At 72.5% G+C, this 56,783-nt stretch carries 48 protein-coding genes and 3 pseudogenes; 16 read left to right on the top strand and 35 right to left on the bottom strand.

Annotated features, from left to right (window positions below; translation table 11 throughout):
- Positions 1–111 precede the first annotated feature (111 nt).
- Positions 112–1,638: pseudogene (locus tag ACFWYM_RS34300) on the top strand (cbb3-type cytochrome c oxidase subunit I); the annotation flags it as partial.
- A gap of 46 nt (positions 1,639–1,684) precedes the next feature.
- Here ACFWYM_RS34300 and ACFWYM_RS34295 read toward each other — a convergent pair.
- The 5 genes from ACFWYM_RS34295 to ACFWYM_RS34275 form a co-directional block, all read right to left on the bottom strand.
- Positions 1,685–2,746, bottom strand: coding sequence for a helix-turn-helix transcriptional regulator (locus ACFWYM_RS34295; protein ID WP_384846222.1), 1,062 nt, complete (start codon positions 2,744–2,746; stop codon positions 1,685–1,687).
- Between the two features lie 82 nt (positions 2,747–2,828).
- A complete protein-coding gene (locus tag ACFWYM_RS34290; RefSeq protein ID WP_384846220.1) occupies positions 2,829–3,731 on the bottom strand; it encodes a hypothetical protein in 903 nt (300 codons plus the stop codon).
- Positions 3,728–4,993 (bottom strand): glycosyltransferase family 4 protein, encoded by a 1,266-nt coding sequence (locus tag ACFWYM_RS34285; protein WP_384846218.1) that lies wholly within the window; start codon positions 4,991–4,993, stop codon positions 3,728–3,730. The genes ACFWYM_RS34290 and ACFWYM_RS34285 overlap by 4 nt, the downstream gene beginning before the upstream one ends.
- Before the next feature lie 173 nt (positions 4,994–5,166).
- Positions 5,167–6,474, bottom strand: coding sequence for an ABC transporter substrate-binding protein (locus tag ACFWYM_RS34280; protein ID WP_384846216.1), 1,308 nt, complete (start codon positions 6,472–6,474; stop codon positions 5,167–5,169).
- Positions 6,449–7,027 carry a hypothetical protein gene (locus tag ACFWYM_RS34275; RefSeq protein WP_384846214.1) on the bottom strand — a complete coding sequence of 193 codons (579 nt, stop codon included), beginning with the start codon at positions 7,025–7,027 and terminating at the stop codon, positions 6,449–6,451. Before ACFWYM_RS34275 ends, ACFWYM_RS34280 begins: the two co-directional genes overlap by 26 nt.
- Before the next feature lie 440 nt (positions 7,028–7,467).
- Between ACFWYM_RS34275 and ACFWYM_RS34270 the strand changes: the two are divergent.
- The 3 genes and pseudogenes from ACFWYM_RS34270 to ACFWYM_RS34260 form a co-directional block, all read left to right on the top strand.
- A pseudogene (locus ACFWYM_RS34270) lies at positions 7,468–7,917 on the top strand (hypothetical protein); the annotation flags it as partial.
- A 337-nt stretch (positions 7,918–8,254) separates the two neighbouring features.
- A complete protein-coding gene (locus ACFWYM_RS34265) occupies positions 8,255–11,128 on the top strand; it encodes a branched-chain amino acid ABC transporter permease/ATP-binding protein (protein ID WP_384846212.1) in 2,874 nt (957 codons plus the stop codon).
- Positions 11,125–11,889 carry an ABC transporter ATP-binding protein gene (locus ACFWYM_RS34260; protein ID WP_384846210.1) on the top strand — a complete coding sequence of 255 codons (765 nt, stop codon included), beginning with the start codon at positions 11,125–11,127 and terminating at the stop codon, positions 11,887–11,889. Before ACFWYM_RS34265 ends, ACFWYM_RS34260 begins: the two co-directional genes overlap by 4 nt.
- Here the strand turns inward: ACFWYM_RS34260 and ACFWYM_RS34255 are convergent.
- Both ACFWYM_RS34255 and ACFWYM_RS34250 read right to left on the bottom strand, forming a co-directional pair.
- On the bottom strand, positions 11,855–12,493 hold the full coding sequence (locus ACFWYM_RS34255) for a transglycosylase family protein (RefSeq protein WP_384846208.1): 639 nt from the start codon (positions 12,491–12,493) through the stop codon (positions 11,855–11,857). The two genes, ACFWYM_RS34260 and ACFWYM_RS34255, sit on opposite strands and share 35 nt — an antisense overlap.
- A gap of 229 nt (positions 12,494–12,722) precedes the next feature.
- Entirely contained in the window at positions 12,723–13,358 is a 636-nt protein-coding gene (locus ACFWYM_RS34250) for a transglycosylase family protein (protein WP_384846206.1), read from the bottom strand.
- 531 nt (positions 13,359–13,889) lie between these two features.
- Between ACFWYM_RS34250 and ACFWYM_RS34245 the strand changes: the two genes are divergently transcribed.
- Together ACFWYM_RS34245 and ACFWYM_RS34240 are read left to right on the top strand one after the other, a co-directional pair.
- Positions 13,890–14,711, top strand: coding sequence for a hypothetical protein (locus ACFWYM_RS34245; protein ID WP_384846204.1), 822 nt, complete (start codon positions 13,890–13,892; stop codon positions 14,709–14,711).
- Between the two features lie 599 nt (positions 14,712–15,310).
- Positions 15,311–15,733, top strand: coding sequence for a hypothetical protein (locus ACFWYM_RS34240; RefSeq protein WP_384846202.1), 423 nt, complete (start codon positions 15,311–15,313; stop codon positions 15,731–15,733).
- Between the two features lie 96 nt (positions 15,734–15,829).
- Here ACFWYM_RS34240 and der read toward each other — a convergent pair whose 3' ends face one another.
- The 6 genes from der to ACFWYM_RS34210 all read right to left on the bottom strand — a co-directional run bounded on the left by der (position 15,830) and on the right by ACFWYM_RS34210 (position 21,038).
- Entirely contained in the window at positions 15,830–17,335 is a 1,506-nt protein-coding gene (gene der / locus ACFWYM_RS34235) for a ribosome biogenesis GTPase Der (protein WP_384846200.1), read from the bottom strand.
- A gap of 88 nt (positions 17,336–17,423) precedes the next feature.
- Positions 17,424–18,122: a lysophospholipid acyltransferase family protein gene (locus tag ACFWYM_RS34230; RefSeq protein ID WP_384846198.1), complete on the bottom strand. Its 699-nt coding sequence runs from the start codon at positions 18,120–18,122 to the stop codon at positions 17,424–17,426.
- Complete coding sequence (gene cmk, locus ACFWYM_RS34225; RefSeq protein ID WP_384846196.1) at positions 18,080–18,775, bottom strand: (d)CMP kinase; 696 nt, start codon at positions 18,773–18,775, stop codon at positions 18,080–18,082. The genes ACFWYM_RS34230 and cmk overlap by 43 nt, the downstream gene beginning before the upstream one ends.
- A gap of 175 nt (positions 18,776–18,950) precedes the next feature.
- On the bottom strand, positions 18,951–20,039 hold the full coding sequence (locus ACFWYM_RS34220) for a prephenate dehydrogenase (protein ID WP_384846195.1): 1,089 nt from the start codon (positions 20,037–20,039) through the stop codon (positions 18,951–18,953).
- Positions 20,036–20,398, bottom strand: coding sequence for a chorismate mutase (aroH, locus tag ACFWYM_RS34215; RefSeq protein WP_384846193.1), 363 nt, complete (start codon positions 20,396–20,398; stop codon positions 20,036–20,038). The genes ACFWYM_RS34220 and aroH overlap by 4 nt, the downstream gene beginning before the upstream one ends.
- Positions 20,399–20,585: 187 nt before the next feature.
- Positions 20,586–21,038, bottom strand: a complete 453-nt coding sequence (locus ACFWYM_RS34210; protein ID WP_384846191.1) for a YidB family protein — start codon at positions 21,036–21,038, stop codon at positions 20,586–20,588.
- Between the two features lie 246 nt (positions 21,039–21,284).
- On the opposite strand from ACFWYM_RS34210, the gene ACFWYM_RS34205 reads away from it, so the two are divergent.
- From ACFWYM_RS34205 to ACFWYM_RS34190, 4 genes are read left to right on the top strand one after another with little or no spacing between them, the layout of a single operon-like run.
- Complete coding sequence (locus tag ACFWYM_RS34205; RefSeq protein WP_384846189.1) at positions 21,285–21,980, top strand: hypothetical protein; 696 nt, start codon at positions 21,285–21,287, stop codon at positions 21,978–21,980.
- A gap of 19 nt (positions 21,981–21,999) precedes the next feature.
- Complete coding sequence (locus ACFWYM_RS34200; protein ID WP_384846187.1) at positions 22,000–22,590, top strand: DUF6529 family protein; 591 nt, start codon at positions 22,000–22,002, stop codon at positions 22,588–22,590.
- Positions 22,587–23,027 carry a Rieske (2Fe-2S) protein gene (locus ACFWYM_RS34195; RefSeq protein WP_384846185.1) on the top strand — a complete coding sequence of 147 codons (441 nt, stop codon included), beginning with the start codon at positions 22,587–22,589 and terminating at the stop codon, positions 23,025–23,027. The genes ACFWYM_RS34200 and ACFWYM_RS34195 overlap by 4 nt, the downstream gene beginning before the upstream one ends.
- Before the next feature lie 22 nt (positions 23,028–23,049).
- Positions 23,050–23,793 (top strand): DNA polymerase beta superfamily protein, encoded by a 744-nt coding sequence (locus tag ACFWYM_RS34190; RefSeq protein ID WP_384846183.1) that lies wholly within the window; start codon positions 23,050–23,052, stop codon positions 23,791–23,793.
- Positions 23,794–23,800: 7 nt separating this feature from the next.
- On the opposite strand, the gene ACFWYM_RS34185 is transcribed toward ACFWYM_RS34190, so the two are convergent.
- The 11 genes from ACFWYM_RS34185 to ACFWYM_RS34135 all read right to left on the bottom strand — a co-directional run bounded on the left by ACFWYM_RS34185 (position 23,801) and on the right by ACFWYM_RS34135 (position 36,650).
- Complete coding sequence (locus ACFWYM_RS34185; protein ID WP_384846181.1) at positions 23,801–24,820, bottom strand: ADP-ribosylglycohydrolase family protein; 1,020 nt, start codon at positions 24,818–24,820, stop codon at positions 23,801–23,803.
- Positions 24,817–25,563, bottom strand: a complete 747-nt coding sequence (locus ACFWYM_RS34180) for an NUDIX domain-containing protein (protein WP_384846179.1) — start codon at positions 25,561–25,563, stop codon at positions 24,817–24,819. The genes ACFWYM_RS34185 and ACFWYM_RS34180 overlap by 4 nt, the downstream gene beginning before the upstream one ends.
- A gap of 109 nt (positions 25,564–25,672) precedes the next feature.
- Positions 25,673–26,821: a pseudouridine synthase gene (locus ACFWYM_RS34175; RefSeq protein WP_384846177.1), complete on the bottom strand. Its 1,149-nt coding sequence runs from the start codon at positions 26,819–26,821 to the stop codon at positions 25,673–25,675.
- On the bottom strand, positions 26,821–27,489 hold the full coding sequence (gene scpB, locus ACFWYM_RS34170; protein ID WP_384846300.1) for an SMC-Scp complex subunit ScpB: 669 nt from the start codon (positions 27,487–27,489) through the stop codon (positions 26,821–26,823). Before scpB ends, ACFWYM_RS34175 begins: the two co-directional genes overlap by 1 nt.
- 26 nt (positions 27,490–27,515) lie before the next feature.
- Positions 27,516–28,568 carry a segregation and condensation protein A gene (locus ACFWYM_RS34165; RefSeq protein ID WP_384846175.1) on the bottom strand — a complete coding sequence of 351 codons (1,053 nt, stop codon included), beginning with the start codon at positions 28,566–28,568 and terminating at the stop codon, positions 27,516–27,518.
- Between the two features lie 18 nt (positions 28,569–28,586).
- Positions 28,587–29,177, bottom strand: a complete 591-nt coding sequence (locus tag ACFWYM_RS34160; protein ID WP_384846173.1) for a hypothetical protein — start codon at positions 29,175–29,177, stop codon at positions 28,587–28,589.
- Positions 29,162–30,346 (bottom strand): ParA family protein, encoded by a 1,185-nt coding sequence (locus tag ACFWYM_RS34155; RefSeq protein ID WP_384846171.1) that lies wholly within the window; start codon positions 30,344–30,346, stop codon positions 29,162–29,164. The genes ACFWYM_RS34160 and ACFWYM_RS34155 overlap by 16 nt, the downstream gene beginning before the upstream one ends.
- A 346-nt stretch (positions 30,347–30,692) precedes the next feature.
- Complete coding sequence (ald, locus tag ACFWYM_RS34150) at positions 30,693–31,808, bottom strand: alanine dehydrogenase (RefSeq protein ID WP_384846298.1); 1,116 nt, start codon at positions 31,806–31,808, stop codon at positions 30,693–30,695.
- 141 nt (positions 31,809–31,949) lie between these two features.
- Positions 31,950–34,064, bottom strand: a complete 2,115-nt coding sequence (locus tag ACFWYM_RS34145; protein WP_384846169.1) for a tetratricopeptide repeat protein — start codon at positions 34,062–34,064, stop codon at positions 31,950–31,952.
- A gap of 166 nt (positions 34,065–34,230) precedes the next feature.
- A complete protein-coding gene (locus ACFWYM_RS34140) occupies positions 34,231–34,857 on the bottom strand; it encodes an NUDIX domain-containing protein (protein WP_384846167.1) in 627 nt (208 codons plus the stop codon).
- 119 nt (positions 34,858–34,976) lie between these two features.
- Positions 34,977–36,650: a CTP synthase gene (locus tag ACFWYM_RS34135; protein WP_384846165.1), complete on the bottom strand. Its 1,674-nt coding sequence runs from the start codon at positions 36,648–36,650 to the stop codon at positions 34,977–34,979.
- A 515-nt stretch (positions 36,651–37,165) separates the two neighbouring features.
- On the opposite strand from ACFWYM_RS34135, the gene ACFWYM_RS34130 reads away from it, so the two are divergent.
- Positions 37,166–38,977, top strand: a complete 1,812-nt coding sequence (locus ACFWYM_RS34130; RefSeq protein ID WP_384846296.1) for a glycoside hydrolase family 15 protein — start codon at positions 37,166–37,168, stop codon at positions 38,975–38,977.
- A gap of 6 nt (positions 38,978–38,983) precedes the next feature.
- On the opposite strand, the gene ACFWYM_RS34125 is transcribed toward ACFWYM_RS34130, so the two are convergent.
- Positions 38,984–40,525 (bottom strand): APC family permease, encoded by a 1,542-nt coding sequence (locus tag ACFWYM_RS34125; RefSeq protein WP_384846163.1) that lies wholly within the window; start codon positions 40,523–40,525, stop codon positions 38,984–38,986.
- 160 nt (positions 40,526–40,685) lie between these two features.
- Between ACFWYM_RS34125 and ACFWYM_RS34120 the strand changes: the two genes are divergently transcribed.
- A complete protein-coding gene (locus tag ACFWYM_RS34120; RefSeq protein ID WP_384846161.1) occupies positions 40,686–42,338 on the top strand; it encodes a PucR family transcriptional regulator in 1,653 nt (550 codons plus the stop codon).
- A 10-nt stretch (positions 42,339–42,348) separates the two neighbouring features.
- On the opposite strand, the gene ACFWYM_RS34115 is transcribed toward ACFWYM_RS34120, so the two are convergent.
- Positions 42,349–43,488, bottom strand: coding sequence for a glycosyltransferase family 4 protein (locus tag ACFWYM_RS34115; RefSeq protein WP_384846294.1), 1,140 nt, complete (start codon positions 43,486–43,488; stop codon positions 42,349–42,351).
- A gap of 389 nt (positions 43,489–43,877) precedes the next feature.
- The gene (recN, locus tag ACFWYM_RS34110) at positions 43,878–45,605 is read right to left on the bottom strand and encodes a DNA repair protein RecN (RefSeq protein ID WP_384846159.1); all 1,728 of its coding nucleotides are present in this window, start codon (positions 45,603–45,605) and stop codon (positions 43,878–43,880) included.
- Between the two features lie 222 nt (positions 45,606–45,827).
- On the opposite strand from recN, the gene ACFWYM_RS34105 reads away from it, so the two are divergent.
- On the top strand, positions 45,828–47,177 hold the full coding sequence (locus tag ACFWYM_RS34105; RefSeq protein WP_384846157.1) for an FtsX-like permease family protein: 1,350 nt from the start codon (positions 45,828–45,830) through the stop codon (positions 47,175–47,177).
- A gap of 69 nt (positions 47,178–47,246) precedes the next feature.
- Here ACFWYM_RS34105 and ACFWYM_RS34100 read toward each other — a convergent pair whose 3' ends face one another.
- From ACFWYM_RS34100 to ACFWYM_RS34090, 3 genes are read right to left on the bottom strand one after another with little or no spacing between them, the layout of a single operon-like run.
- A complete protein-coding gene (locus ACFWYM_RS34100; protein ID WP_384846155.1) occupies positions 47,247–48,152 on the bottom strand; it encodes an NAD kinase in 906 nt (301 codons plus the stop codon).
- Complete coding sequence (locus ACFWYM_RS34095; protein WP_384846153.1) at positions 48,149–48,964, bottom strand: TlyA family RNA methyltransferase; 816 nt, start codon at positions 48,962–48,964, stop codon at positions 48,149–48,151. The genes ACFWYM_RS34100 and ACFWYM_RS34095 overlap by 4 nt, the downstream gene beginning before the upstream one ends.
- A 7-nt stretch (positions 48,965–48,971) precedes the next feature.
- Positions 48,972–49,337, bottom strand: a complete 366-nt coding sequence (locus ACFWYM_RS34090) for a hypothetical protein (protein WP_384846151.1) — start codon at positions 49,335–49,337, stop codon at positions 48,972–48,974.
- 42 nt (positions 49,338–49,379) lie between these two features.
- Here ACFWYM_RS34090 and ACFWYM_RS34085 point away from each other — a divergent pair, with 42 nt between their 5' ends.
- On the top strand, positions 49,380–49,727 hold the full coding sequence (locus ACFWYM_RS34085) for an SCP2 sterol-binding domain-containing protein (RefSeq protein WP_384846149.1): 348 nt from the start codon (positions 49,380–49,382) through the stop codon (positions 49,725–49,727).
- Here the strand turns inward: ACFWYM_RS34085 and ACFWYM_RS34080 are convergent.
- The 4 genes from ACFWYM_RS34080 to ACFWYM_RS34065 form a co-directional block, all read right to left on the bottom strand.
- Entirely contained in the window at positions 49,711–50,601 is an 891-nt protein-coding gene (locus ACFWYM_RS34080) for an ABC transporter ATP-binding protein (RefSeq protein ID WP_384846147.1), read from the bottom strand. The two genes, ACFWYM_RS34085 and ACFWYM_RS34080, sit on opposite strands and share 17 nt — an antisense overlap.
- A 34-nt stretch (positions 50,602–50,635) precedes the next feature.
- Positions 50,636–51,664 carry a FecCD family ABC transporter permease gene (locus tag ACFWYM_RS34075; protein ID WP_384846145.1) on the bottom strand — a complete coding sequence of 343 codons (1,029 nt, stop codon included), beginning with the start codon at positions 51,662–51,664 and terminating at the stop codon, positions 50,636–50,638.
- Positions 51,661–52,707, bottom strand: coding sequence for a FecCD family ABC transporter permease (locus ACFWYM_RS34070; protein WP_384846143.1), 1,047 nt, complete (start codon positions 52,705–52,707; stop codon positions 51,661–51,663). The genes ACFWYM_RS34075 and ACFWYM_RS34070 overlap by 4 nt, the downstream gene beginning before the upstream one ends.
- 174 nt (positions 52,708–52,881) lie before the next feature.
- Positions 52,882–53,946, bottom strand: a complete 1,065-nt coding sequence (locus ACFWYM_RS34065; protein WP_384846141.1) for an HAD hydrolase-like protein — start codon at positions 53,944–53,946, stop codon at positions 52,882–52,884.
- Positions 53,947–54,017: 71 nt separating this feature from the next.
- Between ACFWYM_RS34065 and ACFWYM_RS34060 the strand changes: the two genes are divergently transcribed.
- Positions 54,018–55,307: a DUF1015 family protein gene (locus ACFWYM_RS34060; RefSeq protein ID WP_384846139.1), complete on the top strand. Its 1,290-nt coding sequence runs from the start codon at positions 54,018–54,020 to the stop codon at positions 55,305–55,307.
- Positions 55,308–55,394: 87 nt separating this feature from the next.
- On the opposite strand, the gene ACFWYM_RS34055 is transcribed toward ACFWYM_RS34060, so the two are convergent.
- Entirely contained in the window at positions 55,395–56,117 is a 723-nt protein-coding gene (locus tag ACFWYM_RS34055; RefSeq protein WP_384846137.1) for a hypothetical protein, read from the bottom strand.
- 15 nt (positions 56,118–56,132) lie between these two features.
- Here ACFWYM_RS34055 and ACFWYM_RS34050 point away from each other — a divergent pair.
- Positions 56,133–56,783 (top strand): annotated as a pseudogene (locus ACFWYM_RS34050) (hypothetical protein); the annotation flags it as partial.

Below are 56,783 nucleotides of genomic sequence, written 5' to 3'. Positions count from 1 at the left end.
GGCGTACGCCCCCTGTCGGAGCAGGGTGGGACGCGAGCATCATGGCGTGGGCTCGCGGGCGGGACGGCACGGGCTTCAGCAAGCCCGGTGCCGACGGCGAAGGGGCAGGCGATGGGGACGCAGACGGTGGCGGCGGACACGCGCGAGGTCCGGGAGCGGCGGCCGGGCCGGATCATCGTGGACTGGCTGACCACCACCGATCACAAGAAGATCGGGCACCTGTATCTGATCACGTCGTTCGTGTTCTTCCTCATCGCGGGGCTCATGGCCCTGATGATGCGGGCCGAACTCGCCCGCCCCGGGCTGCAGCTGATGAACAACAACGAGTTCAACCAGCTCTTCACCATGCACGGCACGATCATGCTGCTGCTCTTCGCGACGCCCACGTTCGCGGGCTTCGCCAACGAGATCATGCCGCTGCAGATCGGCTCCCCCGACGTCGCCTTCCCGCGGCTCAACATGCTCTCGTACTGGTTCTTCCTCTTCGGCGGCCTGATCGTGCTCGGCTCGGTCCTGGTGCCGAGCGGGCCCGCCAACTTCGGCTGGTTCGCGTACGCGCCGCTCAACAGCCTGGAGCGGTCGCCCGGGATCGGCGCCGACATGTGGATCATGGGGCTCGCGCTCTCCGGCTTCGGCACGATCCTCGGCGCGGTGAACTTCCTGACCACCATCATCGGGATGCGGGCGCCGGGGATGACGATGTTCCGGATGCCGGTGTTCACCTGGAACGTGCTGTTCACCTCGATCCTGGTGCTGATGGCGTTCCCCGTGCTCGCGGCCGCGCTGCTCGTCCTGGAGGCGGACCGGCGCTTCCACTCCGTCGTGTTCGACGCCCAGTTCGGGGGTGCGCTGCTGTGGCAGCACCTCTTCTGGTTCTTCGGGCATCCGGAGGTCTACATCATCGCGCTGCCGTTCTTCGGCATCATCACGGAGATCATCCCGGTCTTCAGCAGGAAGCCGATCTTCGGCTACATCCCGCTGATCGGCGCGACGATGGCCATCACCGGCCTCTCCGTGGTGGTGTGGGCGCACCACATGTTCGCGACGGGGGCGGTGCTGCTGCCGTTCTTCTCCTTCATGTCGTTCCTGATCGCGATCCCGACGGGCGTGAAGTTCTTCAACTGGACCGGCACCATGCTCAAGGGCTCGCTGTCCTTCGAGACACCGATGCTGTGGGCGATCGGCTTCCTGGTGTCGTTCCTGTTCGGGGGGCTCACCGGCGTCATCCTCGCCTCGCCGCCGCTGGACTTCCACGTCACCGACACGTACTTCGTGGTCGCGCACTTCCACTACGTCGTCTTCGGCACCGTCGTCTTCGCGACCTTCGGCGGCTTCTACTTCTGGTGGCCGAAGCTGACCGGCAAGATGCTCGAGGAGCGCCTGGGGAAGATCCACTTCTGGACGCTCTTCGTCGGCTTCCACACCACGTTCCTCGTCCAGCACTGGCTGGGCGCGGAGGGCATGCCGCGTCGGTACGCCGACTATCTGGGCGCCGACGGGTTCACGGTGCTCAACACCATCTCGTCCATCGGCGCGTTCCTGCTCGGGATGTCGACGCTGCCGTTCCTCTACAACGTCTGGAAGACGTGGAAGTACGGCGAGAAGGTCGACGTCGACGACCCCTGGGGCTTCGGCCGCTCCCTGGAGTGGGCCACCTCCTGCCCGCCGCCCCGGCACAACTTCGTCACGCTGCCCCGGATCCGGTCCGAGTCCCCCGCGTTCGATCTGCACCATCCCGAGTACGCGGCGTTCCGGGAGACGGCGCTGCCCGCTCCGTCCGCTCCGTCCGCTCCAGAGCCCGGCTCAGCAGGTCCCGGGCCGACCTGACCCGGTCGGTGAGCTCGGCGGGCTCCACGATCTCGAACTCGAAGCCCATGAACATCACATGGAAGACCATGACGTCGAGGCTGGCCGCGCCCGTGCGCAGCAGACAGGTCCCCTCGGTCTCGGGCTCCAGGGTGCCGCCCGACGGGGAGATGCGCCGTGCCGCCTCCGCGAGCGGCACATGGAGGCGGACCACGGCCTGGGCGGCGTACGCGTGCGTGGAGACGCCCCGGGAGACATAGGCGGCGAGGTCCTCGGCGGGCGGGGTGCGCGGGGCGACGCGCGGGCCGTGCGGCGGCTTCGGCGTGATGCGGTCGGCGCGGAACGTACGCCAGTCGGCCCGGTCCACGTCCCAGGCGACCAGGTACCAGCGGTACTCGGTGCAGACGAGGCGGTGCGGTTCGACGAGGCGGCGGCTCGAACTGCCGTTGTGGTCGCGGTAGTCGAAGCGCAGCCGCTCCGAGTCCCGGCAGACGGCGGCCAGTTCGGTCAGGACGCCGGGGTCGACGGCGGCGGGCCCGGGCGTGCGGAACATGGGCACCGTAAAGGCGTTGAGGGCGCCGACGCGGCGGCGCAGCCTGCTCGGCAGGACCTGCTCCAGCTTGGCGAGGGCGCGCACGGACGTCTCGCCGATGCCCTCGACGCCCTGCCCCGCGGCGGCCCGCAGGCCCACCGCGACGGCCACCGCCTCCTCGTCGTCGAGCAGCAGCGGCGGCAGCTCGGCCCCGGCGCCGAGCTGATAGCCGCCGCCCGTGCCGGGGCTCGCGTTCACGGGATAGCCGAGCTCCCGCAGCCGGTCCACGTCGCGGCGGACGGTGCGCGGGGTGACGCCGAGGCGGTCGGCGAGATCGGCCCCTGACCACTCGCGGTGGGCCTGGAGCAACGAGAGCAGACGCAGCAGCCGTGCGGAGGTCTCCAACATGGGGCCGATTCTGCCGGGTGTTGCGGACACGTACCGTCCGCAGCGAAGGCACGTTTCTGCGGACGGTACGTCGGCGCTTGGTTCAGCCCGCGGCCTTGGCCTCCACGACGCGGATCGACAGGTCGTTGTCCGTCGTGTAGTACGGGCCCGCCTCGACGACGCCCTGGGGGACCACGACGCGGGTCGTGGGGTACAGGAAGATCGCCTTCTTGTCGGCCACGTCGTCCAGGATGCGGGCGAGCCGGACCCGGGGGCCGCTCTCGCCGGCCGGGTGCAGCCAGAGGTCCCAGGTGCCCGCCCCGCTGTCGGCGAGCTCACCGAAGTCGACGGTGGCGGTGAACTCCGGCCCGCGCGCGGTGACTTCGGCCCGGTGGGTGCGGTGCGGCTCGCTGCGGCGGCGCGCCTCCACGTACGCCTGGCCGGTCAGGCCGGTGCCGTACACACGCCCGGTGAGGGCCGCCCCGGCCTGGTCGAGGCCGATCTCGCCGACCTCCGCGTGCGGAGCGCGATGCCAGCTGCGGACCGTGAGGTTGCCGTGCTTCGTCGGGTACGGGATGCGGACGGCGACGTGGCCGCGGGCGCCGCTGGGGGCCCGGTCGACGAGCGAGCGCAGATCGTTCACGCCCGGCACCAGGCGGCGCGGGGCGGGGGTGCCGGGCACCTCGACGTACGCGTCCCAGCGGCCCTCGGCCAGCTCCATGCTGCTGGGCAGCGCGGCACGCAGACGGCCGTCGGCGGACGGGGTGAGCGGCAGGCGCACCTCGTGCTCCGCCCGGTCCGCCCCGTCCGTGGGGGCGCCCGCGTCGCGCAGGCGCAGCAGCAGATGGGCCGTGCCCGGCTCGCCGGGGTCGGTGATGTCGAAGGTGAGTCCGCCCGCCGAGTCCGCGATGCAGTCGGCGCTCGGTGCGAGCGCGGAGTCGGCGGTGGTGGTGGTCTCGGTGCTCGCCACGTCGCTCCCGGTCTGCGGTGCGGCCACGGACGTCATGCCGTCTGCCCCTTCGTCGGTGCCGTACGGGCGAGGTCCCGCACGGCGTAGGCGCCACCGAGGAGTGCGCCGCGGGCGCGGTGCAGGGAGCCGCGGAACCGGCCGCCCATGGAGCCGCCGCGGCTGATCCTCTCGGTGAACATCGTTTCGTAGCGCTCGGCGATCCGCGCGGGGTCGAAGCGCTCGGAGTCGGTGAGCGCGGCCCCGGCCATCCGGTGGCGCAGCGCGTCGTCGTTGATCAGCTCCAGCAGGCCGCCCGCGATCGCGTCCACGTTGCCGCTCTCGACGAGGCGGCCGTCCACGCCGTTGTCGATGATCTCGCCGGGGCCGTGCGGGCAGTCGGTGGCGACGACCGGGAGGCCGCAGCGCATGGCCTCGACGATCGTCATGCCGAAGGACTCCAGGCTGGAGCTGACGGCGGCGATGGAGCCCTTGGCCCACTCGGGCTCGATGGGGTGGGCGGGGCCCATCAGGAAGACGTGGTTGTAGAGCCCGAGCTCGTCGATGAGCTTGCGCAGCTTGTCCTTCTGCTTGCCGCCGCCGTAGATCCGCAGCCGCCAGTCGGGGCGCTCCGCGCGGACCCGGTCGAAGGCCCTGATCAGCAGGTCGTACCGTTTCACCGGCGCGAGGCGGCCCGCCGCGACGACCCACTTGTGGGAGCCGTCGGCGGGGGCGATGCCGGGCGCGGGCACCGGGTTGGGCACCGCCTGGACGTGCACGCCGGGCAGCCGCATCGTCGTGCGGTAGGCGTGCGCGTCGGCCTCGGTCGTCGTGGTCAGGACGTCGAGGCGCGGGTACACGCTGCGCAGCTGGCGGCGGAGCTGCTTGGAGTGGCTGTCGAGGGTGAGGTGCTCCTGCCCGACGCGCAGCGGGCCGCGCCTGGTCTGGCGGGCGAGGTGCACGTTGAGCCCCGGGCGGGTGCCGATCACCACGTCGGAGTCGACCGAGACGAGGTGCTCCGCGATGCGGCGGTCGGTGAGGGCGTTGTACTGGGCGTAGCGGCCCTCGGCGGAGGGAAACACCCTGGCCGGAGTGCGGTACTCCGCGCTGTCTCCTTCATAGCCCGCGGTCCCCTTGCGGATGTCCACGAGGTGGCGCAGCCGCACGCGCGGGTCGACGGCGAACACCGGCTCCTCGCGGTGGCGCAGTACCGACACGACTTCCACGTCGTGCTGTTCCGCCAGCGTGTTCGCCAGGTTGTACGTCGTCCGGATCGTCCCTCCGATTCCGTACGCGTTATGAATCAGGAAAGAGATGTGCATGCGTCCCCGTATCCCATATTTTCCCTTGGTTCCCCGCAGACCATCCTTCTCGTCCGCCTACCGCAGGGTTAGACAGGGATTCCGGTTCCCGGGTTGGTCGCCATCATCATCTTGTTCTGGAACTGATGCCGCACAGAGACCCGGAATCGGGAACTCCTGTGCTCCGACCTGCATCAGGGCTGGTAACCGAGTTGCGGCACATCGAAACAGTTGTGACGCATGTCACCCGCCTGTGTGACCCAGCCTCGGCCGTCTTTCCAGCGGGCGACTGAGACACATGTGCGACGCGTCTTCGGCGGCTCGGCCAGGCGCTCGTACGTCACCGGGAGCAGCAGACCGCGCGCGGTGTAGGGCTTGCCCCGGTCCATGAAGCGGTCGACGCACGCGCGCGTGATGTCGCCGTCGCGCCCGCACGCCCGTGCGGCGTCCGTGAACCACAGGGCCGCGGCCCACCCCTCCAACTGCCACTGGGAGTGCGTCTTCAGCCCCTTCGTGGCGGCTCGGAACTCGCGTACGGCGGGCTGCCCCGTGGCGGTGTCGTCGTAGTTCCGGCTCGAACCCGTGGCCCACAGGGCGTTGCGGCAGCGCGGGGCGTCCTTGTAGTCCTCGGCCACCGTCGACGTCCAGTTCTGCACGTTGGTGACCTTCGCGGTGACCTTCGCGCCGACGGCGTCCATCGCCTCGCACAGCTGCGCGTTGCCGTGCGTGTCCATCGCGTCGAAGACGAGGTCGGCGCCCTGCTCCTTCAGGTCGGCCGCCGCCGCCCGGAAGTTGGGCAGCGCGAAGTCGACCTGTTCGGTGACGACCTTGTAGCCCTCGGCCTTCAGGCCCCGGGTGACCAGGCGGGCGTACGCGGCGGAGGCGGACTGGTTGTAGGAGACGACGGCGGCGGTGCGCGCACCCTGCTCGCGCTTGAAGTAGCGGTAGACCTCCGTGCCGCCGTACAGCGTCCCGCCCCAGCCGGGCTTGCCCTCGCGCGGGGCGAGGCTGCCGTAGATCCCGTACAGGTGCGGATATGTGTCGTACGCGGAGCCGATGGGCTGGCCCCCGATGTCGGGCACGCCCGCCGCCGAGACCCGGGAGGCCCCCGCGTAGTCCAGGGACGTGGTGGCGACGAGCGCGACGACCCGCTGCTCGTCGACGAGCTTGTGCACGCAGTCGTTGTTGCCGACGCCGCTGCCGCCGTCGTCGCAGGTGTGCACCTCGACGCGGCGGCCGTCGATGCCGCCGCGGGCGTTGAGGCGCTCGAAGTACGCCTTGGCGCCGTCGCGCGGGCCGGTGAAGGCGGCGCCGCCCACCGGGCTGGTCTCGCTGGTGATGATGCCGACGCGGACCGGCGCCCCGCCCGCCGTGGCCTGCCCGGTGGCCCGGTGCTCGAAGTCGCTCTCGGGCAGGCGGCTGCCGCAGCCCGCCGCGGCGGCCAGGGTCAGCAGCAGGGCTGCCGCGAGCGCGGCCCTAGCAGCCGGGCCCGGGGGACGCATTGCCGCTCATTTTCACCAGGGCGCACAGGGTGTTCACCGACACCTTCCACGTCCCGCCCTGGCTGACGGCCGTCCCTTCGGCGTTGGGCAGCGCGGTGGCGCCCTTGAGGGTCAGCACATAGGTGACCTTGGCAGCTTTGTCGGAGGTGAACTCGACCTTGCTGACCTTCGTCTGGACCTGCCGGCCACGTTTGTCGCCGCTGAAGCTCTTGAGGACGGCGCGCATCTTCTCGCCGTTCTCCAGATACGACTCCTTCTCCTTGAGCGGGACGGCCGGGTCGAAGAACTTCTCCCAGTTCGTGCTCACTTGCTTCTTGGCGGCCGCCGGATCGGCCGGGGCCGTCGCGCTCTTGGAGGGGGCCGGCGGTGAACTGGTCTTCTCCACCGGGGGTTTGGGGGGACTCTTCTCGCTGCCGTCGCCGCTGTCGTCCCCGCAGGCCGTGGCGGCCGACGCGAGCAGCAGGACCGTCGCGGCCGTCCACGCCGCGCCGCGCGCCCGGCGCCGGCCACGCCCCCGGCCCAACTCCCTTGTGAAGCCTGCCCCGCGCACCATCCGCTCACCACCGGGTCTCGGTCCGGGCTCAACTCGGCCCGAAGGTTTCAGCGTCAGCTTCCAGAAGGCATAGTGCAAGCGATCGGCTGACATGAACAGACCCGGCAGAGCTACGGCGCGCGCCACGCCGCGCGTCCGAGGGGGCCTGGATGCGGGAGGAACAGGCGGTTCAGGCGGATCAGACGGATCAGGCGGCGCAGGGCGATCAAGAGAATCGGCCGGATCAGACGGGTCAGACGGGTCAAGCGGGTCAGACGGATCGGGTGGCTCACATGGATCAGACGGATCGCACGGATCAGGCGGGCCAGGCGGGCCAGGCAGGTCAGGCGGGCCAGGCGGATCAGGCGGATCAGGCGGATCAGGCGGATCAGGCCGCTCGTACGACGCGCTCGGCCCGGTCCGCGCAGACGGCCCGTGCGGCCCGGGAGCGGGCGGCCCGGCTGCGCTCCGTCCACCCCGTGCTCTGGGCGGCCTTCGGGGCGCTCGCCACCGGGGCCGTGCTGTGCGTCGTCGGCTGGTACGGGATCTCCGGAGAGCGGTTCGCCGAGCGGCAGTTGCCCTATCTCGCCTCGTGCACGGTGCCCGGCGCCGCGCTGATCGTCGCGGGCGCGGTCCTGCTCGGCCACGGCAGGAGCGCCCTCGCGGCGGCGCGGGTTGAGGAGTTGTACGGGCTGCTCGTGGCCGCCGGGGCCGCGGACGGGCCCACGCCCGCCGAGCAGAGCGTCTCCGTCGCGGTCAGCGGAGAGCTCCTCATGGTCCCCGGCGGCACGCTCCGCCACCGCGCCGACTGCCCCCTCGTCGCGGGCAAGCCCGAGGCGGTGCCGGTCGACGCGCGGGTCCTGGCGGGCGGCGAGCTGGAACCGTGCCCGATCTGCGAGCCGTCGGGGGCGGGGGGTGCTGGGCGCTCGGGGGGCGCGGAGGGCCCGGGAGGCGCTGGGCTCTCCGGAGGCACCGGAGGCACCGCGGGCCCGGGAGGCGCTGGGCTCTCCGGAGGCACCAAGGGCACCAAGGGCACCGAAGTCTCCGGGAGCGCTGGGCTCTCGGGAGGCACCCGGTTCTCGGGGAGCGCTGGGCGCTCAGGGGCCTCCGAGATCCCTGTGGCCCCCGATGTCCCTGAGCCCTCCGAGGTCCTCGCCACCCCCGAGATCCCCAATGCCCCCGAGGCCCCCGCCACCCCGCAACCCCCCGAAGGCCGGACACCCCCACCCACCCCGGAGCGCTGACCCCATGGCCTCCCTGAGCTACGACCTCACCCTGGCCGGGCTCTCGGTCGGCAGCGCCGCGGCCCTCACCGGGATCGGCCTGATCGTCACGCACCGGGCGACCGGCGTGCTCAACTTCGCGCACGGCGCCATCGCGATGATCTGCGCTTACCTGGTACGGCAGTTCGCCGTCGACTGGGACTGGCCGCTCTGGCTCGCCGCCTCGGTCACCCTGCTCGTCGTCGCCCCCGCGATCGGGCTGCTCCTCGAACGCGCCGTGTTCCGCCCGCTCGCCGTGCTGGGCGGCGACCCGGCGCAGACGCTCGTCGCCTCGATCGGCCTGTTCGTGCTCCTCGTGGGCGGGGCCGCGCTGGTGTGGGGCGGCGGGGCGCGGGCCGACGCCCCGGTCCTCGTGTCGGCCGACCCCTGGGGGCAGTTGGCGGTCACCCTCGCGCTGGCGCTCGCCGTGTGGGCGGTGACGCGCTGGACGCGCTTCGGCGGCGAGCTGCGCGCCGTGGTCGACGACCGCTCGCTCGCGGTCCTCGGCGGGATCGACGCGGACCGGGTGGCCGCGGCGGGCTGGGCGTTCGGGGCGTTCACGGCGGGCCTGACGGGGGTGCTCCTGGCCCCCTTCGTCCGCCTGGACCCGTACGGACTGCCCCTCCTGGTCATGGAGGTGATGGCGGTGGCGGTCGCGGCGGGCATGCGGAGCCTGCCGGTGGCGGTGGCCGTGGCGCTCGGACTCGGCGTCGCCCAGAGCCAGTTGACACGGCTGCATCCCACGGGGTGGGCGCAGCCGCTGCTCCAGGCGGTGGGCGCGAACCTCTTCGTCGTGGCCCTGCTGATCGCCGCGCTCGTCCTGCCGGGCATCGGCGGCAGGACCGGAATCGGCGGCCGGGGCACGGGGGGCACGGGGGACGCGCTGCCGCGCACGGCGACGGCGCGGATCCCGACGCCGCCCGGCGCGTGGATCGTCGCGGTCGTGCTCTTCCTCATCCCCCTGGGCTTCGCGGGCTCGGACCTCACGACGTCCGTCCAGGTCCCGGCGCTGGCCGTGGTCCTGCTCTCCCTGGTGGTGGTCACGGGCCGCGGCGGCCAGATCTCCCTGGGGCAGGCGGCTTACGCGGGTCTGGGCGCCCTGTTCACGGCGCTCCTGGCGACGGGCCGCTTCCCCGGCCTGCCCGAACTCCCCTACATCCCGGCCCTCTTGACGGCCGTGCTCCTGGTGGCCCCCCTCGGGCTGCTCACCGGCTGGCCCGCGATCAGCCGCCACGGCCTCGCACTGGCGCTCGCGACCTTCGCGGTCGGCGTCGGGGTGAGCCGCTTCGTCTTCGCGCAGCCGTACGCGACGTCGGGCCTGACGTTCGGCCGCCCGACGGGCTTCGGCGACGACCGCGCGTACTACCTCCTCGAACTCGCCCTCCTGGGCGGGGCATTGCTCTCGGTGGCCGCGCTGCGCAGGGGCCGTGCGGGGCGCGCGCTGGCGGCGATGCGGGACCACGAGGCGGGGGCGGCGGCGGCCGGGGTGCCGGTGCGCACACTGAAGCTCGCGGCGTTCGTGACGGGTGCGGCGCTCGCCGCGCTGGGCGGCGGGATGCTCGCCATGGGGGTACGGGCCTTCGACCCCGCCGCGTTCGACCCGGTGCGCGGGCTCCTCTGGTTCGCGGCGATCGTGGTCCTGGGTGCGGACAGCCTCCTCGGCGCGCTGGTCGCGGCGGCCCTCCTGGTGGGCCTGGACGCGGGCACACGCGGCGGCGTCGCGGCGGCGGCGGTCGGCATCCTCGCGGTCCTCGTCGGCCGCTTCCCCGGCGGCCCGTACGAGGCGCTGCGCGCGACGACGGCACGCCTGCGACGACGGCCGCGGCTGACGCCGGCGGGCGAGGCGGTGCGGGCGCACCTCGGGCTCTGCCCACGGTCACGGCCGGCCGACTCCCTGCCCCTCCCCTCTCCTCCCCAGGCACCCATGAACGCCCCGCAGCCGCGCTACGACCCCAGGGGCGGGGACGCGGCGGTATGTCCGCCCGCAGTACAGCAACCGGACGCGACAGTACGCGTGTACGCACAGGGCGCCCCCGGCTTTTCGAGGACGGACATACCGCCGCGTCCCCGCCCCGCCCCCAGCACGCGGCAGGCGCAGACGCAGACGCAGACGCAAAGGAGGGGAACCACAACAACACCACCCCCCACCCTCTCCGCCCACCACCTCACCCTCACCTACGACGGATTCACCGCACTCCGCGACGTCTCCCTCACCCTTCCCCCGGGCCGCGTCACCGCCGTCGTGGGGCCCAACGGCGCGGGGAAGAGCACCCTCTTCCACTGTCTGGCCGGGACGTTGCGGCCCGACGCGGGGCGGGTGGTGTTCGGGGAGCGGGCCATCACACGGCTGCCCGCGCACGCCCGCACCCGGCTCGGGGTCGCCCGCACCTTTCAACAGCTGGCCGTCTTCCCGTCGTTGACCGTCACCGAGAATGTCCGCGTCGGGGCCGAGCAGGGACGCGTACGGGATCCCGGCGCCGTCGAACGGGCCCTGCGGCTGCTCGGGCTCGACGGCGACGTGCGCGCCGCACCCGCCGCCGGGCTGCCCACCGGGACCCTGCGCCGCGTCGAGCTGGCCCGCGCCCTCGCCGGGCAGCCGCACGTCCTGCTGCTCGACGAGCCCGCCGCGGGACTCGATGCCACCGAAGTCGCTGCGCTCGTACGGGTGTTGGGCGCCCTCGCGGCCGACGGCATGGCCCTGCTCGTCGTCGAGCACGACCTCGACCTGGTCGCCGGACTCGCCGACACGGTGCACGTCCTGACGGCGGGCCGCATCGTCGCGTCCGGCCCCGCCGACCAGGTTCTGCACACGCTCGACGCCGAGCGGGGGACCCGTACACGAAGGACGTCGCACCCATGAAAGGCGTCGAACTGCGGCACGTCCGCGTCCACTACGGCCCGTTGGAAGCACTGCACGGGGTGACCCTGGCCGCCCCCTCCCCCTCCGTCACCGTCCTGCTCGGCCGCAACGGATCCGGCCGCACCACCGCGCTGCGCGCCCTCGCCGGGACCGTCCCCCTGTCCGGCGGCGGGGTCCGGTGGGACGGGGCCGACGTCACCCGGCTCGCCGCGTACGAACGGGCCCGCCGCGGGCTGTGCCTCGTACCGGACCGGCAGGCCGTCTTCGGCTCCCTCAGCGTCGCCGAGAACCTCCAACTGGCGGCCAGGGGCCGGGATTTCGAGACCGCCCTCGACGCCTACCCCGAGCTGCGCCCCCTGCTCTCCCGCCGCGCGGGCACGCTGTCCGGCGGCGAGCAGCGCATGCTCGCCCTCTCCCGCGCCCTGCTCGGCCGCCCCCGCGTGGTCCTGGTCGACGAGCCCGCCCAGGGCATGTCGCCCACGGTGGCCGCCCGCACGTACGGGCTGCTCAGCAGCCTCGACGCCTGCGTCGTGGTGGCCGAGCAACGACTGCCGCCCGGCCTGCGCGAGGGCGCGGGCCGGGCGGTGGTGGTGCACGAACTGCGCCGGGGCGCGGTCGAGTTCAGCGGTGAGGCGGCGGAGTGGCGACGGCGCGGGACTCTCCCGGCGGGGGTCAGGTACGGGCCAGACCCGGCAGGGGCCAGATACGGGCCTGGCCCTGCGGAGGTCAGGTACGGGCCTGGCCCGCGCCCTTCGGGATGAGCAGCATCGTGCCGACGTTCAGCCGGTCCGGGTGCGGCCCGATCATGTCCTTGTTGGCCTTGTACAGCGCCTGCCAGCCGCCCTTGATCCCATAGTGCTTGGCGATCGAGCTGAGCGTGTCGCCGGAGCGGACGACGTGGATGCGGCCATTGAGCTTGAGCCCCTTGGAACAGGCCGGCCACGCCTCCCAGCCCTGCGTGCGCAGCACCTCCTCGGCGACCTTGATCTGCTCGTCGCGGGTGGCGAGGTCGGCGCGCGGCGCGTACTTGAGGCCGCCGTGCTCCTCCCAGGTGGGCTGCCAGAACTGGAGCCCGCCGTAGTAGTCGTTGCCGGTGTTGGTGTCCCAGCGCCCGCTGCTCTCGCACTCGGCGAGACAGCTCCACGGCCACGCGGTGCGGGCGCAGTCGTACGTGCCGGGGGCGAGGGCGCCCGGCCCCGGCAGCGGCGGGGGCGGCGTCGCGTGCGCGGGGGCGGGGAGCGCCAGGAGGGCGAGGAGGGCGGCGCACAGGGCCGCGAGGAACGGGACGAGGACGGCCGCCGACCCAGTGGCGGGCCGGGACGCGGCCCCGGCCCGTCCCGTCGGGTTGTGCAAGATCGGATACATCGGGTCACGCTAAGCAGCCGTGTCACGGCCGTCCGGGGTGCCGCGCCGCCCCGGACACGGCCCCACCCGGTCGGACGACGGGGTCCGGGGCGGGGCGGGGCCGTGCCGGGCGCACGAGACGAGCGCGAGCCCTGGCTCAGGAACAAGCCCAGGAACTAGCCCAGGAACGAGCGCGGGAACGCGCGCAGGTGCGGACTCGGGAATGGACGTGGCACGAACGGCCGTGGGCTCAGACGGAGAGCCGCTGTCCCGGCAGGATCATGTTCGGATTCCCGCCGATGACCGCGCTGTTGACGGCGTAGAGCTGCCGCCAGCTCGTGTGGTGCGCCGCCGCGATGCGGCTGAGGGTGTCGCCCCGCTTCACCGTGTAGCCGCTGCCCTTCTGCGCGCCGCGCAGGGCATGGCGGTGCGTGCCGCGATCGGTGTGCCGGGGCGCGACGCTCCGCTGCTCGGCGGGGCGCTGCTTGACGGCCTTGGGCGCCGCCTTCTGTGCGCCCGCCGCGGGCGCGGAGCCATACGCTCCCGCGCGGGCCGAACAGGTCGGCCAGGCGCCCCACCCCTGGGAGCGCTGGACCTTGGTGGCGACAGCGATCTGCTGCGCCCTGGACGCCTGAGCGGCGGTCGGCGCGTAGGCGGTGCCGCCGTACGCGCGCCAGGTGCCGGCGGAGAACTGCAGCCCGCCGTAGTAGCCGTTGCCCGTGTTGATGTGCCAGTTTCCGCCGCTCTCACACCGTGCGATGCGGTCCCACACTCCGTTGTCCGCCGCGCCGGCGTGGCCGGGCGCGACGAGCAGGGCCAGCGGGGCGAGAAGTGCCGCGCCGCCGATCACTGCCGTCTCACGAATGCGCTGGGGACGTGCGGACATGAATATCCCTCTCGAAGGACCCGGGCTCTCCCCGGCCGTCGGGTCCCGCGCGCGTCCGGCGCCGGGGTCCCGTCCGGCCCCGTCCGCCAGGGATCGTGCTGTGGTGCGTGATCGCGTGGTGCTTGAGCTGGCTGGTGCGACCGGCGGACGTACCCGAGCGGTGCTCGCTGCACACGGCGGTGGAATCTAGAGCCCCGCTCGCCCCGCTATCAATCAATTCCTTGTCATTCCAGGCCAGTTGAGCGTTACCCCGGGTATCGGCGAGTTTCGGCCACCCACTTCATTCCCTGATTTCACCATTTATCAACCCGCCGCCGCGTCGATCTGTGACTCAGCTCACCGACGTAACTTCCTTGCAGACAGCAGGTGTTGGCGCGGAGTGACACATTCCGCCCCACAACTCACCCTCTGCTGCGGATGGTTCGATTCCGTTCGCCTCCGCGCGTGACTTGCGCCACTGATCGCCCGTTGTTCCCTTTATGAGCCGGGCGCCGTCCGGACCCCCACACATCAAGTTCCGAGGAGCCAACCGTGCCGCGCATGCTCGACGTCAGCGACGACGTACGCGCCGAGATCGGCGACGAAGAAGCCGACCGCCTGGTCGCCGGGGAGAACGCCCCGGGCAGCTACGACTGCACCTCCTGTCGCACCCCGGGCGACTCCGAGCAGGAACGCACCAGCACGGTCCTGTTCGTCGGCGACGAAACCGCCGTACTCGCCTTCGCCCACGCCACCTGCCTGCCCTCGCAGATCGTCCCGGTCTCCGAGGAGCAGCTGCAGGGCGCCGTCCGCTCCATCACCGGCGAGGACGGCCCCGAGCCCGCCGAGATCGCCCCCTCCCAGGCCGTGCTCGGCGTGACCAGCGGCCTCGTCCTGATCGAGGGCGAGCTGCGCCCCGCCCTCGTCGTCGAGCCCACCGGCCCCATCGCCCGGCCCGGCGCCGAGCCGGGAGGCGGCGACGACTTCCTCCCGCTCCTCATCGAACAGGGCTTCATGCCGGTCACCTCGCTCGACGCCGTGCCCCCGACCCTGCAGGGCTGGTCGGTGCTGCTCGCCATGGGCCAGCTGCATGCGGTGCTCCAGCCCGGCACCGGGGCGGGGTCTCCCCTGCACGAGCGAAGCCGAGCGCTCGGGGAAGGCTCTCCCGTCGCGTGGTGGCAGGCGCACCAGCCGCTCCAGGTCACCGAGGGTTGGCGGGCCGCCGCCAACAAGCTCCAGACGGTCCTGGTGTTCGCCGCCCCGGTCGGCTCCATCGGCCGCCAGCCCCGCGAGGACGTCCTGCGCACGGCCCTCGACCAGGCGGCGGCACACGGCCGCCTCGTCGCGTGCGCAATGCCGCTCGCGGGGACGTGAGGGACGCCGCCCCCACACACACAACGAACACGACGGGGCACCCGGGCCCGCACCCCGCCACAGAACACACAGCACCCGCAGACGAGTCGCAGAACTCACTGCACCCGCACCCCCGTTGCCAAGCGCCCCGCACATACCCGCAGCCGCGTCGCGGAGCAACCCGCCCCCACCCACGCAGCAGAGCAACCCGCCCCTGCACTCGCGTCGCGGAGCAGCCCGCCCTGCCCGCATCCCACGTCGCAGAGCAGCCGGCCCCACCCCACCCACACAGCAGAGCAGCCCCCCTGCACCCGCGTCGCGGAGCACGCCCTTCCTGCATCCCGCGTCGCAGAGTTACGGGTGGGCGGGTGGGAAGACGCCGCGGAGCGGCGGAGCAGTCACGTCGCGGAGCGACGAAGTCCCGGCCGCGGAGCGGCCCACAGCTCCCCGGCGCGGAGCGCCACAGAACCGCCCGCCGCGGAGCGACGGGAAAAAGCACGACACACCCCGGCGCGGAGCGGCGGGAAAGAGCCAGCCGAACGCGCCGGTTCACACACCCCCGTACCAGCAAAAGCGGCGCAGCCCCCGCATCCGCAGGGCCCCCTTTTCGTTGGCAGGTCGTGCACCCATACGACCCCTCACGCCACCGCCCGTACCAGACCCCCATCCCCTCCATGCGCGCCGCACAGGAGACAGCGGGGGACCACTCGACGACCCCGATCTACGACGCGCTCTACGCGGAGTACCTCAGGTCGTTCCGGGCCCTGCCGGGCGACCGGACGGGCGAGGAGGAGCTGGGGTTCACGGCCTTCGGCACCGGCCCCCTCGGCACCGGGGGCTACGGCGGGCAGCAGTCCCACTCCCTGCTCTACATGCAGGACCCGCGCCACCTCGGCCAGCACAGCCAGCACGGCACGCACACCCCGCACGGCCAGCACCACCACAGCACCCCCGCCCCCGGCACCTGGCGCCCCCCGGCCCGCCAGCACGCCACCGGCCACTTCCCGGCCGCCCTGCCACCCGGCCCGCGCAGGGAGCACTGACACACGCGCCACACGCCCCACACGCCCCACACGCCAACGGCTCTCTCCCGTCGAACCAACTCGTCGACGAAAGAGAGCCGTTGGCGTGAGCAAGCCCTACTTCTTCCGACCCCGCTTCTCCCGCACCCGCACCGAAATGTGGATCGGCGTCCCCTCGAACCCGAACTCCTCCCGCAGCCTGCGCTCCACGAAGCGCCGGTAGCCCGCCTCGATGAAGCCGGAGGCGAAGAAGACGAAGCGCGGGGGCTTCGTGCCCGCCTGCGTGCCGAAGAGGATGCGGGGCTGCTTGCCGCCGCGCACCGGGTGCGGGTGGGAGGCGACGAGCTCGCCGAGGAAGGCATTCAAACGCCCCGTCGGCACCCGCGTCTCCCAGCCGTCCAGGGCCGTCTCGATCGCCGGGACGAGCTTCTCCATGTGCCGCCCGGTGCGCGCCGAGACGTTCACCCGCGGCGCCCACGCGATCTGGCCGAGCTCGGTCTCGATCTCCCGCTCCAGGTAGTAGCGGCGCTCCTCGTCGAGGGTGTCCCACTTGTTGAACGCGACGACGATCGCGCGGCCCGCCTCGACGGCCATCGTCACGATCCGCTGGTCCTGGATGCTGATGGACTCGCTGGCGTCGATGAGGATGACCGCGACCTCCGCCTTCTCGACGGCGGCGGCGGTACGCAGGGACGCGTAGTAGTCGGCGCCCTGCTGCAGGTGGACCCGCTTGCGGATGCCCGCCGTGTCCACGAACTTCCAGGTGACACCGCCGAGTTCGATGAGCTCGTCGACCGGGTCGCGGGTCGTGCCCGCCAGTTCGTTGACGACCACGCGCTCCTCGTTCGCGACCTTGTTGAGGAGCGAGGACTTGCCGACGTTCGGGCGGCCGATGAGCGCGATGCGGCGCGGGCCGCCGATCCCGGCGCCGCCGAAGGTCTGCGCGGGCGCCTCGGGCAGCGCCTCCAGGACGGCGTCCAGCATGTCGCCGGTGCCACGCCCGTGCAGCGAGGAGACCGGGTGCGGCTCACCGATGCCGAGGGACCACAGGGCGGTGGCGTCGGCCTCGCCGCTCGGGCCGTCGACCTTGTTGGCGCAGAGCACCACGGGCTTCTTGGCCTTGCGGAGCAGCCTGACGACGGCCTCGTCGGTGTCGGTCACGCCGACCGTGGAGTCCACCACGAAGACCACGGCGTCGGCGGTCTCGATCGCGTACTCGGCCTGGGCGGCCACGGACGCGTCGATGCCGAGCACGTCCTGCTCCCAGCCGCCGGTGTCGACGACCTTGAAGCGGCGCCCGGCCCACTCGGCCTCGTACGTGACGCGGTCACGGGTGACGCCCGGCTTGTCCTCGACGACGGCCTCGCGGCGCCCGATGATGCGGTTCACCAGGGTCGACTTGCCGACATTGGGGCGGCCCACGACGGCGAGCACGGGCAGCGGGCCGTGGCCCGCCTCCTCGATCGCGCCCTCGACGTCCTCGAGGTCGAAGCCCTCCTCGGCGGCGAGCTCCATGAACTGCGCGTACTCGGCGTCGCCGAGCGCCCCGTGGTCGTGCCCGGCGAAACCGTCCGCAGAGCCTTCTGCGGAGCCGTCGCCCTCGGGCTGGATCTGGTCGTTCATGAAGTCCGTACCTCGTCGTTCATCGTGGTGATCGGTGCACCGGCCCTCTTCTGTCCGTCACGGGCCGGTGCACTACTGAAAGTCTCGCTCAGCGCCCGGTCAGGCGCCTGGCATCGTCCAGGTGGGCGGTGAGCCGCTCCTGGATGCGCACGGTCGCCTCGTCCAGCGCCTTGCGCGTGCGCCGCCCCGACCCGTCGCCCGCCTCGAAGGGGTCTCCGAAGACCACGTCGACGCGGCTGCGCAGCGGGGGCAGCTGCTTTATCAACCGTCCGCGCCGCTCGGTGCTTCCCAGCACCGCGACCGGCACGATCGGGGCACCGGAGCGCACCGCGAAGTACGCGAGCCCGGCGCGCAGCGAGGCGAAGTCGCCCTCGCCCCGGGTGCCCTCGGGGAAGATCCCGAGGACGCCGCCCTGCGCCAGCACACCGAGCGCGCCGGTGATGGCCGTGCGGTCGGCGGTCGAGCGGTCCACCTTGACCTGGCCGATGCCCTGCAGGAACGGCCCGAGCGGCCCGATGAACGCTTCCTTCTTGATCAGGAAGTGGGTGGGCCGGGGGGCCACGCCCATCACCATCGGGCCGTCGACGTTGTGCGAGTGGTTCACGGCCAGGATCACCGGGCCGCTCGCGGGAACCCGCCAGGCGCCCAGGACGCGCGGCTTCCACAGGCCGTACATCAGGCCGACGCCGATGCGCCGCCCGACCTCGGCGCCCCGTTCCGAAGGCACCGCCGAAGGCGCGTCCGTCACTTCCCGGCCCGCTTCTCCTCGACGAGGGTGACGACGCACTCGATGACCTGCTGGAGCGTGAGGTCGCTGGTGTCGACCTCGACCGCGTCGTCCGCCTTGGCGAGCGGGGACGTCTTGCGGCTGGAGTCGGCCGCGTCCCGCTTGATCAGGGCTTCCTTCGTGGCGGCCACGTCGGAGCCCTTGATCTCACCGCTGCGGCGGGCCGCACGGGCCTCCGGGGACGCGGTGAGGAAGATCTTCAGGTCGGCGTCGGGCAGCACGGTCGTGCCGATGTCGCGGCCCTCGACCACGATGCCCTTCTCGGCGGCCGCGGCGATGGAACGCTGCAGCTCGGTGATGCGGGTGCGCACCTCGGGGACGGCGCTGACGGCGCTGACCTTGGAGGTGACCTCGGTGGTGCGGATGGGGCCCGCGACGTCCGTGCCGTCGACCGTGATGGCGGGCGCGGCCGGGTCGGTGCCGGAGACGATCTCGGGCTTGTCCGCCGCGGCCGCGATGGCCTGCGGGTCGGTCAGGTCGATGCCGTTGCTCACCATCCACCAGGTGATGGCCCGGTACTGGGCGCCGGTGTCCAGGTAGCTGAGCCCGAGCTGGTCGGCGACGGCCTTCGAGGTGCTCGACTTACCCGTGCCGGAGGGTCCGTCGATGGCGACGATCACGGCTGCCGGGGCGGCGGTTGCGGCGGTATCCACGGGCTGCGGGCACCTTTCTGTGTACGCGGGGCAGGAGTGCGGAGCGCAATCACGCCCCGCACAAGGTTACTGGCTCCCACGACCGCGTTTTACGGCCGGTACGGGGCGTACACCCCCTGCTGCCCGCCGCGGCGTCCAGCCACGGCCACCCCTGCCGATGCCCCTACTGCTGCCGCTACTGCTGGCGAAGCGCCCAGCCCCGCTCCCGCAGCGCCGCAGCCAGCTTCGGCGCCGCGGCCGGCTGCACCATGAGCTGCACGAAACCGGCCTGCTGGCCCGTCGCGTGCTCGATGCGCACGTCCTCGACGTTGACGCCCGCGGCGCCCGCGTCCGCGAAGATCCGGGCCAGCTCGCCGGGCTGGTCGGAGATGAGGACGGCCACGACCTCGTACGCGGTCGGCGCCGTACCGTGCTTGCCGGGCACCCGGACCTGGCCCGCGTTGCCCCGGCGCAGCACGTCCGCGACGCCCGCGGCGCCCTCGCGGCGCTTGTCCTCGTCGGCCGACTGGAGCCCGCGCAGCGCCCGCACCGTCTCGTCCAGGTCCCCGGCGACGGCGGCCAGCAGGTCGGCGACCGGGCCCGGGTTGGCGGAGAGGATGTCGATCCACATCCGGGGGTCGGAGGCCGCGATCCGGGTCACGTCGCGGATGCCCTGGCCGCACAGCCGTACCGCCGTCTCCTCCGCGTGCTCCAGGCGCGCGGCGACCATGCTGGAGACCAGGTGCGGCATGTGCGAGACGAGGGCGACGGCCCGGTCGTGGGCGTCGGCGTCCATGACGACCGGCACCGCACGGCAGAGCGCGACCAGCTCGAGGGCCAGGTTCAGGACCTCGGTCTCGGTGTCGCGGGTGGGCGTGAGCACCCACGGGCGCCCCTCGAAGAGGTCCCCGGTGGCGGCCAGCGGACCGCTGCGCTCCCGGCCCGACATGGGGTGGCTGCCCAGGTACGCGGTCAGGTCGAGGCCGAGCTCCTCCAGCTCGCGCCGGGGCCCGCCCTTCACGCTCGCCACGTCGAGGTAGGCGCGGGCGACGCCCTTGCGCAGGGCGTCGGCCAGGGTGGCGGCGACGTGCGCGGGCGGCACGGCGACGATGCACAGGTCGACGCGGGCCTCGGGCGCCACGTCGGTGCCCGCGCCGAGGGCGGCCGCGGTGCGGGCCTGCTCCGGGTCGTGGTCGGCGAGGTGCACGGTGACGCCGCGTGCGGTGAGCGCGAGCGCGGCGGAGGTGCCGATCAGGCCGGTGCCGATGACGAGGGCGCTTCTCACTGGGCGATGTCCTTGCGGAGTGCCGCCGCGGCGCCGAGGTAGACGTGGTTGATCGCGGCGCGCGACTTGTCGGACTCGATGTGCGCGAGGACGCGGACGACGCGCGGCATGGCCCCGGCGATGTCCAGCTCCTGCGCGCAGATCAGCGGCACGTCGACGATGCCGAGCTTCCGGGCGGCGGCCGCCGGGAAGTCGCAGTGCAGGTCGGGCGTGGCCGTGAACCAGATGCTGATGAGGTCGTCGGTTTCGATCTCGTTCCGCTCGAGGAGGGCGGTGAGCAGCTCACTGACCTGCTCGTGCATGTGCCCGGACTCATCCCGCTCCAGTTGGACGGCGCCCCGGACCGCTCGTACCGCCACAGTGCTGCTCCTCGCTCGCGTACCGACGTCTGTGCTGCCCTTCCAGGGTAGTCAGCGCCCGGTGGACGAACGCGCGGCGCCCGCCTGGCGAGACGGGCGCCGCTTCCTGCACGTCGTGGCCGCGTACTGCACATCGTGCGTGAACCGCGGGTCAGAGCGGCCGCTCCTTTCAGAGCCGCTGCTCCTTTCAGAGCTGCTGCTCCTTGATGATGTCCTCCAGCGACCCCGAGGGGACCTGGCCCTGCGGCGTCAGCTTGTCGACCACCTGCGGCAGCTCCTGCGCGACCTGGTCCGCGACCTGGTCACGGCTGACGCCCGCCTGCTCGGCGACCTTGTCCAGGGTCTCGTCGGGCACGGCCTCCTTGACCTGCTCCGGGGTCAGCGGCTGGTTGTCGCCCTTGCCGACCCAGGAGTCCAGCTGGTCCTGGCTGACCATGCCCGACTTCGTGATCATGTCGAGGAGGCCGCCCATCGGATTGCCGCCGCCCCCGGCCGCCGCACCACCCTGACCGCCCTGACCGCCACCGAGGAGCCCGCCGAGCAGCGAGCCCAGGATGTTGCCGCCGCCCCCGGCCGCCGAACCGCCCTGGCCGCCGCCGAGGAGTCCGCCGAGAAGGCTGCCCAGATCGTTACCCGCCATGGTCGTGCCTTTCGAGAGAGTGGGCCGGTTCCGCCACCGCGGACCCCTGACCTCAGACCCTGCCAATGTGACCCAAACCACCCCTGTCCGCCACTTGGCCCCCTGCCGTCCCGCACCCCTCGGATCCGGTGGCCACCCGCCCGGAGACGCCCCCGTACGCCCCTGGACGCGGGGGTGCGGGTCCGCTTGCATGGAGGGGCATGGAGGAGGAAGTCCCGCCGCGCCCGCGCTTCGGGGGAGGCTCACATGACGCGCTCCGGACCCCTGTACACCCTGCTGGCGGGAGCGCTGCTCGCCCTGTTCATGCTGTCGCTCAACGCGACGACGGGGACGCGGAGTTCGTCGTACGGCGGCGCCGCACCGCCCAGCGCCCCACCGTCCCCCTCGAAGTCCGCACCGGGCTCAGGCTCCACGAAGAGCCCGGCTCCCACCGAGAAGCCGCCCCCGGCCCGGAAGCCGCCCCCGTCGAACGCCGAGTACGCGGGCCGCACCGACGACCGCAGCGCCTCCGTCGCCATCACCCTCCGCGACGGCAAGGCGATCGCGTACTTCTGCGACGGGCGCACCAAGGAGTCCTGGCTGAAGGGCGACGTCGCGGACGACGGCTCGATGCACCTCACCGGAAAACGCGGCGCGCGCCTCGACGGCCGGCTCGACGGCGCACGGAACACGAAGATCCGCGGCACCGTCGACTCCGGCCCCGCGACGCCGAAGGCCCTGCCCTTCTCCGCCGCCAAGGCGGACAAGCCGGCCCTGTACCGCGCGAGCGCCCCGGTGCGCGGCGCCCGCCTGGAGGGCGGCTGGATCGTCCTGCCCGACGGCCGCCAGGTCGGCATCCTCAAACGCGACGGCAAGCCCGCCCAGGCCCCGCGCCTCGACCCCGCCACGGGAGAGGTCAGGACCGACGGCGGCGTCCTCACCGCGAAACCGGTCACTCCGTGATCCGGCCAAGGGAGCCCGCATGAGCGTCGATCCGAACGCCGCGACCCAGGACTTCCCGACCCCCCGCGAGCCCGCGGGCCACGGCCGCCCCTCGGCCGCGCGCTTCCTCGTCCCGGCCCTGGTCGCGGCGGCGGTCGCGGTGGGGCTCGGCGCGTACGGGCACGTCCACGACCCGGAGGGCACCGCGTTCAACCTCGCGGGCTTCAGCAGCACCAGCGCCGTGAAGTCCTGGCTCGCCACGGCGGCCGTCGCCTTCGCGCTGCTCCAGCCCGTCTCCGCACTCATGCTGTACGGGCGGCTGCCGGGACCTTCCTGGGCGGGGGCGCTGCACCGCTGGTCGGGCCGTGTCGCGTTCCTGCTCGCGGTCCCCGTCGCCGTGCACTGCCTCTACGCGCTCGGCTACCAGACGTACTCGACGCGCGTCCTGTGGCACTCGCTGCTCGGCTGCTTCTTCTTCGGGGCGTTCAGCGCGAAGATGCTGCTCCTGCGCTCGCGGCAGCTGCCCGGCTGGCTGCTGCCCCTGGTCGGCGGCCTGGTCTTCGCGGCGCTCACGCTGATCTGGCTGACGTCGGCGCTCTGGTTCTTCCGCACGGTCGGGGTGACGACATGAGCGCCGGGCGCCCCTCGCGGCGGGCGGTGCTCGGGGCCGCGGCGGTGGCCCTCGCGGTGACGGGCTGCGAGAAGTACGGCGGCGAAGACGGCGGGGAGCGGCCGGAGACCCCTCCCGAATCCCCCTCCGGCCCCCAACGCACCGCCTCCCCCGAGGAGTTGACGAAGACCAGCGACATCCCGGTCGGCGGCGGCAAGGTCTTCAAGCCCGAGAAGGTCGTGGTGACCCAGCCGGAGGCGGGCGAGTTCAAGGCGTTCTCGGCGATCTGCACCCATAACGGCTGCACGGTCCGTGACGTGTCGGACGGCACCATCAACTGCCCCTGCCACGGCAGCAAGTACCGCGTCGCCGACGCCTCGGTGGCGGACGGACCGGCCCCGCGCCCGCTGCCGCCCCGCGCCCTCAAGGTCACCGGAAAATCGATCAGCCTGGCCTGACCGGAGCCCGTACGCTCCCCGCATGCACTCCCAGGACTCCCAGAACTCCCAGGACTCCAAAGACCCCAAAGACTCCTCCCAGGACGAGGACCTGGTCCGCGACCACACCGTCTACGCCTGCGTGATGGGCTCGCGCGCCTTCGGCCTGGCCACCGACGCCAGCGACACCGACCGCCGCGGTGTCTTCGTCGCGCCCACGCCCCTGTTCTGGCGCTTCGAGAAGCCCCCGACCCACCTGGACGGACCCGCCGACGAGCAGTTCAGCTGGGAGCTGGAGCGCTTCTGCGAGCTCGCCCTGCGCGCCAACCCGAACATCCTGGAGTGCCTGCACTCACCGCTGGTGGAGCGGATCACGGACACCGGCCGCGAACTCCTCTCCCTGCGCGCCGCGTTCCTCTCCCGCCACGTCCACACCAGCTTCACCGGCTACGCGCTCGGCCAGCGCAAGAAGCTGGACCAGGACCTGCGCACCCACGGCGCCCCCCGCTGGAAGCACGCGATGCACCTGCTCCGCCTCCTACTCTCCTGCCGCGACCTGCTGCGCACCGGCGAGCTGACCATCGACGTCGGCGACCAGCGCGAGCCGCTCCTCGCGGTGAAGCGCGGCGAGATCCCGTGGCCACAGGTCGAGTCCTGGATGAACCGGCTCGCGGCCGAGGCGGACGAGGCGGCCGCCCACAGCCCGCTGCCGGCCGAACCGGACCGGAAGCGGGCCGAGGACTTCCTCTACCGCACCCGCAGGGCGTCGGCGGCCACCCTGGCCTAGCCCCGGCTCAGACACCGTCCCAGAGCGCCCCGAACGCGAGCAGCTCGTCCCGGTGCTCGATCCGCCCGGTCCACTCGGCGGGCCAGGCGTCCGCCCCGTGGTGGGCCCCCGCGAACGCCCCGGCCAGGCAGGCGATGGAGTCGGAGTCCCCGGAGGTGCAGGCGGCCCGGCGCAGCGCGGTGACGGGCTCGTCGACGAACTGCAGGAAGCACAGCAGGCCGGTGGCGAGCGCCTCTTCGGCGATCCAGCCCTCGCCGGTGGCCAGGCAGGGGTCGACCTCCGGATTGGCCTCCCTCAGCGCGCCGTCGAGCCGCTCCAGGACGGCCAGGCACTCGTCCCAGCCGCGCGCGATGAAGCGCGTCGCCGACGGGGCCTCGCTCCGCGTCCACAGATCACCGAGCCAGCGCTCGTGGTACGTCATGCGGTTCTCGTACGCGTACGAGCGCAGCAGCCCGACCAGTCCGGTCGGCTCGGCCCCCTGCGCCAGCAGCCATACGGCGTGCGCGGTGAGGTCGGACGCGGCGAGCGCGGTGGGGTGCCCGTGCGTGAGCGCGGACTGCAACTGGGCGGCGCCCGCGCGCACTTCGTCGTCCATACGCGGCATCAGGCCGAGCGGGGCGACGCGCATATTGGCGCCGCAGCCCTTGGAGTGCAGCTGGCTGGCCTCCCGCCAGGGCCGTCCCTCGTCGGCGAGGAGGTTGCACGCGGTGATGCAGGTGTTGCCGGGGGCGCGGTTGTTGTCGGGCGACCGGTTCCAGGCGACGAACTCCCGCCGGGCCAGGTGTGCGAACCGCTCGGGGCCGCAGAGCCCGCGCGCCGCCGCGGCCTCGAGGGCGCGGCTGAGCGCCAGCGTCATCTGCGTGTCATCGGTGATGTACGCGACGGGCCCGGGCAGCTCCATCTCCCGCCAGGGCCCGCACTTGGCGAGGATCGACGGGACGTCGTTGAACTCCGTCGGGAAACCGAGCGCGTCCCCGAGCGCGAGCCCGAGCAGCGATCCGGTGGCGGCGGTCTTCGTCATCGTCATCGGTGGTTTCCTTCGGTGGGTTCGGGCGCGGGCCTGAGCAGCGGCGGGTGCAGGGCGGAGGCGTCCCCGGCCCGGTACAGCGCCGCGGGCTTGCCGCGCCCGCCGGTCAGCCGGGACGCGCCGGGGATCGGCTCGACGAAGCCGGGGGTGGCGAGGACCTTGCGGCGGAAGTTCGCCGGGTCGAGCTCGGCTCCCCACACCACCTCGTAGACCCCCCGCAGCTCCCCCAGGGTGAATTCGGGCGCGCAGAAGGCGGTGGCCAGGCAGGTGTACTCCAACTTGGCCCCCACCCGCTCATGGGCATCGGCCAGGATCCGGTCGTGGTCGAAGGCGAGCGGCCCGTACGAGCCGTACGGCAGCCACTCCGCGCGTGCCGCGTCACTGCCGCCGCGCACATCGGGAGGATCGGGCAGCAGCGCCGCGAAGGCGACGGACACGACCCGCATACGGGGGTCGCGGTCCGGCTCGCTGTACGTCCGCAGCTGCTCCAGATGCAGCCCGGCGACGTTCAACAGGCCGGTCTCCTCGGCGAGTTCGCGCCGCGCCGCCGTCTCGGCCGACTCGTCCGGCTGCACGAACCCACCGGGCAGCGCCCACCGCCCCGCGTACGGCTCCTGCCCCCGCTCGACGAGGAGCACCCGCAGCAAGCCCTCGCGCACCGTGAAGACGGCGAGGTCGACGGTGACGGCGAACGGCTCGTAGGCGTGCTTGTCGTACCCTTGCGCACCCTGCACACCTCGCATGCCCTGCGCACCCTGCATGCCCTGCACGCACGACCACCCCCTTCCCTTATTGGTCTCCTAGACCATAAAGAGAAGGGGGTGGCGAGCACAACCCCGAAAGGAGCCCGACCTACAGGTCGACCTCCTTCATCAGCATCCCGACCTCCGTGTTGGACAGCCGCCGCAGCCAGCCCGACTTCTGGTCGCCGAGCGTGATCGGCCCGAAGGCGACCCGCACCAGCTTGTCGACGGGGAACCCGGCCTCGGCGAGCATGCGCCGCACGATGTGCTTGCGGCCCTCGTGGAGGGTGACCTCGACCAGATAGTTCTTGCCGGTCTGCTCGACGACGCGGAAGTGGTCCGCGCGCGCGTAGCCGTCCTCCAGCTGGATGCCGTCCTTGAGCTGCTTGCCCAGGTCGCGCGGGATCGGGCCCACGATGTGCGCGAGGTAGGTCTTCTTCACCCCGTACTTGGGGTGGGTGAGGCGGTGGGACAGCTCGCCGTGGTTGGTGAGCAGGATGACGCCCTCGGTCTCGGTGTCGAGCCGCCCCACGTGGAACAGCCGCGTCTCACGGTTGTTCGTGTAGTCCCCGAGGCACTGGCGCCCGTCCGGGTCCTCCATGGTCGCCACGACACCGGCGGGCTTGTTGAGCGCGAAGAACTGGTACGACTGCGTGGCCACCGTCAGGCCGTCGACCTTGATCTCGTCCTTCTCCGGGTCGACCCGCAGGCCCTGCTCCAGGACGATCTCGCCGTTGACCTCGACGCGGGCCTCGTCGACCAGCTCCTCGCAGGCACGGCGCGAGCCGTAGCCCGCGCGCGCGAGCACCTTCTGCAGGCGCTCGCCCTCCTGCTCGGCACCGGGGAAGGTCTTGGGGAGCCTGACCTCCTTCTTGCCCGCGTACCGCTCGCGGTTGCGCTCCTCCTGCCGCGCGTCGAACTCGCGCGAGGTCGCCGGGGCGCCGCGTCGGCTGCCGCGGGCACCGCTCCCCTGCGAGGTGCGGGGGCCGCCCTTGGCCCCGCCGCGCGCCGCCGCGCCACGGCCCTTCTTCGGGGCGCCGCCGCCGTCGGCGGGGCTCACGTCGTAGCGCCGCTCCTCGGGACGCGGCTTGCTCGGCCTGCCGCCGCCCTGCTTGTCGTCACGGCCGTTGCCGGCGCCCCGGTAGTTGCCGCGGCCGCCGGTGCCTCCCCGGCCGCCGCTGTTGCCGCGGCCGCCGCTGTTGCCACCACGGCTCCCGCCGTTGTTTCCGCTGCTGTTCCTGCCGCTGCTGCTTCGCATCAAAGTTCCGTCTGGTCGTCTGCGTCCTCGAAACCCGGCGCATCGGGTGCGTCCGGATCGAACGACGGCACGCCCTCCTGGGTCTCACCCTCGATCGCGTCCGCCTCAGGCAGGAAGGGCGCGAGCTCCGGGAGCTCGTCCAGGCCGCGCAGGCCCATCCGCTCCAGGAAGTAGTTCGTCGTCCTGTACAGGATCGCACCTGTTTCGGGTTCCGCGCCCGCCTCCTCCACCAGACCGCGCTGAAGCAGGGTGCGCATCACGCCGTCACAGTTCACGCCGCGCACGGCGGAGACCCGGGACCGGCTGACCGGCTGCCGGTACGCGACCACCGCGAGGGTCTCCAGGGCCGCCTGAGTGAGCCGCGCCTGCTGGCCGTCGAGCACGAAGCCCTCCACGGCGGCGGCGTACTCGGGCCGGGTGTAGAACCGCCACCCGCCGGCCACGAGCCGCAGCTCGAAGCCCCGCCCCTGCACGGTGTACTCGTCGGCGAGCTCCCGCAGCGCGTCGGCGATCTGCCGCACGGGCCGCTGCAGGATCTTGGCGAGGTGCTCCTCGGTGGCGGGCTCGTCGACGACCATCAGAACGGCCTCCAGAGCGGGCCTGAGCGCGAGCTCCGCAACGCCGGAGAGCCCGGCGGAACCCCCGTTCTCCTTCTCCTCCGCCTGCACCGCGCTCACGTTCTCCTGCACTGCGCTCACGCCTTAGCCTCCTCGTCCTTGCGCGGCAACTCCGGGGGCCGGTCGAACTCATCGGTCACGGTCGGCTGCTCGTCCCCGTCCCCGCCCGTCCAGCGCACCGTCAGCTCCCCCAGCGCGTCCTCCTGCTCCAGCCCGACGGCCTTCTCCCGGTACAGCTCGAGCAGCGCGAGGAACCGGGCGACGACGGTCAGGGTGTCCCCCGCGTCCTCGATCAGCAGCCGGAAGCTGGCCTCTCCGTGCTCGCGCAGCCGCGCCACCACGACGGCAGCCTGCTCCTGCACGGAGACGAGCGGCGCGTGGATGTGATCGACGTACACCTGCGGCTTGGCCTTGGGCTGCATCGCCTTCACGGCGAGCCTGGCGAATCCTTCCGCCCCGATGCTGATGACGACTTCCGGCAGCAGCTCGGCATGATGAGCCTCGAGCCCCACGGTCCGCGGATACCGCCGCGCCTCCTCCTCGAGCCGCCCGCTGAAGATGTCGGCGATCTGCTTGTACGCGCGATACTGCAGCAGCCGCGCGAACAGCAGGTCCCGCGCTTCGAGCAGCGCGAGGTCGGCCTCGTCCTCCACCTCGGCGGCGGGCAGCAGCCGCGCGGCCTTCAGGTCGAGCAGGGTGGCGGCGACCACGAGGAACTCGGTGGTCTGATCAAGATCCCAGTCCGGCCCCATGGCCCGGATGTGCGCCATGAACTCATCGGTGACCTTCGACAGCGCGACCTCGGTGACATCCAGCTTGTGCTTGGAGATCAACTGAAGCAGCAGATCGAAGGGCCCCTCGAAATTCGCAAGCCGAACCTTGAACCGCCCGTCATCGGGCTCGGGTTCCGGCTCGGGTTCCGGCTCCGGTGCCGTTCCGGGGTTGTGGGCAGGCGTTCCGCACGGCGGAACGGGTGGGCACAACCCCTCACGGTCCTCGGACGAAGGACCGTCCTCCGCCACCGGCACGGGCTCCGACTCCGGCTCCGCAGGAGCCGCCGCCCCGGGCCCGCGCCCCAAGGTGCGGCGCCGGGCACCCGGGCCGGACAGGGGTACATCGTTCGAGGACATCAGAGCGGAACGCTACCGCTACCTGCCCCGCAACCGTCGTACGAGAATGCTCGCGTCCCCCCGCGACTCGAGATCCGCGAGCACGACGGCGACAGCCTCCCGCACGATCCGCCCCCGGTCGACGGCGAGCCCGTGCTCACCGCGCAGCACGAGCCGCGCGTGCTCGAGGTCCATGAGCTCCTCGGCGGAGACGTACACGGTGATCTTCTCGTCGTGGCGCTCGCGCCCGCTGGGCCGCCGGTTGGCCGCCCGCGCCCGCCGCCGCGCCTGTGCGGTGGAGGAACCCGCGGACTTGCCCTTGCCGGAGGCAGCGCCCCCGTTCCCCGCGCCCTGCGCGTCCGCGCCCGAACCTTCCTGCGCGGCCCGGCTGCGGGACCCGGTCCCGGACTCCGCGTCCGCCGCCGCGTGTTCGGCGGAATCAGCGGGTTCGGCGGAGTCACTGCCCTCGCCCTGCGGCTCCCCGGCGGCCGCCTCGTCGCTCTCGCCCGCCGGTGCGGGCACCCGCGCCTCGCCATTGGCCTGGCGCCGCGGCGACGACGCCTGCAGCGCCATCCCCCCGGTCGTACGGAACAGTTCGTCGGCCCCCGGCAGACTCACTCGGCGTGACACCGGGCGAGCACCTCCCTGGCGAGCTGGCGATAGGCGGCCGCGCCGACCGAGTTGGAGGCGTACGTGGTGATGGGCTCACCGGCGACCGTGGTCTCCGGGAAGCGCACGGTCCGCCCGATCACCGTGTGGTACACGTGATCGTCGAAGGCTTCCACCACGCGCGCGAGCACCTCACGGCTGTGCACCGTGCGGGAGTCGTACATCGTGGCGAGGATGCCGTCGAGCTCGAGGTCCGGGTTGAGACGTTCCTGCACCTTCTCGATCGTCTCGGTGAGCAGCGCGACACCGCGCAGCGCGAAGAACTCGCACTCCAGCGGGACGATCACCTTGTGAGCCGCCGTCAGGGCGTTCACCGTCAGCAGGCCGAGCGAGGGCTGACAGTCGATCACGATGTAGTCGTAGTCCTGCATCAGCGGCTTCAACGCCCGCTGCAGCGTGGACTCCCGGGCCACCTCGCTGACCAACTGCACTTCCGCGGCCGACAAGTCGATGTTGCTGGGCAGCAGGTCCATGTTCGGGACCGCCGTCTTCAGGAGCACCTCGTCCGCCGACATGCCCCGCTCCATGAGCAGGTTGTAGACGGTGAGGTCGAGCTCCATCGGGTTGACCCCGAGGCCCACGGAGAGGGCGCCCTGCGGGTCGAAGTCGACGAGCAGGACCCGGCGGCCGTACTCGGCGAGCGCGGCACCCAAGTTGATGGTCGACGTGGTCTTGCCGACGCCGCCCTTCTGGTTGCACATCGCGATGATCTTCGCGGGACCGTGGTCGGTCAGCGGCCCGGGGATCGGGAAGTACGGCAGCGGGCGTCCGGTCGGGCCGATGCGCTCGCGGCGCTGGCGCGCGGCGTCCGGGGCGAGCGTGGCCGCGTACTCCGGGTCGGGCTCGTACTCCGCGTCGGGGTCGTAGAAATGACCCTGGGGCAGCTCTTCGTAGTCGGCGAGGTGGGTGTGGGTGGTGTTGTCGCCACTCCGGTCGCCGGCCATGGCGTTCACGTGATGGCCATCCATGCTCTGGGGTACTGACTGAGTCGGCTGAGTCAGTTGCGGACTCTGACGGGCTTCGAAGGTGCGGACCGCGACGGAGCCGACAGCCTCTAGCCCCACGGGCCCCTGGCCCCGCTCAGGCGTTCCTGGCTGACCACCCCCGGGAGCAAATGTCGACTCATTCACAAGTCGTCTTACCTCCTTGGTGACCAGGAAATTTCTAGATAGGTCAGCGTGGCACCATGCCGACGGTTGGCGACTCTATGGCGTGTCACCGGTCGACAGCAACACAATCCGCCGGACCCGGCCCGATGTGTCGGCGTCCGAACACCCCTGTGTCAAGGGCGCGCGGTATGCCATCGACACGTTTCAGGGGTGGGCGAAACGGTTAAAGGGTTACGTTCACGGCGAGTTGAGCCACTCGGCGCGGATACGCACACGGCCGGACCCCTCGCAAGGTCCGGCCGTGGGCGTGAGATTGACGACTTTCGTTGACGAAAGTGTCGACAGTTGACGGGAGTCGGCTGACGGGTCAGCCGAGCAGCGCCTCCAGCTCGACGTGGTCGAGACCGTGGGCCTCGGCGACCTCCTTGTAAACCACCTTGCCGTCATGGGTGTTGAGACCCAGGGCGAGCGCGGGGTCACGGCGCAGGGCCTCGACCCAGCCGCGGTTGGCGAGTTCGATGATGTACGGGAGCGTCGCGTTGGTCAGCGCGTACGTCGAGGTGTTGGGCACCGCGCCGGGCATGTTGGCGACGCAGTAGAAGACCGACTCGTGGACCTTGAAGGTCGGCTCGGCGTGCGTGGTGGGGTGCGAGTCCTCGAAGCAGCCGCCCTGGTCGATCGCGATGTCGACAAGGACACTTCCCGGCTTCATGCGCGAGACGAGCTCGTTGGTGACGAGCTTCGGCGCCTTGGCGCCCGGGATGAGGACGGCGCCGATGACGAGGTCGGCGTCGAGGACCGCCTTCTCCAGCTCGAAGGCGTTGGACATGACGGCGCGGACCTTGGTGCCGAAGACCTTGTCGGCCTCGCGCAGCTTGTTGATGTCCCGGTCGAGCAGGGTCACGTGGAAGCCCATGCCGACGGCGATCTGCGTCGCGTTCCAGCCGGAGACGCCGCCGCCGATGACGACGGCCTTGCCCGGGTGGGTGCCGGGGACACCGCCGGGCAGCACGCCGCGGCCGCCGTTGAAGCGCATCAGGTGGTAGGCGCCGACCTGCGGGGCCAGGCGGCCCGCGACCTCGGACATCGGGGCGAGCAGCGGCAGCTGGCGGCCCGCGGTCTCGACCGTCTCGTACGCGATCGCCGTGGTGCCCGACTCCAGGAGCGCGTCCGTGCACTCCTTGGAGGCGGCCAGGTGCAGGTAGGTGAAGAGCGTCTGGTCCTTGCGGAGGCGGTGGTACTCCTCCGCGATGGGCTCCTTGACCTTCAGCAGGAGGTCGGCGGTGGCCCAGACCTCGTCAGCGGTCTCCAGGATCTTGGCTCCGGCGGAGATGAACTCCTCGTCCGTGATCGAGGAGCCGGCACCGGCGTTGCGCTCGATGACGACCTGGTGGCCGTGGCGCACCAGCTCGTGCACACCGGCGGGGGTGATGGCCACCCGGAACTCGTTGTTCTTGACCTCGCGGGGGATGCCGACCTTCACGTCGATCACGGTCCTTGGCTCAGGGATTTTACGGTCACTGCACTACAAAACGATGCGCAGAGCGCACATCGGAGACACCACGGAAGTACGCGGCGGAGCCAGTCTAATGAAGGATTTCTGACTGTCTAGCCTTCTAAAGCATCAATCTTTCTCGACTGCACTACGGATTTCGTAGGTCGCGGGCTGTGCTCGATCGTCGGAACCAAGCCCCGTGACCTCCTGGAACTCCGTTCCCAGCATGCGCTCGGCGGCGCCCCTGTGCAGCCGGGCGGCCGCCGGGTCGCCGAGCCGCTCCAGGGTGTCCGCGAGCCGTAGCTGGAGGGCGGCCTGGAGCCGTACGTCCTTCGCCTGCCGCGCCCACTCGACCGCCTCCTGGCAGGTGCGCAGGGACTCCTCGGGGCGGCCCGCGTACTCCTGCACCCGCGCCATCTCGCTCAGCGCCCGCGCCTGGCTCGCCACATCACCGGCCTTGCGGTGCCCGGCGACCGCCGAGCTCCAGTTGCGCAGCGCCTCCCCGTAGCGGCCCGCGTAGGTGTTGGCGGTGCCGATGCGGCCGTGCAGCCGGGCGGCGTCCACGCGCTCCCCGCGGGTGAGGCGCTGCGCCAGGGCCCGGCCGAACCAGTCGGCGGCCCGCTGCCAGTCCCCCAGCTCCTGGTAGGCGCCGCCTACGGATTCCATCGCCCGGGCCGTCGCGTACGGGTCGTTCGCCGCCCGTCCGGCGTCCAGCGCCGCCCGGTAGCGGGCCAGGGCCTCGTGCGTACGCCCGGTCTGCGCGTCCAGGTCCGCGAGGTTGAGCAGCGCCGCCGCCTGCTCGCGGGGCAGCTCGCGGCGCTCGGCGACGTCCAGGACCAGCCGGTGGATCCCGTACAGGACGGGGGCGGCGGCCTCGGTGCCGCGGTGCGCGACCAGGGCCCGGGTCAGCGCGGCCATCAGGCGCCGCGCCAGGGTGTCGAGCTCCCCGTCGGCCACCGCGAGGCGGGCGGCGGCGAGCAGGGCGGGCTCCCGGATCCAGAGCCAGTCCGCGGCGGCGCGGGGAGTCGGGAAGCGCAGCGCGCGCGGCAGCCCGGCCAGCTTCTTGCGGGCCGGTGAGCCCTCGGGCTCGGTGACGGCGCGGCAGGACTGCAGCAGCCGCACGGTCCGCTCCAGCATCCGGGCGCGGGCCAGCTGCACCTCGCCGGGCCGGTCCTGGGTCTCGGTGAGGCCGCGCAGCAGCGGCACCAGGCAGCCCGGCACCTCGTACTGCGGCAGCGGCGAGTCCACCGCGCGCACCAGGCCCAGCGCGACGAAGTCGTCCAGGGTGGTGCGGGCCGCGGAGACCGAGCAGCCGGCGAGCGCGGACGCGGTGTGCGGGTCGACGTGGCCCGCGGGCGCGAGGGAGAGGAATCGCAGTATCCGCGCGGCGGGCGCGGGCAGCGAGTCGTACGAGAGCCGGAACACCTTGCCGAGACCGGCAAGTCCCCCGGACAGGGCCGCGGCGGCGGACGCGCCCTCCTCCGCCGGCAGGTCGTGGATCTGCTTGGCGAGGTCGGCGACGGCAGCCTTGGGCCGCACCGAGAGCCAGCCGCCCGCGAGGACGAGGGCCATCGGGTGCGCCCCGCACGCCTCCACCAGGCTCTCGGCGGAGCGCGGGTCGACGGTGATGCGCACCGGCCCCGAGGCGCGGGCGAGCAGGCCCACCGCGGCCTCGGTGTCCAGGCCGCCGAGGGTGCACGGCCGGACGTCGGGGATCCCGGTGAGCGGACCCTGCGAGACGGCCACGACCAGGCAGTCCGGGGCGTCCGGGAGCAGCGGGTCGACCTGCTCGGCGTCGGCTGCGTCGTCCAGGACGAGCAGCGCGCGCCGGGTGGCGAGGGCGCCGCGCAGGCGTTCGGTCAGATCGTCCTCGGCGGCGCCGGGCGGGGCGGCGTCGTCGAGGGCGTCCAGGAGCTCACGGGCGGTGCGCTCGGTGGGGACGCGGGTGCCGTCGGGGTCGGTGAGCCGGGCGCGCAGGACGCCGTCGGGGTAGTCGGCGGCGACCCTGCGGGCGAGCTCGTCGGCGAGGGCGGTGCGGCCGGAGCCGGGGCGGCCCGCGATGAGCAGAACCCGGGCGCGGGGGGCCTTGCGGCCGGAGAGGGTATCGAGTCCGGCCCGGTCGATGTCGGCGCGCAGCTCCTTCAACTCCCGGCTTCTGCCGAGGAATTGACCGCTGCCGGAGGTTCCAGGGGCGGCCGCCGCCGAACCGTCCGTGTCGACTGCGTCGACTGCCTGATCCGTCACGGGCCATGCTCCCGTCCGCGTGCGCACGAACCCGCCGGGACTCCGGTCGGGACGCTTCCAGAGCCTAGTTCAGGCGCTGTCGCCTTCCCGGCGGAGCGGCGCGCACAAGTCCCCCGATCGGATCAGGAGATGGTCAGACCGCAGCGGATCGCCCCGGCCGCCGGGATCAGACCTCGAAGGGCCGGGCGGGCCAGGGGGCTTCGGCCGGGCGGAGCGCGTCCAGGCCGTCGCCCGCGAGGGCCGCGGCGAGCGAAAGGGCGCCCACCACAAGGCAGTTGTTGTGCAGCTCGCCGGCGAGGACACCCCGTACGAGATCGGCGAGCGGCACCCGGGCCAGCTCCATGTCGATCTCCTCGTCCTCGACGGCGAAGCGCTCGCCCTCGGCCTCGGAGAGGTCGCGCGCGAGGAAGATCCGCACGGCCTCGTCGCAGCCACCGGGGGTGGTGTAGACGTCGGTGAGGACCCGCCAGTCCTCGGCCTTCACGTGCGCCTCTTCGTAGAGCTCGCGCTGGGCGGCGTGCAGCGGGTTCTCGCCGGGGATGTCGAGCAGGCCCGCGGGGATCTCCCAGAGCTTCTGGCGCACGGGGTGGCGGTACTGGCTCAGGACCAGGACGCGGCCCTCGTCGTCGAGGGCGAGGACGGCGACGGAGCCGGGGTGGACCTGGTAGTCGCGGCGGACCACGCTGCCGTCGGGCATGACCACGTCGTCGGTGCGTACGGAGGTCTTGTTGCCGACGAACGGCGTCTCGCTCCCCCGGATCTCCCACTCCTGGGCGCTGTCCTTGATCGTCATGAAGCCCTGTCCTCTCTCCACGCGGCACCGCACGGCACCACGCGCTACCGCGCACACAACAAAGAAACCGGGGCACGCGCCACGAAAGGCACGCACCCCGGCAACCGTACAACCTGCTGTTACTTGGCCTTCCTCGCCGTCTGGCGCGCACTTTCCTGTCGTTCGACGGCTGCCTTCACCAGGCCCGCGAAGAGCGGGTGCGGGCGGGTCGGGCGCGAGCGGAGCTCCGGGTGCGCCTGGGTGGCGACCAGGTAGGGGTGGAAGTCGCGCGGGTACTCGACGTACTCGACGAGCTTGCCGTCCGGGGAAGTGCCGGAGAACTGCAGGCCGGCCTTCTTCTCCAGCTCGGCGCGGTAGGCGTTGTTCACCTCGTAGCGGTGCCGGTGGCGCTCCTCCACGTACTCCTTGCCGTCGTACACCTCGCGCGCGATGGAGCCCTCGGCGAGCTTCGCCGGGTACATGCCCAGGCGCATCGTGCCGCCCATGTCGCCCTCGCCCGCGACGATGTCGAGCTGCTCGGCCATCGTGGAGATGACGGGGTGGGCGGTGGCGGCGTCGAACTCGGTGGAGTTGGCGTCCGGGATGTCCGCGAGGTTGCGGGCGGCCTCGATGACGATGCACTGCAGGCCCAGGCAGATGCCGAGGAGCGGCACCTTGTTCTCGCGGGCGTACTGGATCGCGCCGACCTTGCCGGCCACGCCGCGGTCGCCGAAGCCGCCGGGGATCAGGATCGCGTCGCAGTCGCCGAGCTGCTTCTTGGCGCCCGCCGGGGTCTTGCAGTCGTCCGAGGTGACCCACTTGACCTTGACACGGGCCTTGTTGGCGAAGCCGCCCGCGCGCATCGCCTCGGTGATGGAGAGGTAGGCGTCGGGCAGGTCGATGTACTTGCCGACGAGCGCGACGGTGACCTCGTGGTCGGGGTTGTGGACGCGGTCGAGCAGGTCGTCCCAGGTCGTCCAGTCCACGTCGCGGAAGGGCAGGTCCAGCTTGCGGACCACGTAGGCGTCCAGGCCCTCGGTGTGCAGGACCTTCGGGATGTCGTAGATCGACTTGGCGTCGATGGCGGCGACCACGGCGGCCTCGTCGACGTCGCACATCAGCGAGATCTTGCGCTTGATCGCGGTCGGCACCTCGCGGTCGGCGCGCAGCACGATCGCGTCGGGCTGGATGCCGATGTTGCGCAGCGCGGCCACCGAGTGCTGGGTCGGCTTGGTCTTCAGCTCGCCGGACGGGCCGATGTAGGGCAGCAGCGAGATGTGCACGACGAAGACGTTGTCGCGGCCGACCTCGTGGCGGACCTGGCGGACGGTCTCCAGGAACGGAAGCGACTCGATGTCCCCGACCGTGCCGCCGACCTCGGTGATCACGACGTCGACGTCGTCCGTGGCCATGCGGCGGATGCGGTGCTTGATCTCGTTCGTGATGTGCGGGATGACCTGGACCGTGTCGCCCAGGTACTCGCCGCGCCGCTCCTTGGCGATCACCTGCGAGTAGACCTGGCCGGTGGTGACGTTGGCGGAGCCGTCGAGGTCGACGTCGAGGAAGCGCTCGTAGTGGCCGATGTCCAGGTCGGTCTCGGCGCCGTCGTTGGTGACGAACACCTCGCCGTGCTGGAAGGGGTTCATCGTGCCGGGGTCGACGTTCAGGTACGGGTCGAGCTTCTGCATCGTGACCCGCAGGCCCCGCGCCTTGAGGAGCGCACCCAGGCTGGAGGCGGTCAGACCCTTGCCGAGCGAGGAGGCGACACCCCCAGTGACGAAGATGTGCTTGGTCGTCGAAGATTTGGGCGGCATGGCCAAGAGGGGGCTCCCGTGGTCGCGGTCTGGAGGTGCGTTCCGGCCGCCGATCCGGAGATTTCCGGGGGTGCCGTCGCTGCGGTTCGGGGGTTCTGAGACCACCGGTCCACGGGCTACCAGGGTAACAGCGACCGAAGGAGGCTGCTTCCGGCCACGCTCGGCAGTCATGCGCTCACGCGTCCCGTCCACCGCCCACCCGTTCGGCGTATATCCATTGCCCCGACCGGCACGCAGATCACCAGGGTGCGTCGTATCCTGCTCGGACGCTCGCTGCCGAGTCGGCGACAAGGGAGAGTTTCGGTCTTCCTTGAAGGGGGTCGTGCGCGGGCGGACGGGTGGGACGGCAGTACGGCACAACCCGACCGTTTCTCCCGGAGCAAGAGGCTTGTCGGGGTCCGTCTGGTTCGTCGCACAGCGAACCCTCGACACCGCAGGAGCCGAGTTCGCTTCACCGCGAACCCTTGACCGCACAGCGAGCGCCCCCTGAGGGCGACGTGTCCGTTGGACTGGAGATGCACGTGGCCGGGCGCATCGAGGACTACGCACTCATTGGAGACATGCAGACCGCGGCGCTGGTCTGCCGGGACGGCACAGTCGACTGGCTGTGCCTGCCCCGCTTCGACTCTCACGCCGTCTTCGCGGCACTGCTCGGCACGGAGGAGCACGGCTTCTGGCGGCTCGGGCCCGCCCATGTGCCGGACGCCGCGCCACCGCCGGCCAGCCGCCGCACCTACCGCGGCGACTCACTGATCCTGGAGTCCGAGTGGGACACCCCGCGCGGCACGGTACGGGTGACCGATTTCATGCCCCCGCGCGACACCGACAACCCGCAGCTGGTGCGGATCGTCGAGGGCGTCAGCGGCCGGGTGCCGATGCGCTCGGCGCTGCGCATGCGGTTCTCGTACGGGCGGATCACTCCTTGGGTGCACAAGGTCGACGGGCGCACCGTCGCCGTCGCGGGCCCCGACTCGGTGTGGCTGGACACCCCCGCCGAGACCTTCGGCAAGGACCTGACGACGTACTCGGACTTCACGGTGGCGCCCGGCGACCGGATCGCCTTCACCATTTCGTGGCAGCCTTCACACAAGGAGCCGCCGCCGCTGCCGGAGCCCGAGCACGCGCTCGCGGCGACGGAGGACTTCTGGCGCGAGTGGGTCGAGCAGTGCACGTACCACGGCCCGTACCGCGAGGCCGTGGTCCGCTCGCTGATCACGCTGAAGGCCCTGACGTACGGACCCACGGGCGGCATCGTCGCGGCGCCGACGACCTCCCTGCCCGAGGACATCGGCGGCAGCCGCAACTGGGACTACCGCTTCACCTGGCTGCGCGACGCCGCGATCACCCTGTCCTCGCTGCTGCGCACCGGCTACCGCGAGGAGGCCCGCGCCTGGCGTGAGTGGCTGCTGCGCGCGGTGGCGGGCGACCCCGAGAACCTGCAGATCATGTACGGGATCGCGGGCGAGCGGGAGTTGGGCGAGACCGAGCTCGACTGGCTTCCGGGGTACGAGAATTCACAGCCCGTACGCGCCGGGAACGGCGCCGCGCACCAGCTCCAGCTCGATGTGTACGGCGAGGTCACCGAGGCCCTGCACCTGGCGCACATGACGGGCCTTGCGCGCAGCGACTACGCCTCGCTGCTCCAGCTCAAGCTGATCCGCTACCTGGAGTCGCACTGGGACGAGCCGGACGAGGGCATCTGGGAGGTGCGCGGCCCGCGCCGGCACTTCGTGCACTCGAAGGTGATGGTCTGGGTCGCGGTGGACCGCACGATCAAGCTCATCGAGTCCGGTGACGCGGACGGCCCGCTGGAGAAGTGGCGCGAGCTGCGCGACGACATCCACCGGGACGTGTGCGAGAAGGGCTACGACAAGGAGCGGAACACCTTCACGCAGTCGTACGGCAGCAAGGAGCTGGACGCCTCGCTGCTGCTCATCCCGCAGATGGGCTTCCTGCCGCCCGACGACAAGCGCGTCATCGGCACGATCGAGGCCATCCAGCGCGAGCTGTCCACCCCGGACGGGTTCATCCTGCGCTACCCGACGTCCGGTGACGACGCGGGCGTGGACGGGCTCGAAGGGGACGAAGGGGCCTTCCTGGCCTGCTCGTTCTGGATGGCCGACGACCTGGCGATGATCGGCCGCGTGGACGAGGCCCGCAAGCTCTTCGAGAAGCTGCTCGCGCTCCGCAACGACCTGGGGCTGCTCGCCGAGGAGTGGGACCCCCGGCTGCAGCGCCAGGTCGGCAACTTCCCGCAGGCGTTCAGCCACGTGCCGCTGATCGACACGGCGCTGCGGCTGACGGCGAGCGGGGCGTACGGAGGCTAGGGCCACTTACGAGGCAGTGGGGACGGCGGCGGGTTTCCCGTCGCCGTCTGTGCGTTCGGCCGCGTCCTCCAGGACGATGCGGCCGATGATCTCGTAGCGGTGCGGCTGCCGGGCCCGCAGATACAGACCGAGGCCGAGGCCGCCGAAGAAGACGAGGCCGACGATCCACGGGATGGCCTTGAAGAAGAGCGAGTCCGCGGCCGTGCCCGCCGCGGTGTCCATGTTGATCACCAGCAGGACGACGACCGCGATCATGCCGATGCCGCCGAGCAGCGGCGCCGCGAGGGTCCTGAACCAGTGGCGGTCCTCCGGGTGGTTGCGCCGGAAGTAGCCGATGACGGCGAACGAGCAGAGCGTCTGCACGATGAGGATCGCCATCGTGCCGAGGATCGCGAGCAGCGTGTAGAGATCGGCGTACGGGTCCTGGCCGGTGAGCCAGAAGGCGGCCACCAGGGCCACGGCAAGGGCCGACTGCACGTACGAGGCAAGGTACGGGGAGCCGTGCGCGGGGTGCGTGCGGCCGAGGGCGGGGTGCAGGAAGCCCTCGCGGCCGATCGCGTAGAGGTAGCGGGCCGCGCACTGGTGGAAGGCCATGCCGCAGGCGAACGAGCCGGTGATGAGCAGCCATTGGAAGGCGTCCACCGCCCAGGCGCCGATGAAGGAGTGCGCCGGGTCGAAGAACAGGTCCAGCGGGCTGGTGGACTGCGAGACCTTGACCGAGCCCGTCAGCCCGTTGCCCGCGATCGTCATCCAGGAGACGTAGATGTAGAAGAGCCCGACACCCACCACGGAGATGAGCGTCGCGCGCGGGATGACGCGCTTGGGGTCGCGGGACTCCTCCCCGTACATGGCGGTCGACTCGAAGCCGACCCAGGACCAGAAGGCGAAGAAGAGGCCGAGCCCCGCGGAGGTGCCGGTGAAGGCGTTCTTCGGGTTGACCGGCTCGACCGGGATGCCGTCCGGGCCGCCGCCGTGGAGGAGCACCGCCGTCGCCACGGCGAACAGCACCGCGATCTCGGCGACCAGCATCACGCCGAGCGCCTTCGCGGTGAGGTTGATGTCGAAGTGCGCGAGGACCGCGGTGACGGCGAGCATCGCGGCCGCGTACACGATCCACGGGACGTCAACGCCGAGTTGGTCGTGGACCGTGGTCTTCGCGAAGTACGAGAAGACGCCGACGATCGACGCTTCGAAGACGATGTACGCGAGGACGGCGAGCATCCCCGACGCCATGCCCGCGATGCGCCCGAGGCCGTGCGAGATGTAGCCGTAGAAGGCGCCCGCCGCCGTGATCCGCTTGGCCATCGCCACGTATCCGACGGAGAAGACGGTCAGGACGACCGTCGCGAAGAGATAGCCGGCGGGGGCGCCGGTGCCGTTGCCCGCGCCGACCGCGATGGGGAGGTTGCCGGTCATCGCGGTGATGGGCGCGGCGGTGGCGACGGCCATGAAGACGACGCCGACCAGGCCGACGGAGTTCGCCTTCAGCCGCTGCACGGAGGGGGTGGTTGGTTGCTCTGCCGTGTGCTGTGCCGTGTGCTCTGCCATGGCGGGACACCCTGCCGCTGAGTGACGTACGCCACAAGCGACAGGAGGTCGCGCAATTCGCTTGAAGGAGCGACGAGTTGTCGGGGTGCGCGACCGTTTGATCACTCCCGTAACCCCCGGGTGATGTTCCGGGAACGTGGGCCCAGGTAGCGTCCGCCATATGGACGGTCAGGGCACACAGGGTGGAATCACCGTGCAGCGGGCGCTGGAGCTGCCGGGTCTGCGTGGTGGGCTCCCGGAGGTCGTCGCGGGCGCCGAGCGGCTGCAGCGGACGGTGCGGTGGGTACACGCGGGCGAGGTGCCGAACATCGCCTCGCTGCTCAAGGGCGGCGAGCTGCTCCTGACCACGGGCCTCGGCCTCGGCACCCGCCCCGCCGAGCAGCGCGCCTTCATCCGCAAGCTCGCCGAGCGCGGCATCGCGGCCCTCGTCGTCGAGCTCGGCCCGCGCTTCAGCCGGCTGCCCGCCGCCCTCGTGGACACGGCGCGCGCGGCCGGGCTCCCGCTGGTGCAGCTGCACCGCGAGGTGCCGTTCGTGACGGTCACCGAGGAGGTCCACACCGAGATCGTCAACGGCCACTACGCGCTGCTCCAGCGGGCCGAGGAGGTCCACCGACGGTGCACGGAGGCGCTGCTCGACGGGGGCGGCGTCCCCCAAGTCCTGAGCATCCTCGCGGAGTTCAGCGGCAACCCGGTCTTCCTGGAGACACCGGACGGACAGCTCCTGTACGCGGCCGGGGCCCGGGCCACCGGTGCCGAGTGCGCCGACCCGCTCCAGGTGTGGGAGGGGCTGCGCGGCCGCGGCGTGGACCGGGACGGGCCACCCACGGGCGCGGTCCTCGTGGACGTGCCGGGCGGCGGGCCCGGCTCAGGATCCGTACGGGCGCGCCTGGTGATGCTGGCGGTGGCGACGCCGCTGCTTCCGGTGCACCGGATGGCGGCCGAGCGGGCCGCGGGCTCCCTCGCCGTCGTCCTCATGCAGGCCCGCCAGGAGGAGGAGCTGGCCGCGCGCGGCCGCGGCGACTTCCTCACCGACCTCGCGGAGGGTCGCATCACCGCGGAGGACGCCCCCGCGCAGGCCCGTGTGCTCGGCTTCAAGCCGGGCCCCGCGGGCAGCCCGCTCCTGCCGGTCGTGATGCGCCTCGCGGACGGCCTCTCCCCCGGCGGCGGCTGGGCGGTGCTCGCGCGCGCCGTCTCGGAGGAGCTGGCGTCCGTGGGCGTGCCCGCGCTGCTCGGCGTGCGGCCGGTCGAGGGGCGGGTGCCGCTGCTGCTCGGGCTGCGCTCGGAGTCGGAGCGGGGCGCGGTCGCCGACCGGGTCGCGGCGGCGCTGCGGGCCGGGGTCGAGCGGGCCGGGATGCAGCGCGCCGGGGCACAGCCTCCCGTCGTGGTGGTCGGGGTCGCGGGCGGCTGGGCGGCGGCGTCGGCGGGCCTGCGGCACGCGGCGGAGACGGCCACGGCCGCGCAGGGACTCACCGACCGCCCCTGGTACGACGCACGCCGCCTCGACATCGACCTCCTCCTCTGGCGCCTGCACAACCACGACAACGCGGCCCTCGCGGCCTTCGTGGAGCGCGCGATCGGCCCGCTCCAGGACCACGACCGGCGCTCCCGCCCGCCCCTGCTGCCCACGCTCCAGACGTACTTGGCACATGCGGGCCGCAAGGCGGAGACCGCCCGCGAGCTGCACCTGAACCGGCAGACCCTCTACAACCGCCTCGCCCGGATAGGCGAGTTGCTGGGCACCGACCTCGACGATCCGCAGACGGTCCTCGCACTGAGCCTGGCGCTGCGGGCGAGGCGGCACGTGCCCCAGTGACCCCGGTGGGTCAGTACGTGACCAGGGGCTGCGTCAACTCGTCGTAGACGCTCAGGACTTGCGTCACCGTCTCGTCCTCGGTCGGCCAGGACGCCGCCTGCGCCTGCCCCTTGATCCGCAGGCGGTCCCGGCGCCCGGGGTCCGCAAGCAGCCGTACGACGGCTTCGGAGAGGGCCTGCGCGTCTCCGTAGGGGACGAGTTCGGCGGCGTCGCCGACCAGTTCGGGGATGCCGCCGACGGCGGTCGCGACGAGCGGCACGCGCGCGTGGAGCGCCTCCTGCGCGAGGACGGAGCGCGACTCCCACCGGCTGGGCAGCAGCGCCAGATCCGCGGCGGCCAGCAGCTCCGGCACGTCGTCCCGGCGCCCGACGAGGCGGGCGGGCAGGCCCTCGCTCTCGATCCGGTGCTGCAGCGCGGCCCGTTCGGGCCCCTCGCCCGCGATGACGACGAGCGGCACCGGGTCGAGGTCCTGCCACGCGCGCGTGGCGTCGAGCACCGTGTCGTAGCCCCGGTGGGGTTCGAGGGCGCCCACGGCCAGCAGCAACGGCCGGTCCACAGCGCCGAGTTCGGCACGGGCCTTGTGGCAGTGGCGCTCCGGCTCCGCGCCGGAAGGGGGCGGCGGCGTCCGCAGCGGGAGCGCGAGCGGGGCAAGCCGGGCGTCCCGCGCTCCGCTGCCGCGCGCCCGGTCGACGAGGTCGGAGGAGGTGCCGAGGACCACGGACGCGGCCCGGGCCACCCGGCGCTCCAGGAGGCGCAGCACGCGGGCGCGCGCCCCCTCGGCATGGGCGCGGGTGTGCCAGGTGACGACGAGCGGGGTCGCTCTGCCGGTGAGGGCGACGGCGGCGCGGAGCGCGGCGTGCAGCCCGTGCGCATGCACCAGGTCGGCGTCGGCGCAGGCCGCGCGCAGGGCGGCGAGTGAGGCGGGGTCGGCGCTGCGGGCCACGGGGACGTGCCGGGCGCCGCTGCCCACGAGGTCGTAGGCACGGCCGACTTCGGCGGGGGCGCAGACGGTGACGCGCACGCCCCGCGCGGCGAGCCCCGCCGCCAGCGACCGGACGTGCGCGCTGCTGCCCGCGCTGCCGCCGCCCAGGACCTGCACGGTGTGCAGCGGCGTCTGACCGTGCGGTGAGTGGCTGCTCTGGCTGCTCACGTGGCTCACGTGGCCGGGGCTCCTGGGTCGGCGTCGGTCGGGTCGGGCTGGGCCGTCGGATCGGGCTGCGCCAAGGATGCCAGTCCGTACGGACGTTCCGGCACCGCCGAAAGGTCAGTTCCGCGAGGGACCGGGCAACGTGTCGCGGTGGATCACCCACACGGGTGAGCCGAGGGGGGCGCGGGACAGCGAGTGCGCCCCGGCTGGGGGCGGGCTTCAACTCCGGCCGGGCTCAAGCACTTTCGCACCAAACCCGCCCGCACGGGACGGTTTCCGGTCGGCTACCGCGGGTTACTTCACGATTTCTTCCGTACGGGGAGCCTGAGCCGTACCGGAATGCCGTACCGGAATCGGGGGCGCCGCCCCATCACCGCGCCCCCAGCGGAGGGCTAGCGGTCCACCCTCGCCGCCGCCAGCAACTCCTCCGCATGCGCCCGCGCGGTCTCCGAGTCCTCCTGCCCCGCCAGCATCCGCGACAGCTCCCGGATCCGGTCCTCCCCCTCGAGCACCTGCACCCCGGACCGTGTCACCGACCCGTCGTTCGTCTTCTCCACCAGCAACTGCCGGTCGGCGAAGGCCGCCACCTGCGGAAGGTGCGTGACGACCACCACCTGCGCCGACTTCGCCAGCTTCGCGAGCCGCCGCCCGATCTCGACCGCCGCCTTGCCGCCCACGCCCGCGTCCACCTCGTCGAAGAGGTACGTCGGCACGGGGTCCGTGCCAGCGAAGACGACCTCCACCGCGAGCATCACGCGCGAGAGCTCACCGCCGGACGCGCCCTTGGCGATGGGCCGCGGGGGCGCACCGGGGTGCGGGGCGAGCAGCAGCTCGACCTCGTCCACACCCGCGGGCCCGTACGCGACGAAGCGCCCGTCGACCTCCACGCCGTCGGCGTCCTCGGCCACCTCCGTGCTGCGCACGTCGAAGGACACGCGCGCGTGGGGCATCGCGAGCGACGACAGCTCCTCCGTCACGGCCGCCGCGAACCGCGACGCCGCCTCCTGCCGGGCCTGCGTCAACTCCTGGGCGAGACCGGAGAGTTCGCCCCGCAGGGCGTCCCGCTCGGCGGTCAGCTCGGTCAACCGGTCGTCGTCGCCCTCGAGCTCGGTGAGCCGCGCGGCGCCCTCCTCGGCCCACGCGAGCACCGAGTCGATGTTCTCGCCGTACTTCCGGGTCAGCTGGGTCAGCGCCGCCCGCCGCTCCTCCACGGCCGCGAGCCGCAGCGGGTCGGCGTCCAGGTCGTCGGCGTACCCGGCGAGCTCCCCCGCCACGTCGCCGAGCAGGATGCCGATCTCGCCGATCCGGTCGGCGAGGGCCGAGAGGGCCGGGTCGTGGGACCGTACGGCCTCAAGTGCCCGGTGCGCGCCCGCGACCAGCGTCGAGGCGTCGACGCCCTCGGGGTCCTCGGGGTTGCCCGCGAGCGCGGCGTGCGCGGCCGTCGCGGCGGAGGCGAGGGCCTCCGCGTGGCCGAGGCGCTCGGCCTCGGCGGCGAGTTCGACGTCCTCGCCCGCGCGCGGCTCGACGGCCGCGACCTCGTCGAGGCCGAAGCGCAGCAGGTCCGCCTCCTGGGCGCGCTCACGCGCGCGCGTGGTGATCTCCTCGACCTCGGTGGCGACGGCCCGCAGCCTGCGGTAGGCGGCCGTGTACTTGGCGAGCGGCACGGCGACCGTGTCGCCCGCGTACCGGTCGAGGGCGCCGCGCTGCCGGGCCGGTTTGAGCAGGCCCTGCTGGTCGGTCTGGCCGTGCACGGCGACGAGGTCGTCGGCGAGCTCGGACAGCAGGCCCACCGGCACGGAGCGCCCGCCGAGGTGCGCCCGCGAGCGGCCCTCCGCCGAGACGGTCCGGCTGATCAGCAGCGCCCCGTCGTCGAGTTCGGCCCCCGCCTCCTCGGCGCGCACGACCGCGGCGGCGCCCTGGGGGACGGCGATCCGCCCCTCCACGACCGCCGACTTCGCGCCGATCCGCACCAGGGCCGGGTCCGCGCGCCCGCCGAGCAGCAGGCCGAGGCTGGTGACCACCATCGTCTTGCCCGCGCCGGTCTCACCGGTCACGGCGGTGAAGCCGGGTGACAGTTCGACGACCGCGTCGTCGATGACTCCGAGCGACCGTATCCGCATCTCCTCCAACACGGAACAAGACCTTACGAGGTCATGGGGCTCCCGTGCGACGGCCCCCGGCAGCCGTCCGCGAAGGCGCAGGTCGCAAAGGGCCCCAGAACCGGCCTTGTCACTCGCGGGAGTGGGGTCGGCGGCGCCCGGGCGGTGGTGGGGATATCCCCCAGATGATCTTGGTGCCCGCCCCATCGCGCTCGCGGCCCCCGCCCTACCACCCTGGTGGACATGAGTACAGGACTGGCCCGGGCCGCACTGCGCGCCCACCGCCCGGCGTTCGTGGGCACCGCCGTCGCCGCGCTGTTCGCGGCGACCGTGGTGAGCGCCTCGATGATGATGCTCCTCGTCACGAGCGGCGACGGGCTCTCGGCGCACGCGCGCCGGGTGATGGCGGCCAACGACGTGGGCGACATGGCGGTCGTGCTCCTGATGAGCTCGATCTACTTGTCGATTTTCGTGATCGCCTCGACGATGGGCACGGCCGTCGCCCAGCAGCACCGCGAGCTCGCCCTAGTGCGCACGATCGGCGCCCGCCCCCGCCAGGTCCGCCGGGCCGTCGCCGTGCAGGCGCTCATGGCCTCCGTGCCCGCCGCGTTCCTGGGCTTCCTGCTCGGCGGCCTGGTGGCACGCTGGTGGGCCTCCGGCATGGTCACGCACGGCCTCTTCCCACCGGAGGTGACCTTCCGCTTCAGCTGGCTCGCGCTGCCCGTCTGCCTCGGTGTCGCCGTGGTGACGTCGGTGCTCGGCGGTCTGCTCTCCGCGCTCCGCTTCTCCCTGCTCAAGCCCGCCCGCGCCCTGGCCGAGGCCGCGGCGGGACGGCGCCGCCTCGGCGTGGTGCGGGCGCCGCTCGGCGTGCTCGCGGTGCTCGGCGCCGGTGCGCTCTCGGTCCTGCTCACCCGGCAGTCCGCCGAGGACGCGGGCCAGGCCGCGTTCTTCGTCCTGCTGCTCTTCTGCCTCGGCGTGGGCCTGCTCGGGCCGCGCATCATCGGGCCCGCGGCCCGCCTGGTCTCGGCCCTCGTCGGCCGCTTCGGCGGCACCGGCGCGCGCCTCGCGCCCCTCAACGTCCGCTCCCAGCCCCGCCGTTTCGCGGCCGCCGTGCTGCCGCTCGTGCTGGTCGTCGGCTTCGGCCTGATCAAGATCGCCACGCATACGACGGCCGCGCACCACACCGGCTCCGGCGGCACCAAGGGCGAGATCTGGCTCGACTACGTGGGCACGTCCCTGTACGCGGGCTTCGCCGCGATTGCCGCCGCCAACACCCTCGCCATGATCTCCCTCGAACGCCGCCGCGACCTCGCCCTGCTTCGCGTGGTCGGCGCCCAGCGCAAGCAGGTGCGGGCCATGGCGGTGTGGGAGTCGGTGGTTGTCGCGGGCACGGCCCTGCTCCTCGGCGCCGCCGTCGCCTTCGTGACGCTGGCCCCGATGCTCAGCACTCTGTACGGCTCACCGGTGCCGTACGTGCCGCTGCCGGTGCTCGCCGGGATCGGCGGGGGCGTGCTGCTGCTGACGATGCTGGCCACGGGACTGCCGGTGCGGATGGTGCTGCGGCGGCGACTTCTCAGCCCGTCCGGCGTTTGACGACGGGGCCCGAAGGACGATCGGCAGAAAGGGGCAGAGCCCCGTACGGCGCCCTGCCCTTCGGGTGCCCTAATGCGGCGCCCCCCGCCACCCGGCCACGGGCAGCGCGAACTTCGCCACCAACCGGTCCGCGAACAGCGCGTGATGGAGCCGCGCGAGCCGCACCGGAACGGCCCCCCGCCGCACCTCCACCCGCGCCCCCGCGGGCAGTTCGACGGTCCGGCGCCCGTCGCACCACAGCACCCCGTGCGGCGTGTGCGGCTGCGTCTCGACGGCGAGCACCGAGTCCGGCGAGGTCACCAGGGGCTTGGCGAACAGGGCGTGGGCGCTGATCGGGACCATCAGCAGCGCCTCGACCTCGGGCCACACCACCGGGCCGCCCGCCGAGAACGCGTACGCGGTGGACCCGGTCGGCGTCGCGCACACGATGCCGTCGCAGCCGAAGCCGGTCACCGGCCGCCCGTCGATCTCCAGGACGACCTCGAGCATCCGCTCGGCCGACATCTTCTGCACGGCGGCCTCGTTCAGGGCCCAGTCGCGGTGCACCACATCGCCGTTGCTGTGCACGACGACGTCGACGGTCATCCGCTCCTCGACCTCGTACGCCTTCGTGACGACCCGGTCGACGACCTTGTCCAGGTCGTCCCGCTCGGCCTCCGCGAGGAAGCCGACCCGGCCCAGGTTCACGCCGAGCATCGGCACCCCGGAGGCGCGCGCGAACTCGGCGCCCCGCAGCAGCGTCCCGTCACCGCCGAGCACGATCAGGAGCTCGCACCCGTCGAGGCAGGCGGGCGTGGCCTCCTTGACCAGCTGCACCGACGACGGAAGGGGCAGGTCCGCCGCCTCCGCCTCCAGGACCCGCACCCCGATGCCGCTGCGCAGCAGCCCCTCGACGACGAGTTCGGCGCTGCGGATGGCGGCAGGCCGTCCGGTGTGGGCGAGCAGGAAAACAGTACGAGCTCGGGTGTCTGTCAACGGGGCCCCTCCGCCACGGCACGGTCAACGTCCGCCGGGTCCAGTTCGGGCGCCCCGGCGCGCAGCCACAGAAAGTACTCGACATTTCCGGAAGGTCCGGGCAGCGGGCTGGCGGTCACGCCCCGCACGCCGAGGCCAAGTCCCCATGCCTGCCGGGCCACTTCGCGCACGGCCCCGGCCCGCAGCTCGGCGCTGCGCACCACACCGCCGCTGCCGAGCCGCTCCTTGCCGACCTCGAACTGCGGCTTGACCATGAGGACCAGGTCCGCGTCGGGCGCCGCGCACCGCACCAGGGCGGGCAGCACCAGGCCGAGCGGGATGAAGGACAGGTCGCCGACGACGAGGTCGACCGGGACGTCGTCGATGGCGTCGAGCGTCAACTCCCGTACGTTCGTACGGTCCTTCACAGTGACCCGGTCGTCGCTCTGCAGCGACCAGGCGAGCTGGCCGTAGCCGACGTCGACGGCGACGACATGGGCCACCCCGGCGCGCAGCAGCACATCGGTGAACCCGCCGGTGGAGGCGCCCGCGTCCAGCGCGCGCCGCCCCTCGACCTCGAGGCCCAGCGGGACGAACGCCGCCAGCGCCCCGGCGAGCTTGTGGCCGCCGCGCGAGACGTAGTCGGGGTCGCTGTCGTCCTGGGTGACGACGATCGCGGCGGCCGTCTCCACCTGGGTCGCGGCCTTGGTCGCGAGGGTCTTGCCGACGGACACCCGGCCGGCGGCGATCAGCTGGCTTGCGTGCTCGCGCGAGCGCGCCAGCTTCCGGCGGACCAGCTCGGCGTCGAGGCGGCGGCGTGCCACTCCTGCCACGTTCGGTTCAGCTCCTGTTGTACGTAGGGGTGGGCTCCCCCGAGGGAGCGGGAGGGCCGGGGCGTGCGTCGAGCGCGGTCAGCGTGTCGCGCAGGCCCCGGTGTACATCCTCGTACACCTCGATGTGGCCGTCCGTGGCGAGGTGGTCGGTGTCGCCGAGCCGGTCGAGCTGGGCGTCCACCTCGGCGTTCCCGGTGGGGGTGCGCGGGACGGCCAGCGGGGCGGGGGCGGCCGGGTCGTCCGCGGGTTCTTCGGTCACCTCGGCGTCGTCCGCGGGTTCCTCGGTCACCTCGGCGTCGTACGCGGGTCCCTCGGGAACCTCGGCCTCGGCCTGCGGGAGCTCGGGCTCCGGGCCCGGCGTCGAGTCGCTCATGGCACGACGCTACCTCGTGGCCGTGGAGTACCGTCGATCACGATGGCGACGATCGAAGAGTGCCGCACCGCACTCGACCAACTCTCGGACAACCTGGCGGCCGCCGACGGCGACGTGCGCGGCGCCGCCGCCCTGAACCGCTCGCTGAGCTGCCGCATCACCGACCTGGACACGACCTTCGCGGGCCGCCTCCAGGACGGTCGGATCGAGGTGCTCGACACCTATGCCGGGCCGCCCCGCGAGAAGGCCCAGATCCGGCTCGCGATGACCGGCGACGACCTGGTCGCGATGGTCGGCGGCGAGCTGAACTTCGCGAAGGCGTGGGCCTCGGGCCGGGTCAGGCTGGAGGCGGGCTTCCGCGACCTGCTGCGCCTCAGGACGCTGCTCTAGCCGTCTCCCCCGTCGCTGCCGTCTTCACCGGCTTCGCACGCCGCGCCCGCGCCGCCGGGACCACCAGCGGCGTCCCCGTCTCCGGGTCGTCGATGACCTGGCAGCGCATCCCGAAGGTCTCCTCCACCAGCTCCGCCGTGACGATCTCGGAGGGCGCCCCCTCGGCGACCACCCGGCCGTCGCGCAGGGCGATGAGGTGGGTGGCGTACCGGGCCGCGTGGTTGAGGTCGTGCAGCACCGCGACCAGCGTGCGCCCCTGCTCCTCGTGCAGGTCGGCGCAGAGGTCGAGGACGTCGATCTGGTGCTGGATGTCGAGGTAGGTGGTGGGCTCGTCGAGGAGCAGCAGCGGGGTCTGCTGGGCGAGGGCCATGGCGATCCAGACGCGCTGGCGCTGGCCGCCGGAGAGCTCGTCGACGTAGCGGTCCGCGAGCTCGGCGACGCCGGTCGACGCCATCGACTCCTCGACGATCCGCTCGTCCTCGCCCGACCACTGCCGCAGCAGCCCCTGGTGCGGATAGCGGCCCCGCGCCACCAGGTCGCCCACGGTGATCCCCTCGGGCGCGATGGACGACTGCGGCAGCAGCCCCAGCGTCCTGGCCACCTTCTTCGCGGGCATCGACTGGATGACGCTGCCGTCCAGGAGGACCCGGCCCGCCGAGGGCTTGAGCATCCGGGACAGGGCGCGGAGCAGCGTGGACTTGCCACAGGCGTTGGGCCCCACGATCACCGTGAAGGAGTGGTCGGGTATCTCGACGGACAGCTTCTCCGCGATGACGCGCTGGTCGTAGCCGAGGGTCACGTCGTCGGCGATGAGGCGGTTCACTGCGGTACTGCTCCTCTGGCTGAGCGGGGAATTCTTCTGCGTCGCGGTCATGTCCGGCCTGCCTTCGTGTCCGGCCGGCCCGCCCTCATATGCGGCCTGCCTTGCGCTCGGTGACGAGGAGCCACAGCAGATAGATGCCGCCGAGCACTCCGGTCACCACGCCGACGGGCAACTGGTCGGCGCCGAAGGCCCGTTGCGAGGCCCAGTCCGCGACGATGAGCAGGGTGGCGCCCATCCAGGTCGCGGCCATCAGATTGGGTCCGGGCGAGCGGGTGAGGCGCCGGGCGATCTGCGGCGCGGTCAGCGCGACGAAGGAGACGGGGCCGGCCGCGGCGGTGGCGGCCGCGGTCAGCAGGACGGCGACCGTCAGGAGCAGCAGCCGGGTGCGCTCCACGCCGACGCCGAGCGCGTACGCGGTGTCGTCGCCCATCTCGAGCATCCGCAGCGGACGCCCGTACGCGATGACGAGCGGCACCAGGACGGCGAAGGCCACGAGCAGCGGCCAGACCTGGTCCCAGTCCCGGCCGTTGAGGGACCCCGTCATCCACACGACGGCGCGCGCCGCGTCGACGAAGTCGGCCTTGGTGAGCAGATAGCCGTTGACGGCGGTGGCGAAGGCGGCGACTCCGATGCCGACGAGGACGAGGCGGTAGCCGTGCACGCCCCGCTTCCAGGCCAGCAGATAGATGCCGAGCCCCGTCACCAGACCGCCGACGAGCGCCCCCACGGCGACCTGCGTCGCACTCCCGTGGAACACCACGATCACGGTGAGCGCCCCTGCGGTCGCCCCCTGCCCGAGCCCGAGCACGTCCGGGCTGCCGAGCGGATTGCGCGAGACGGACTGGAACAGCGCCCCGCCGAGCCCGAGGCAGCCGCCGACCAGGAGCCCCACGAGGACCCGGGGCAGACGCAGGTCGTTGATGATGAACTCCTGCCCGGCGTCGCCGTTGCCCAGCAGGGTGCGGACGACGTCGGCGGCCGGGATCTCGAAGTCGCCGGTGCCGATGAGCACGACGCTCGCGACGAGCGCGGCCACGATCAGGGCGAGGACGACCACGGCAGCGCGCAGGTCGAGCCGGACGGAGAGCCCGCCCCGGGTGCGTATCGCCTTCACAGCTGCGCCAACCTCCGGCGTCGTACGAGAAAGATGAAGACCGGGGCGCCGAGCACCGCGGTGACCACGCCGACCTGCAGCTCCGAGGGGCGCGCCACGATCCGTCCGACGACGTCGGAGCCCAGGAGCAGCACGGGAGAGAGGATCGTCGCGTACGGGAGGATCCAGCGCATGTCGGGGCCGGTGAAGGAGCGCACGACGTGCGGCACCATCAGGCCCACGAAGACGATGGGCCCGCAGGCGGCGGTCGCGGCGCCGCACAGCAGCGTCGCCGAGAGCATCGACAGGGCGCGGATGCGGCCGAGGTGGGCGCCGAGGGCGCGGGCGGTGTCGTCGCCCATCGCCATGGCGTTGAGGGGCCGGGCCAGGCCGAGCGCGATGACCAGGCCGACGGCGAGGAACGGAAGTACCTGCCAGATGGTCTCCATCTTGGCCGAGGCCAGCGAACCGACCTGCCAGAAGCGCATCTTGTCCAGGGCCGCGTTGTCCAGGATCATCACGGCCTGCAGATAGCCGTAGAGCGCCGCCGTGATGGCCGTGCCCGCGAGCGCGAGCCGCACCGGGGTCGCGTTGCGGGTGCCGCCGAGCAGATAGACGAGGGCGCCGACGAGCGCGGCGCCCACGAAGGCGAACCACACATAGCCGCTCACGGAGGAGACCCCGAAGAAGCTGATGGCGGTGACGACGGCGGCCGAGGCGCCCATGTTGATGCCGAGCAGTCCGGGGTCGGCCAGCGGGTTGCGGGTCAGCGCCTGCAGGACCGCGCCGGCCAGGCCGAGCGCGGCGCCGACGAGCAGTCCGAGCAGCGTGCGCGCGAGACGCTCGCCGACCACGACGTCGCTGAAGGTCCCCGAGTCGTGGAAGAGGCCGTGCCAGACCTGGTCCATGGACAGCTGCTTGGAGCCGACCGCGATGCTCGCCGCCGCGATGAGGGCGAGCACCAGGACCGAGGCGAACAGTCCGAGGACGCGTATCGCTCGGCGGCTGGAGGGCGGCGCGGGGGCGGTCTCCGCGCGGGGCTCGGGGGGACTGTCGACCAACACCCGGTTAGGTTAGCCTACCCTCCACCTCGGTCCATCCTCCGGAGTCCCTGATTCCGACCGCCGGAAGTCCTCCGTTCCGGCCCACGGAATCCCCCGCTCCATCCACCGGCCACGGTCACGGGCCACCGGCCACAGACCACCGGTCACCGGTCACCGGTCACCGGTCACCAAGGCTCAGAGCCCCAGCCGCGCCAGCGCCTTCCCGCCGTCCAGCGCACACGCCCCGTCCCCCGCGTCCGTCCACGCCACCGCGCACAGCGCCCGCAGCCCGTCCAGCACGTCACCGTCCCCCGACAGCTCCAGGGACACGTCCTCGGCCCGCGCCGTCCAGCCTCCGCAGCGGAACCCGGCCCCGTCCGCGACCACCTCCGGCTGCCCGGTCAGCAGTCCGCGCAGGTCCGCGTCCACATACGTCGGCCGGTGCTCGGGCACGGCGGCGAGCAGCTGCGCGCCATCGGTCACCCCGGTCAGCACGAGCAGCGAGTCGACCTCCCCGTTGAACGCGCCCTCGATGTCCGTGTCGAGCCGGTCGCCCACCACCAGTGGCCGCTTCGCACCGGTCCGCAGGATCGTCTCGCGGTGCATCGGGGGCAGCGGCTTGCCCGCCACCTGCGGCTCGGCACCCGTCGCGATCCGGACGACCTCGACGGCCGCGCCGTTGCCGGGCGCGATGCCACGGCCGCTCGGAATCGTCAGATCCGTGTTGGACGCGAACCACGGCACTCCGCGTGCGATCGCGTAGCAGGCTTCCGCGAACCGCCCCCACGGCAGCTCGGGCCCGCCGAACCCCTGCACAACCGCCACCGGCTCGTCGTCCGCCGACTCCACCGGCACCAGGCCCCGCTCCCGCAGCGCGACCCGCAGCCCCTCGCCGCCGATCACCAGCACCCGGGAGCCGGCCGGCACCTGCTCACTGATCAGCCGGGCCGCCGCCTGCGCCGAGGTGATGACATCCCCGGCCCCGGTCGGAATCCCGAGCTCCGTCAGATGCTCCGCCACCGTGTCCGGCGTGCGCAGCGCGTTGTTCGTGACGTACGCGAGGTGCATGCCCGCCGCCCGCGCGGTGGCCAGCGACTCCACGGCGTGCGTGATCGCGAGCCCGCCCGCGTACACGACCCCGTCCAGATCGAGCAGCGCCGTGTCGTACGCCTCGTTCAACGCCCGCTCGCTGCCGTCGGGACGCGTCCTGACGCTCCGGCTGCCGCTGCGCTCCGTGGCCCGGCTCGCGGTCTGGCTCATTACACATCGCTCCTCATCAGATCCACTGCCCCGATCCTCTCGCACGCCGTGGACACACATACGATGCCTCAATGAACATCGCGGGTCATACGGACGTCATGGACGCCGCAGGCGGTCTCGACCTCATCCCGTTCCGGGGCCTGCGCTACGACCCGGAGCGCGTCGGCAGTCTCGCCGCCGTGACCTCCCCGCCGTACGACGTGATCGTCAGGCCGGACGGCCTGCTCCACCTCGAGTCGGCCGACCCGCACAACATCGTCCGCCTCATCCTGCCGCAGGCGACCACTCCGGCCGCCCGCAACCGACAGGCGGCCGACACACTCGACGCCTGGCGCGCGGACGGCATCCTCACCCCGGACCCGGCCGCCGGCCTGTACGTGTACGAGCAGCGCGACGGCGACATACTGCAGCGCGGCATCATCGGCGCCCTGCGGCTCACCGAGGCGGCCGACGGCGTGGTCCTGCCCCACGAGGACGTCATGCCGCACCTCGTCGAGGACCGCGCCGCCCTGATGCGCGCGACGGCCGCGAACCTGGAACCGCTGCTCCTCACCTACCTCGGCGACGGCAACGCCACGGGCGCGACGGCGGTCATCGAGCGGACCATCCACCGCGCACCCTTGCTCTCCACCACGACGGAAGACGGCTTCAGCCACCGTCTGTGGGCCGTCACGGACCCCGCCGAACTCGACCAGATCCGGTCAGATCTCGCCCACCAGCAGGCCCTCATCGCCGACGGCCACCACCGCTGGGCCACCAACCTGCGTCTGCGCACCGAGCACCCCTCGCCCAGCCCCTGGGACTACGGCCTGGTGCTGCTCGTGGACTCGGCCCGGTATCCGCTGCGGGTCCGCGCGATCCACCGCTATCTGCGCCGGCTCCCCCTCGCCGAGGCCCTGGCCTCGCTCGACGGAGCCTTCCGTGTGCGCCCGGTCGAGGGCCCGCTCCCGCACGCCCTGGAAGCCCTCGCCGAGGCGTCCGCGCACGGCAACGCCTTCGTCCTCGCGGGCGACGGCGCCTTCCACCTGGTCGACCGCCCGTCCCCCGAGCTCCTCTCCCGCACGATCCCGGCGGACAAGCCCGAGGCGTGGCGCAGCCTGGACGCGACCGTCCTGCACGCGACCCTGCTCGACCACATCTGGAAGATCCCGGACGCCCCGGAACACATCATGTACATCCACGACACCGAGGCCACGGTCGAGAAGGCCGACCGCGACGGCGGCACGGCCGTCCTCATGCACCCGGTGCGCGAGGGGGTCGTCCGCGACCTGGCCCGCCTGGGCGTCACGATGCCCCGCAAGTCCACGTCGTTCGGTCCGAAGCCCGCGACGGGCCTGGTGCTGCGCAGCCTCACCGACTGAACGAACACAACAGACAACAAAAGGGCGGGGCTTCGCCTCATCGAAGCCCCGCCCTCAGTTCACGCGCTCACACGCTCACGCGTTCACTCACTCGCTCTTGGCCGCACCTTCGCCGCCGTCCGCGTCACGGACATCACCGGTGTTGCCCTCATCGCCCTCATCGCCCTCATCGCCCTCGTCAAAGGCGTCGACGAACTCGACTCCGTCCAGCTCGGCGAGCCGGTCCGAGGCGTCGGTGCTGCCGTCCTTGTCGGACTCGATGACCTTCGCGAACCACTCGCGCGCCTCGTCCTCACGCCCGGCCGCGAGCAGCGCGTCGGCGTACGCGTACCGCAGCCGCGCCGTCCAGGGCTGCACGGAGTTCGACGCCAGCTCGGGGCTCTGCAGGGTGACGATGGCGGCGTCGATCTGCTCCATGTCACGCCGGGCACCGGCGGCCACGAGCCGCATCTCGACCTGGCCGGCCTTGTCGAGCTTGTGCACCTCGGGCGCCCCGGCCATCTCCAGCGCCTTCTCGGGCCGCCCGAGCCCGCGCTCGCAGTCCGCCATCACGGGCCACAGCTCCACACCACCGGTCATGCGCCGCGCGGCCCGGAACTCGGCGAGTGCCTCGCTGTACTTCTGGTTCGCGTACGCCGCGAAGCCCGCCGCCTCCCGCACGGCGGCCACACGGGACGCGAGCCGCAGCGCGACCTTCGCGTACCCGTAGGCCAGCTCCGGGTCCTCGTCGATCATCTTGGCGACCATCACCAGGTTCTTGGCGACGTCCTCGGCAAGCCCCTTGGGCAGGCTCTGCAGCTCCTGCTGCACGTCCTTGTCGATCTCGTGCCCGGTGACGTCCTCGGGGATCGGCAGCCGCTTGATCGGCTCGCGATCGGCCCGCTCCCGGTCATCACGCCGGAAGCCACCGCGGTCCCCGTCCCGCCGATCGTCCCGCCCACGGAACCCACCGGGCCGCCCACCACGGTCATCACGCCGCGGCCCACGCCCCCGGTCGTTGTCCCGCCCACGGAACCCACCACCACGGTTGTCGTCCCGCCGGAACCCACCACGGTCACCGCGGTCCCGGTCGTCACGCCGATACGAGGGACGATCCCCACCATCACGCCGGTCCGGGCGATCATCGCGCCGGAACCCACCACGCTCACCACGATCACGGTCATCACGACGAACGTCACGCCGGTCACGGTCGTCACGACGGTACGAGGGACGGTCGTTGTCACGCCGGTCATCACGCCGGTCATCGCGCCGGTAGGAGGGCCGGTCACGGTCACCGCTGTCCCGCCGGTCACGGTCGTCACGACGGTACGAGGGACGGTCACCATCTCGGCGGAAGCCACCACCACGGTTGTCGTCCCGCCGGAACCCACCGCGGTCACCGCGGTCACCGCGGTCCCGGTCGTCACGCCGATACGAGGGACGATCCCCACCATCACGCCGGTCCGGGCGATCATCGCGCCGGAACCCACCACGCTC

It is taken from the genome of Streptomyces sp. NPDC059009, assembly GCF_042740175.1.
Lineage (GTDB): Bacteria > Actinomycetota > Actinomycetes > Streptomycetales > Streptomycetaceae > Streptomyces.
Note: the sequence above shows the minus strand (reverse complement) of the source record. Positions and strands in the feature narration are given on the sequence as shown.

Coding starts and splice junctions, on each gene's coding strand:
- ACFWYM_RS34120 (WP_384846161.1), top strand. CDS start 40,686: ATGGACGGTCAGGGCACACAGGGTGGAATCACCGTGCAGCGGGCGCTG.
- ACFWYM_RS34250 (WP_384846206.1), bottom strand. CDS start 13,358: ATGTCCGCACGTCCCCAGCGCATTCGTGAGACGGCAGTGATCGGCGGC.
- ACFWYM_RS34185 (WP_384846181.1), bottom strand. CDS start 24,820: ATGACGATGACGAAGACCGCCGCCACCGGATCGCTGCTCGGGCTCGCG.
- der (WP_384846200.1), bottom strand. CDS start 17,335: ATGAACGACCAGATCCAGCCCGAGGGCGACGGCTCCGCAGAAGGCTCT.
- ACFWYM_RS34200 (WP_384846187.1), top strand. CDS start 22,000: ATGAGCGTCGATCCGAACGCCGCGACCCAGGACTTCCCGACCCCCCGC.
- recN (WP_384846159.1), bottom strand. CDS start 45,605: ATGCGGATACGGTCGCTCGGAGTCATCGACGACGCGGTCGTCGAACTG.
- ACFWYM_RS34090 (WP_384846151.1), bottom strand. CDS start 49,337: ATGAGCGACTCGACGCCGGGCCCGGAGCCCGAGCTCCCGCAGGCCGAG.
- ACFWYM_RS34195 (WP_384846185.1), top strand. CDS start 22,587: ATGAGCGCCGGGCGCCCCTCGCGGCGGGCGGTGCTCGGGGCCGCGGCG.
- ACFWYM_RS34180 (WP_384846179.1), bottom strand. CDS start 25,563: ATGCGAGGTGTGCAGGGTGCGCAAGGGTACGACAAGCACGCCTACGAG.
- ACFWYM_RS34275 (WP_384846214.1), bottom strand. CDS start 7,027: ATGGTGCGCGGGGCAGGCTTCACAAGGGAGTTGGGCCGGGGGCGTGGC.
- ACFWYM_RS34290 (WP_384846220.1), bottom strand. CDS start 3,731: ATGACGTCCGTGGCCGCACCGCAGACCGGGAGCGACGTGGCGAGCACC.
- ACFWYM_RS34205 (WP_384846189.1), top strand. CDS start 21,285: ATGACGCGCTCCGGACCCCTGTACACCCTGCTGGCGGGAGCGCTGCTC.
- ACFWYM_RS34190 (WP_384846183.1), top strand. CDS start 23,050: ATGCACTCCCAGGACTCCCAGAACTCCCAGGACTCCAAAGACCCCAAA.
- ACFWYM_RS34295 (WP_384846222.1), bottom strand. CDS start 2,746: ATGTTGGAGACCTCCGCACGGCTGCTGCGTCTGCTCTCGTTGCTCCAG.
- ACFWYM_RS34135 (WP_384846165.1), bottom strand. CDS start 36,650: ATGCCGCCCAAATCTTCGACGACCAAGCACATCTTCGTCACTGGGGGT.
- ACFWYM_RS34060 (WP_384846139.1), top strand. CDS start 54,018: ATGAACATCGCGGGTCATACGGACGTCATGGACGCCGCAGGCGGTCTC.
- ACFWYM_RS34125 (WP_384846163.1), bottom strand. CDS start 40,525: ATGGCAGAGCACACGGCACAGCACACGGCAGAGCAACCAACCACCCCC.
- ACFWYM_RS34085 (WP_384846149.1), top strand. CDS start 49,380: ATGGCGACGATCGAAGAGTGCCGCACCGCACTCGACCAACTCTCGGAC.
- ACFWYM_RS34285 (WP_384846218.1), bottom strand. CDS start 4,993: ATGCACATCTCTTTCCTGATTCATAACGCGTACGGAATCGGAGGGACG.
- ACFWYM_RS34210 (WP_384846191.1), bottom strand. CDS start 21,038: ATGGCGGGTAACGATCTGGGCAGCCTTCTCGGCGGACTCCTCGGCGGC.
- ACFWYM_RS34280 (WP_384846216.1), bottom strand. CDS start 6,474: ATGCGTCCCCCGGGCCCGGCTGCTAGGGCCGCGCTCGCGGCAGCCCTG.
- ACFWYM_RS34080 (WP_384846147.1), bottom strand. CDS start 50,601: ATGACCGCGACGCAGAAGAATTCCCCGCTCAGCCAGAGGAGCAGTACC.
- ACFWYM_RS34265 (WP_384846212.1), top strand. CDS start 8,255: ATGGCCTCCCTGAGCTACGACCTCACCCTGGCCGGGCTCTCGGTCGGC.
- ACFWYM_RS34175 (WP_384846177.1), bottom strand. CDS start 26,821: ATGCGAAGCAGCAGCGGCAGGAACAGCAGCGGAAACAACGGCGGGAGC.
- ACFWYM_RS34255 (WP_384846208.1), bottom strand. CDS start 12,493: ATGTATCCGATCTTGCACAACCCGACGGGACGGGCCGGGGCCGCGTCC.
- ACFWYM_RS34130 (WP_384846296.1), top strand. CDS start 37,166: ATGCACGTGGCCGGGCGCATCGAGGACTACGCACTCATTGGAGACATG.
- ACFWYM_RS34165 (WP_384846175.1), bottom strand. CDS start 28,568: ATGTCCTCGAACGATGTACCCCTGTCCGGCCCGGGTGCCCGGCGCCGC.
- ACFWYM_RS34260 (WP_384846210.1), top strand. CDS start 11,125: ATGAAAGGCGTCGAACTGCGGCACGTCCGCGTCCACTACGGCCCGTTG.
- ACFWYM_RS34105 (WP_384846157.1), top strand. CDS start 45,828: ATGAGTACAGGACTGGCCCGGGCCGCACTGCGCGCCCACCGCCCGGCG.
- ACFWYM_RS34065 (WP_384846141.1), bottom strand. CDS start 53,946: ATGAGCCAGACCGCGAGCCGGGCCACGGAGCGCAGCGGCAGCCGGAGC.
- ACFWYM_RS34140 (WP_384846167.1), bottom strand. CDS start 34,857: ATGACGATCAAGGACAGCGCCCAGGAGTGGGAGATCCGGGGGAGCGAG.